The organism is Streptomyces sp. NPDC003635 (assembly GCF_053587635.1).
Genome location: NZ_JBSFOK010000045.1, coordinates 1 through 56,281 on the forward strand (window position 1 = coordinate 1; position 56,281 = coordinate 56,281).

General features: G+C 71.2%; 52 protein-coding genes and 2 pseudogenes (1 of these 54 cut by a window edge). 18 read left to right on the plus strand and 36 right to left on the minus strand.

What is annotated here, in order from left to right:
• Positions 1 to 127: 127 nt before the first annotated feature.
• Entirely contained in the window at positions 128 to 622 is a 495-nt protein-coding gene (locus ACWDRW_RS31805; protein WP_451729171.1) for a GbsR/MarR family transcriptional regulator, read from the minus strand.
• A 73-nt stretch (positions 623 to 695) separates the two neighbouring features.
• On the opposite strand from ACWDRW_RS31805, the gene ACWDRW_RS31810 reads away from it, so the two are divergent.
• Positions 696 to 1,592, plus strand: a complete 897-nt coding sequence (locus ACWDRW_RS31810) for an ABC transporter ATP-binding protein (RefSeq protein ID WP_451729175.1) — start codon at positions 696 to 698, stop codon at positions 1,590 to 1,592.
• Positions 1,589 to 3,169 (plus strand): ABC transporter permease, encoded by a 1,581-nt coding sequence (locus ACWDRW_RS31815; RefSeq protein ID WP_451729178.1) that lies wholly within the window; start codon positions 1,589 to 1,591, stop codon positions 3,167 to 3,169. The genes ACWDRW_RS31810 and ACWDRW_RS31815 overlap by 4 nt, the downstream gene beginning before the upstream one ends.
• Before the next feature lie 61 nt (positions 3,170 to 3,230).
• Here the strand turns inward: ACWDRW_RS31815 and ACWDRW_RS31820 are convergent, their stop codons facing one another.
• From ACWDRW_RS31820 to ACWDRW_RS31895, 16 genes are all read right to left on the minus strand, one after another.
• Positions 3,231 to 4,436, minus strand: a complete 1,206-nt coding sequence (locus tag ACWDRW_RS31820) for a cytochrome P450 (RefSeq protein ID WP_451729181.1) — start codon at positions 4,434 to 4,436, stop codon at positions 3,231 to 3,233.
• A gap of 114 nt (positions 4,437 to 4,550) precedes the next feature.
• Positions 4,551 to 4,994, minus strand: a complete 444-nt coding sequence (locus ACWDRW_RS31825) for a VOC family protein (protein WP_451729184.1) — start codon at positions 4,992 to 4,994, stop codon at positions 4,551 to 4,553.
• 13 nt (positions 4,995 to 5,007) lie between these two features.
• Positions 5,008 to 5,673 (minus strand): response regulator, encoded by a 666-nt coding sequence (locus ACWDRW_RS31830; RefSeq protein ID WP_451729187.1) that lies wholly within the window; start codon positions 5,671 to 5,673, stop codon positions 5,008 to 5,010.
• Positions 5,670 to 6,989 (minus strand): sensor histidine kinase, encoded by a 1,320-nt coding sequence (locus ACWDRW_RS31835; RefSeq protein ID WP_451729347.1) that lies wholly within the window; start codon positions 6,987 to 6,989, stop codon positions 5,670 to 5,672. The genes ACWDRW_RS31830 and ACWDRW_RS31835 overlap by 4 nt, the downstream gene beginning before the upstream one ends.
• An 84-nt stretch (positions 6,990 to 7,073) precedes the next feature.
• Complete coding sequence (locus tag ACWDRW_RS31840) at positions 7,074 to 7,943, minus strand: alpha/beta hydrolase (protein WP_451729190.1); 870 nt, start codon at positions 7,941 to 7,943, stop codon at positions 7,074 to 7,076.
• 145 nt (positions 7,944 to 8,088) lie between these two features.
• Positions 8,089 to 9,276, minus strand: a complete 1,188-nt coding sequence (kynU, locus tag ACWDRW_RS31845; RefSeq protein WP_451729192.1) for a kynureninase — start codon at positions 9,274 to 9,276, stop codon at positions 8,089 to 8,091.
• Positions 9,269 to 10,108: a tryptophan 2,3-dioxygenase family protein gene (locus tag ACWDRW_RS31850; RefSeq protein WP_451729195.1), complete on the minus strand. Its 840-nt coding sequence runs from the start codon at positions 10,106 to 10,108 to the stop codon at positions 9,269 to 9,271. Before ACWDRW_RS31850 ends, kynU begins: the two co-directional genes overlap by 8 nt.
• 150 nt (positions 10,109 to 10,258) lie before the next feature.
• Positions 10,259 to 10,672 carry a DUF3151 domain-containing protein gene (locus ACWDRW_RS31855; RefSeq protein ID WP_451729198.1) on the minus strand — a complete coding sequence of 138 codons (414 nt, stop codon included), beginning with the start codon at positions 10,670 to 10,672 and terminating at the stop codon, positions 10,259 to 10,261.
• A 113-nt stretch (positions 10,673 to 10,785) separates the two neighbouring features.
• Complete coding sequence (locus ACWDRW_RS31860) at positions 10,786 to 12,237, minus strand: MFS transporter (RefSeq protein WP_451729201.1); 1,452 nt, start codon at positions 12,235 to 12,237, stop codon at positions 10,786 to 10,788.
• 66 nt (positions 12,238 to 12,303) lie between these two features.
• Complete coding sequence (gene fbaA, locus ACWDRW_RS31865) at positions 12,304 to 13,326, minus strand: class II fructose-bisphosphate aldolase (RefSeq protein ID WP_451729204.1); 1,023 nt, start codon at positions 13,324 to 13,326, stop codon at positions 12,304 to 12,306.
• Positions 13,327 to 13,462: 136 nt separating this feature from the next.
• A complete protein-coding gene (pyrE, locus tag ACWDRW_RS31870; protein ID WP_451729207.1) occupies positions 13,463 to 14,035 on the minus strand; it encodes an orotate phosphoribosyltransferase in 573 nt (190 codons plus the stop codon).
• 10 nt (positions 14,036 to 14,045) lie between these two features.
• Positions 14,046 to 14,834: an aldose epimerase family protein gene (locus ACWDRW_RS31875; RefSeq protein ID WP_451729209.1), complete on the minus strand. Its 789-nt coding sequence runs from the start codon at positions 14,832 to 14,834 to the stop codon at positions 14,046 to 14,048.
• Positions 14,835 to 14,878: 44 nt separating this feature from the next.
• Positions 14,879 to 15,676 carry an SRPBCC domain-containing protein gene (locus tag ACWDRW_RS31880; protein ID WP_451729212.1) on the minus strand — a complete coding sequence of 266 codons (798 nt, stop codon included), beginning with the start codon at positions 15,674 to 15,676 and terminating at the stop codon, positions 14,879 to 14,881.
• A gap of 86 nt (positions 15,677 to 15,762) precedes the next feature.
• A complete protein-coding gene (locus tag ACWDRW_RS31885) occupies positions 15,763 to 17,403 on the minus strand; it encodes a polyamine aminopropyltransferase (RefSeq protein ID WP_451729215.1) in 1,641 nt (546 codons plus the stop codon).
• 78 nt (positions 17,404 to 17,481) lie between these two features.
• Positions 17,482 to 18,000: a DUF2617 family protein gene (locus ACWDRW_RS31890; protein ID WP_451729218.1), complete on the minus strand. Its 519-nt coding sequence runs from the start codon at positions 17,998 to 18,000 to the stop codon at positions 17,482 to 17,484.
• 372 nt (positions 18,001 to 18,372) lie between these two features.
• Positions 18,373 to 18,639: a hypothetical protein gene (locus ACWDRW_RS31895; protein WP_451729221.1), complete on the minus strand. Its 267-nt coding sequence runs from the start codon at positions 18,637 to 18,639 to the stop codon at positions 18,373 to 18,375.
• Positions 18,640 to 18,778: 139 nt separating this feature from the next.
• Here ACWDRW_RS31895 and ACWDRW_RS31900 point away from each other — a divergent pair, with 139 nt between their 5' ends.
• A complete protein-coding gene (locus ACWDRW_RS31900) occupies positions 18,779 to 19,969 on the plus strand; it encodes a pyridoxal phosphate-dependent aminotransferase (RefSeq protein WP_451729223.1) in 1,191 nt (396 codons plus the stop codon).
• Here ACWDRW_RS31900 and ACWDRW_RS31905 read toward each other — a convergent pair.
• From ACWDRW_RS31905 to ACWDRW_RS31915, 3 genes are all read right to left on the minus strand, one after another.
• A complete protein-coding gene (locus ACWDRW_RS31905; RefSeq protein ID WP_451729226.1) occupies positions 19,950 to 20,720 on the minus strand; it encodes a UPF0158 family protein in 771 nt (256 codons plus the stop codon). The two genes, ACWDRW_RS31900 and ACWDRW_RS31905, sit on opposite strands and share 20 nt — an antisense overlap.
• A gap of 120 nt (positions 20,721 to 20,840) precedes the next feature.
• Positions 20,841 to 22,919 (minus strand): hypothetical protein, encoded by a 2,079-nt coding sequence (locus tag ACWDRW_RS31910; RefSeq protein ID WP_451729229.1) that lies wholly within the window; start codon positions 22,917 to 22,919, stop codon positions 20,841 to 20,843.
• Between the two features lie 238 nt (positions 22,920 to 23,157).
• Positions 23,158 to 23,337 carry a hypothetical protein gene (locus ACWDRW_RS31915; protein ID WP_451729232.1) on the minus strand — a complete coding sequence of 60 codons (180 nt, stop codon included), beginning with the start codon at positions 23,335 to 23,337 and terminating at the stop codon, positions 23,158 to 23,160.
• A 56-nt stretch (positions 23,338 to 23,393) separates the two neighbouring features.
• On the opposite strand from ACWDRW_RS31915, the pseudogene ACWDRW_RS31920 reads away from it, so the two are divergent.
• Positions 23,394 to 23,819 (plus strand): annotated as a pseudogene (locus ACWDRW_RS31920) (aminotransferase class I/II-fold pyridoxal phosphate-dependent enzyme); the annotation flags it as partial.
• 31 nt (positions 23,820 to 23,850) lie between these two features.
• On the opposite strand, the gene ACWDRW_RS31925 reads toward ACWDRW_RS31920, so the two are convergent.
• On the minus strand, positions 23,851 to 24,114 hold the full coding sequence (locus ACWDRW_RS31925; RefSeq protein ID WP_451729234.1) for a type II toxin-antitoxin system RelE family toxin: 264 nt from the start codon (positions 24,112 to 24,114) through the stop codon (positions 23,851 to 23,853).
• Positions 24,107 to 24,376 carry a type II toxin-antitoxin system Phd/YefM family antitoxin gene (locus ACWDRW_RS31930; protein ID WP_005483715.1) on the minus strand — a complete coding sequence of 90 codons (270 nt, stop codon included), beginning with the start codon at positions 24,374 to 24,376 and terminating at the stop codon, positions 24,107 to 24,109. The genes ACWDRW_RS31925 and ACWDRW_RS31930 overlap by 8 nt, the downstream gene beginning before the upstream one ends.
• 101 nt (positions 24,377 to 24,477) lie before the next feature.
• On the opposite strand from ACWDRW_RS31930, the pseudogene ACWDRW_RS31935 reads away from it, so the two are divergent.
• A pseudogene (locus ACWDRW_RS31935) lies at positions 24,478 to 24,915 on the plus strand (aminotransferase class I/II-fold pyridoxal phosphate-dependent enzyme); the annotation flags it as partial.
• Between the two features lie 93 nt (positions 24,916 to 25,008).
• Here the strand turns inward: ACWDRW_RS31935 and ACWDRW_RS31940 are convergent.
• A complete protein-coding gene (locus ACWDRW_RS31940) occupies positions 25,009 to 25,539 on the minus strand; it encodes a YbjN domain-containing protein (protein ID WP_451729237.1) in 531 nt (176 codons plus the stop codon).
• A gap of 137 nt (positions 25,540 to 25,676) precedes the next feature.
• Here ACWDRW_RS31940 and ACWDRW_RS31945 point away from each other — a divergent pair, with 137 nt between their 5' ends.
• Positions 25,677 to 25,838: a hypothetical protein gene (locus tag ACWDRW_RS31945; protein WP_451729239.1), complete on the plus strand. Its 162-nt coding sequence runs from the start codon at positions 25,677 to 25,679 to the stop codon at positions 25,836 to 25,838.
• Between the two features lie 31 nt (positions 25,839 to 25,869).
• On the opposite strand, the gene clpB is transcribed toward ACWDRW_RS31945, so the two are convergent.
• Complete coding sequence (clpB, locus tag ACWDRW_RS31950; RefSeq protein WP_451729241.1) at positions 25,870 to 28,467, minus strand: ATP-dependent chaperone ClpB; 2,598 nt, start codon at positions 28,465 to 28,467, stop codon at positions 25,870 to 25,872.
• Between the two features lie 128 nt (positions 28,468 to 28,595).
• Here clpB and ACWDRW_RS31955 point away from each other — a divergent pair, with 128 nt between their 5' ends.
• Entirely contained in the window at positions 28,596 to 29,006 is a 411-nt protein-coding gene (locus ACWDRW_RS31955) for a pyridoxamine 5'-phosphate oxidase family protein (protein WP_451729244.1), read from the plus strand.
• 152 nt (positions 29,007 to 29,158) lie between these two features.
• Here the strand turns inward: ACWDRW_RS31955 and ACWDRW_RS31960 are convergent, their stop codons facing one another.
• The gene (locus ACWDRW_RS31960) at positions 29,159 to 29,497 is read right to left on the minus strand and encodes a hypothetical protein (RefSeq protein WP_451729247.1); all 339 of its coding nucleotides are present in this window, start codon (positions 29,495 to 29,497) and stop codon (positions 29,159 to 29,161) included.
• Between the two features lie 279 nt (positions 29,498 to 29,776).
• On the opposite strand from ACWDRW_RS31960, the gene ACWDRW_RS31965 reads away from it, so the two are divergent.
• Complete coding sequence (locus ACWDRW_RS31965; RefSeq protein WP_451729250.1) at positions 29,777 to 30,790, plus strand: helix-turn-helix transcriptional regulator; 1,014 nt, start codon at positions 29,777 to 29,779, stop codon at positions 30,788 to 30,790.
• Positions 30,791 to 30,798: 8 nt separating this feature from the next.
• Positions 30,799 to 31,797, plus strand: coding sequence for a LuxR C-terminal-related transcriptional regulator (locus ACWDRW_RS31970; RefSeq protein ID WP_451729253.1), 999 nt, complete (start codon positions 30,799 to 30,801; stop codon positions 31,795 to 31,797).
• On the opposite strand, the gene ACWDRW_RS31975 is transcribed toward ACWDRW_RS31970, so the two are convergent.
• Both ACWDRW_RS31975 and ACWDRW_RS31980 read right to left on the minus strand, forming a co-directional pair.
• The gene (locus tag ACWDRW_RS31975; protein WP_451729255.1) at positions 31,751 to 32,797 is read right to left on the minus strand and encodes a LuxR C-terminal-related transcriptional regulator; all 1,047 of its coding nucleotides are present in this window, start codon (positions 32,795 to 32,797) and stop codon (positions 31,751 to 31,753) included. The two genes, ACWDRW_RS31970 and ACWDRW_RS31975, sit on opposite strands and share 47 nt — an antisense overlap.
• 221 nt (positions 32,798 to 33,018) lie before the next feature.
• A complete protein-coding gene (locus tag ACWDRW_RS31980) occupies positions 33,019 to 34,128 on the minus strand; it encodes a sugar ABC transporter substrate-binding protein (protein WP_451729258.1) in 1,110 nt (369 codons plus the stop codon).
• 249 nt (positions 34,129 to 34,377) lie between these two features.
• Here ACWDRW_RS31980 and ACWDRW_RS31985 point away from each other — a divergent pair, with 249 nt between their 5' ends.
• Complete coding sequence (locus tag ACWDRW_RS31985) at positions 34,378 to 35,787, plus strand: PA14 domain-containing protein (protein ID WP_451729261.1); 1,410 nt, start codon at positions 34,378 to 34,380, stop codon at positions 35,785 to 35,787.
• 57 nt (positions 35,788 to 35,844) lie between these two features.
• Here the strand turns inward: ACWDRW_RS31985 and ACWDRW_RS31990 are convergent, their stop codons facing one another.
• The 7 genes from ACWDRW_RS31990 to ACWDRW_RS32020 form a co-directional block, all read right to left on the minus strand.
• Positions 35,845 to 36,144 (minus strand): hypothetical protein, encoded by a 300-nt coding sequence (locus tag ACWDRW_RS31990; RefSeq protein WP_451729263.1) that lies wholly within the window; start codon positions 36,142 to 36,144, stop codon positions 35,845 to 35,847.
• Entirely contained in the window at positions 36,144 to 39,632 is a 3,489-nt protein-coding gene (locus ACWDRW_RS31995) for a DNRLRE domain-containing protein (protein ID WP_451729265.1), read from the minus strand. Before ACWDRW_RS31995 ends, ACWDRW_RS31990 begins: the two co-directional genes overlap by 1 nt.
• A 184-nt stretch (positions 39,633 to 39,816) precedes the next feature.
• Positions 39,817 to 40,266 (minus strand): heat shock protein transcriptional repressor HspR, encoded by a 450-nt coding sequence (locus tag ACWDRW_RS32000; RefSeq protein WP_451729268.1) that lies wholly within the window; start codon positions 40,264 to 40,266, stop codon positions 39,817 to 39,819.
• A 6-nt stretch (positions 40,267 to 40,272) separates the two neighbouring features.
• Positions 40,273 to 41,451, minus strand: a complete 1,179-nt coding sequence (dnaJ, locus tag ACWDRW_RS32005) for a molecular chaperone DnaJ (RefSeq protein WP_451729270.1) — start codon at positions 41,449 to 41,451, stop codon at positions 40,273 to 40,275.
• A gap of 36 nt (positions 41,452 to 41,487) precedes the next feature.
• The gene (grpE, locus tag ACWDRW_RS32010) at positions 41,488 to 42,141 is read right to left on the minus strand and encodes a nucleotide exchange factor GrpE (RefSeq protein WP_451729273.1); all 654 of its coding nucleotides are present in this window, start codon (positions 42,139 to 42,141) and stop codon (positions 41,488 to 41,490) included.
• Positions 42,138 to 43,982 carry a molecular chaperone DnaK gene (dnaK, locus tag ACWDRW_RS32015; protein ID WP_451729276.1) on the minus strand — a complete coding sequence of 615 codons (1,845 nt, stop codon included), beginning with the start codon at positions 43,980 to 43,982 and terminating at the stop codon, positions 42,138 to 42,140. Before dnaK ends, grpE begins: the two co-directional genes overlap by 4 nt.
• A 94-nt stretch (positions 43,983 to 44,076) precedes the next feature.
• Complete coding sequence (locus tag ACWDRW_RS32020) at positions 44,077 to 45,096, minus strand: MraY family glycosyltransferase (protein ID WP_451729279.1); 1,020 nt, start codon at positions 45,094 to 45,096, stop codon at positions 44,077 to 44,079.
• A gap of 203 nt (positions 45,097 to 45,299) precedes the next feature.
• Here ACWDRW_RS32020 and ACWDRW_RS32025 point away from each other — a divergent pair, with 203 nt between their 5' ends.
• Complete coding sequence (locus tag ACWDRW_RS32025) at positions 45,300 to 47,567, plus strand: (Fe-S)-binding protein (protein ID WP_451729282.1); 2,268 nt, start codon at positions 45,300 to 45,302, stop codon at positions 47,565 to 47,567.
• 103 nt (positions 47,568 to 47,670) lie between these two features.
• Entirely contained in the window at positions 47,671 to 47,955 is a 285-nt protein-coding gene (locus tag ACWDRW_RS32030; RefSeq protein ID WP_451729284.1) for a zinc-ribbon domain-containing protein, read from the plus strand.
• Here ACWDRW_RS32030 and ACWDRW_RS32035 read toward each other — a convergent pair.
• Positions 47,949 to 48,302: an SCO4225 family membrane protein gene (locus ACWDRW_RS32035; protein ID WP_451729286.1), complete on the minus strand. Its 354-nt coding sequence runs from the start codon at positions 48,300 to 48,302 to the stop codon at positions 47,949 to 47,951. The two genes, ACWDRW_RS32030 and ACWDRW_RS32035, sit on opposite strands and share 7 nt — an antisense overlap.
• Before the next feature lie 23 nt (positions 48,303 to 48,325).
• Positions 48,326 to 48,661, minus strand: coding sequence for an SCO4225 family membrane protein (locus ACWDRW_RS32040; RefSeq protein WP_451729289.1), 336 nt, complete (start codon positions 48,659 to 48,661; stop codon positions 48,326 to 48,328).
• A 171-nt stretch (positions 48,662 to 48,832) separates the two neighbouring features.
• Between ACWDRW_RS32040 and ACWDRW_RS32045 the strand changes: the two genes are divergently transcribed.
• The 6 genes from ACWDRW_RS32045 to ACWDRW_RS32070 form a co-directional block, all read left to right on the plus strand.
• A complete protein-coding gene (locus tag ACWDRW_RS32045) occupies positions 48,833 to 50,122 on the plus strand; it encodes an FG-GAP repeat domain-containing protein (protein ID WP_451729292.1) in 1,290 nt (429 codons plus the stop codon).
• A gap of 188 nt (positions 50,123 to 50,310) precedes the next feature.
• Positions 50,311 to 51,783, plus strand: coding sequence for a VCBS repeat-containing protein (locus tag ACWDRW_RS32050; protein ID WP_451729294.1), 1,473 nt, complete (start codon positions 50,311 to 50,313; stop codon positions 51,781 to 51,783).
• A 112-nt stretch (positions 51,784 to 51,895) separates the two neighbouring features.
• Positions 51,896 to 53,302 (plus strand): FG-GAP-like repeat-containing protein, encoded by a 1,407-nt coding sequence (locus ACWDRW_RS32055; RefSeq protein ID WP_451729297.1) that lies wholly within the window; start codon positions 51,896 to 51,898, stop codon positions 53,300 to 53,302.
• A 20-nt stretch (positions 53,303 to 53,322) separates the two neighbouring features.
• The gene (locus tag ACWDRW_RS32060; RefSeq protein WP_451729300.1) at positions 53,323 to 54,651 is read left to right on the plus strand and encodes an FG-GAP and VCBS repeat-containing protein; all 1,329 of its coding nucleotides are present in this window, start codon (positions 53,323 to 53,325) and stop codon (positions 54,649 to 54,651) included.
• 29 nt (positions 54,652 to 54,680) lie between these two features.
• The gene (locus tag ACWDRW_RS32065) at positions 54,681 to 56,117 is read left to right on the plus strand and encodes an FG-GAP-like repeat-containing protein (RefSeq protein ID WP_451729303.1); all 1,437 of its coding nucleotides are present in this window, start codon (positions 54,681 to 54,683) and stop codon (positions 56,115 to 56,117) included.
• Between the two features lie 25 nt (positions 56,118 to 56,142).
• On the plus strand, positions 56,143 to 56,281 hold the 5' portion of the coding sequence (locus ACWDRW_RS32070) for a Yip1 family protein (RefSeq protein WP_451729306.1). Its footprint extends 836 nt past the window's final position; 139 of the gene's 975 nt are visible here — the first part of the coding sequence; the start codon lies at positions 56,143 to 56,145; its stop codon lies beyond the right edge, outside the window.

The window sequence follows — 56,281 nt, forward strand, 5'->3', positions numbered from 1 at the left end:
GGCGTCCGGTGCGTGCTCTCGGCGTGCCGGGTGCAAGCCCTCGTACTGGATGTACTTGGGCTTGTGCCCGGTGCGGCGAGAGTGCGTGCCGGGCGCCGCGACGGGGCGATCGTTGCCTGACGTGGCACTAGGCCCGTTCGGGGGTGCCGAAGGTCTTGGTCCGGTGCACCCGCCAGCGCTCCATCATCTCCGCGATCTCCCCTTCGACGAACTCGAAGAAGGCCAGGGTCTCGGCCATACGGCGGCCCGCGCGCGTGTCCGGTCCGAGGCTCGCCACGCCTTCCCTGAGCGCGCCCTCCCACCGCTTGATGACGGCCTCGCGGCTGGTCAGGGCCTCGTACCACTGGTCCCCGTGGACCCGGTAGCGCTCCCTGCGGGACCCCGGTTCGCGCTCGCGGGAGACCATGTGGGTCTGGGCGAGGTAGCGCACGGCGCCGGACACCGCCGCCGGGCTGATCCGCAGCTGTTCGCCCAGCTCGGCGGAGGTCAGCACGCCCTCCTCGGAGGCGAGCAGCGCGGCGAAGACGCGGGCCGCCATCCGCTGCATCCCGGCCTCGACCAGCTGCGCCGCGAACGCCTCGACAAACCTCGACACGGCCTCCGTGTCCCGCGCTTCCGTCATGCGCCCGTCCTCTCGGCGATTCATATGCTTCCTTAACTTCACAAATTTCTGAAAGAAGCGTACTTTCTGGGCCATGACGAAGGCAATCACCGTCTCCGGACTGCACAAGGCGTTCGGCAAGACGCGCGCGCTGGACGGGCTCGACCTGGAGGTGGAGACCGGCGAGGTGCACGGCTTCCTCGGCCCCAACGGCTCCGGGAAGTCCACCACCATCCGGGTCCTGCTCGGCCTGCTGCGCGCCGACTCCGGCGCCGCGCGGATCCTCGGCCGCGATCCCTGGACGGACGCGGTGGAGGCGCACCGCCGGATCGCCTACGTCCCCGGCGACGTCACGCTCTGGCGGAACCTGTCGGGCGGCGAGGTGATCGACCTGTACGGCCGCCTGCGGGGCGGACTCGACAAGCGGCGGCGGGCCGAACTGGTCGAGCGGTTCGAGCTGGACCCGACCAAGAAGGGCCGCACCTACTCCAAGGGCAACCGGCAGAAGGTCGCCCTGGTCGCCGCCTTCGCCTCGGACGTGGACCTGCTGATCCTGGACGAGCCGACCTCGGGCCTGGACCCGCTGATGGAGGAGGTGTTCCAGCGCTGCGTGGAGGAGGAGCGGGACCGCGGCCGGACGGTCCTGCTGTCGAGTCACATCCTCAGCGAGGTCGAGGAACTCTGCGACCGAGTGAGCATCATCCGCAAGGGCCGCACCGTCGAGACGGGTTCCCTGGCCGACCTGCGCCATCTGACGCGGACCAGCGTGACGGCCGAACTGGTCGGCCCGCCCAACGGGTTGACGCGGCTGGCGGGCGTCCATGACCTCGACGTGCGGGGGCACCGGGTCCGGCTCCAGGTGGACACGGACAAACTGGACGCCGTACTGAAGTCGCTGGCCGAGTCCGGGGTGCGCTCGCTGACCTCGACGCCGCCCACGCTGGAGGAACTGTTCCTGCGCCACTACCAGGACGAGGCGGTGGCCCGATGACCACGGCCACCGCCGAACTGACGGGCACCGGAACACTGTTGCGGTTCGCCCTGCGCCGGGACCGGCTGATGATCCCGGCGTGGGTCGCGGTGAACGCCCTGATGATCCTGTCGATGCCGAGCACGCTGCAGGGCGTCTACGCCACGGCCGAGGACCGCGCGAAGCTGGTGGCGGACACGGCGGCCAACGCCTCCTTCCGCGCCCTGATCGGCCCGGCCTTCGACGACTCCCTCGGCGCGCTGACGGCCTGGCGGGCCGGCGTGTACGCGGGCGCGCTCGCGGCCGTGGTCAGCCTGCTGGTCGTCGTACGGCACACGCGCGACGAGGAGGAGAGCGGGCGTCAGGAGCTGGTCGCGTCCGGGATGGTGGGCCGCAGGGCGTCGCTCACGGCGTCGCTGCTGGCGGCGGCGGTCGCGAACGCGGTGCTGGCGCTGCTGGTGACCGCCGGACTGGCCGGCCAGGGTGCCGCGGGGGCGCTGGCCTTCGGGCTCGGCCTCGCCGGAGTGGGCATGGTCTTCGCGACGCTGGCGGCGATCGTCGCGCAGTTCACCGAGAGCGCGCGGCTGGCCAGAGGGCTGACGGCGGGGCTGCTGGGCGCGGCCTTCGTGCTGCGCGCGGCGGGCGACGCGGCCTCGGACGACGGCTCGTCGGCGCTGACGTGGGTGTCGCCGCTGGGCTGGCTGGAGAACCTGCGGTCCTTCGCGGACGAACGGTGGTGGGTGCTCCTGCTCTTCGCGGCGGCGATCGGCGTGCAGGCCGCGGTGGCCTACGCGCTGGCCGGCCGCCGGGACGTCGGCATGAGCTTCCTGCCCGCCCGGCCCGGCCCGGCCGAGGGCCGCCTCGGCACGGCGGCCGCGCTGGCCTGGCGGCTGCAGCGCGGATCCGTCCTCGGCTGGTCGATCGGGTTCTTCTTGGCCGGGGTCGTGTACGGCGGTCTGACGGACGGGGTGGCGGACCTGGTGGGGGACAACGACAACGCCCGGGAGATCTTCCAGCGGATGGGCGGCCAGAGCGCCCTCACGGACGCCTTCCTGGCCTCGATGGTCGGCATGCTGGGCCTGATCGCGGCCCTGTACGTCGTCTCCTCGGTCCTGCGCCTGCACGGCGAGGAGACGTCGACGCGGGCGGAACCGGTGCTGGCGAACGCGGTGGGCCGCCTGCGCTGGGCCGCGGGCCACCTGCTGATCGCCTTCGCGGGCGCGGCGCTGATCATGCTCTGCGCCTGGCTGGGCTTCACCGCGGGTCACGGCGAGGAGGTGGCCCCCCTCCTGGGCGCCTGCCTCGTCCAGCTCCCGGCGATCTGGACGATCGGCGGCCTGGCCGTCCTGCTGTACGGCGTCGTGCCGAGGGCCGCGCCGGCGGCCTGGGCGGTGGCCGGAGCGGCCCTGCTGATCGGCTGGGTGGGCCCGGCGCTGAACGTCCCCCAGGCGGTCCTCGACCTCTCCCCCTTCGGTCACCTGCCGAAGCTGCCGGGCGGGCAGATGGACTGGGGGCCGGTGCTCGTCCTGCTGGTCCTGGCGGCGGTACTGACCGTCACCGGTCTGGCGGGGCTGCGCCGCCGGGACCTGACGACCTGACCGGCTCAGCCTGCGCACGCCCGGCGCCGGACCGGCCCGCTCACCTCGCCCGGACGGGTGATCACCCCACCTCCACGCTCAGCCCCTCCAGCCCCCGGATCACGAAGTTCGGCTTGCGCTTCGGTTCCGTTGCCAGGGTCAGGGTCGGCGCCCTCTCCAGAAGGGCCGTCATCGACGCCGCCAGCTCGATGCGGGCGAGGGGGGCGCCGATGCAGTAGTGGATGCCCGCGCTGAAGGAGATGTGCGGGTTCTCGGTGCGGGTCAGGTCCAGGCGCTCGGGGTTGTCGAACACCTCCGGGTCGTGGTTCGCGGAGCCGAAGAGCATCGCGATCTCCGCGCCCCTCGGGATCGTCGTGCCGGCGATCTCGATGTCGTCCAGGACCCAGCGTTCGAAGAGCTGGAGCGGGGTGTCGTAGCGCATCAGCTCCTCGATCGCCGAGGGGATCAGGGAGTGGTCCGCGCGCAGGGCCGCCAGCTGCCCGGGGTTGCGGAACAGGGCGTACCAGCCGTTCACCGTGGCGTTGACCGTCGCCTCGTGCCCCGCGTTCAGCAGGAGCACGGCCGTCGAGATCATCTCCTGCTCGGTCAGCCGGTCGTCCTCGTCGTGCGCCGCGATCAGCCCGGAGATGAGGTCGTCGCCGGGTTCCTTGCGACGCTCGGCGATCAGCTCGCGCAGGTAGTCGGAGAACTCCACCGACGCGCGCACGGCCTTCGCCGCGGTGTCCTGCGACGGATTCAGCTCGTACATCCCGCAGATGTCCGCCGACCAGGGCCGCAGGGGCGCCCGGTCCGCCTCCGGGATGCCCAGCATCTCGGCGATCACGGCGACGGGCAGGGGCTCGGCGACATCGGTGAGCAGATCCCCGCCGCCCGCCTCGACCAGCCGGTCCACCAGCTCCGCGGCGAGCCGGGCCACGTACGGCTTGAGCTGCTCGACCGTCCGGGGCGTGAACGCCTTCGACACCAGGCGCCGGATCCGGGTGTGGTCCGGCGGCTCCAGGTCCAGCATCCCGTGGTCGTTCAGCGTGTGGAACGGCTCGTGCTCGGCCGGCGGGGCCGTCCGCCCGAAGTCCTCGTGCGTGAACCGGTGCTGGTACGTCCGCCCGAGGCGCCGCTCACGCAGCAGCGCCGACACATCGGCGTGCCGCGGGACCAGCCACTGGTTCGTGGGCTCGAAGTAGTGCACACGGCCCTTGGCGCGCAGTTCGGCGTAGGCGGGGTAGGGGTCGGCGAGGAACGCCGCGTCCCATGGATCGAAGGCTCCCATGAACGGACGCTAAGCGCTCCGCTGTCCGTGCCGCAATACGCAGCCGTTCATCCGCGGCGCCATCGTGGCTGGTCGGGCGGTTGCCCGCGCCCCTTCTCGGCGTCGAGGACCCCCTTATTGATCAGGGCCGAACTCCGGAAGCGTGACCGTGCCGTCCTCGTTGAGCGGGAAGCCGGGGTTGTGGGCGACCTCCCAGGCGTGGCCGTCGGGGTCGGCGAAGGCGCTGGAGTAGAAGCCGATGGCGTTGACGGCGGCGGGCTTGGTGACCGTCCCGCCCGCCCGCTCCACCGCCGCCAGCAGCGCGTCCACTTCCGCCTCGGAGCGGACGTTGTGGGCCAGGACGATCCCGCCGAAGCCGCCCCCGCCCGCCGGACCGGGCTCCAGGCCGCAGTCCCGCGCCAGCTTCTCCCGGCCCCACAGGACCAGACCCAGACCGCCCGCCTGGAAGAACACGGTCTCCTCGACCTCCTGGCCGCGCCAGCCGAGGGCCTCGTAGAAGGCCTTGGAGCGGGCGAGGTCGGAGACTCCCAGCGTGATCAGTGTGATGCGCTGTTCCATCCGCTCACCGTACTCAGCCCGGCGTCACCAGGCGCGCCTCGTACGCGAACACCGCCGCCTGGGTGCGGTCCCGCAGGCCGAGCTTCACCAGGATCCGGCTGACGTGGGTCTTGATGGTGGACTCGGCCACCACCAGCCGCTCGGCGATCTCGGCGTTGGACAGGCCCTGGGCGATCAGGACCAGGACCTCCGTCTCGCGTTCGGTGAGCTCCCCGTAGGCCGCCTGGGCTCCGGCGAACGCCCGCGGCGCCTCCGACAGTTTGGAGAACTCCGTGATCAGACGGCGGGTGACCGAAGGGGCGAGCAGTGCCTCTCCGGATGCCACCACCCGTACACCGTCAGCCAGTTGGCGGGCCGAGGCGTCCTTCAGCAGGAACCCCGAGGCCCCGGCCCGCAGCGCCTGGTACACGTACTCGTCCAGGTCGAAGGTGGTCAGGACCAGCACCTTCGCCGTACCGTCCGCCGCCACGATCTCCCGGGTCGCCTCGATGCCGTTCAACTCGGGCATCCGGATGTCCATCAGGACGACGTCCGGGGCGAGTTCACGGACCTTGGCCACCGCCTCGCGGCCGTTGACCGCCTCGCCGACGACCTCGATGTCCGGCATCGCGTTCAGCAGGACCGAGAAGCCCTCGCGGACCATCATCTGGTCGTCCGCGATCAGCACACGGATGGTCATGCCTCGTCCCCCGCGAGCGCCGGGACCGGGAGGAACACCGCCACCTCGTACCCGCCTTCGTCCGTCGGCCCGGCCGTCATCTCGCCGTTCAGCATGGACACGCGCTCCCGCATGCCGGTGACGCCGTGCCCGGCGCCGGGCGAGGGCTTCACCAGCGCGGGGGCGGGCGGCGCGGTGTTGACGATCCGCAGTCCGAGCCCGCCGAGCACATACCCGATCTCCACCTTCGCGCTCGCGCCGGGCGCGTGTCGCAGGGTGTTGCTCAGGGCCTCCTGCACGATGCGGTAGGCCGACAGCTCGACACCCTGCGGCAGTTCCCGCACCGCGCCGGTCACCGTCTTCGCCACGTCGAGACCGGCGTCCCGCACATTGGCCAGCAGCGCGTCCAGGTCGGCGAGCGTGGGCTGCGGGGCGTCCGGAGCCTCGTAGTCCTCGGCCCGTACGACGCCCAGGACGCGGCGCAGTTCGGTCAGGGCCGCCACCGCGTTCTCCCGGATCGTGGCGAAGGCGCGCTCCAGCTCCTCGGGCGGGTTCTCCACCCGGTAGGGGGCGGCCTCGGCCTGGATGGCGACGACCGACATGTGGTGGGCGACCACGTCGTGCAGCTCGCGGGCGATCGTCGTGCGCTCCTCCAGCAGGGTCCGCCTGGAGCGCTCCTGCGCGGTCTCCGTCGCCTGCGCGGTCACCTCCTGCTCGGCCGTGCGCCGGATGTGCCAGACGGCGACGCAGAGCAGGACGAACGCGGAGACGACCAGCACGGGGCCGGTGTTGGTGCCGTAGTAGTAGGTCGGCCCGAACCCGGCGTCGGCGACGAGGCCGTACGCCGCCGTCAGCAGCCACATCCAGGCCGCCGTGCGCGGCCGGGTGCGCAGCGCCACGATCGTCATGACCGCCAGATGGCTGACCACGGCCCCGGCCATCCACGGCCATTCGCTCGAGCCGCCGCCCACGATCCCGGCCACCGGGGTGGCCGCCATGGACAGCCAGAACGCGCCGAGCGGCCGCACCATGGTCACCAGCACGGGTATCGCGCAGACCACGGCGGCGAGCAGCGGCACGCTGTCGCCGTCCTCGGCGGCGGCGAAGGCCGCGATCAGGGCCAGGCCGGCGATCAGGGCGTGCGGGGTCCAGCACGCGTACTCCCGCAGCCGGCCGGGCAGCCGCCGGGTCAGCGGGCCGTCGACGCTCATGCGCGGCAGCGGGCGGTAGGCGAAGGCGTCGGTGAACAGGTCCTGCCGCAGCCCGCGCAGGGCGTCCGCGGCCAGCCGGAACTCCGGGCTGTGGTCTTTGCTGGTCGTCTCGGTCACGTAGAGCACGGTAGGGCGCGGCCGGGGTCCCGTCGTCACCTGCGAGAAGGGTCCTCGCGGGTCCGTCTCAAGTACTACGGCGGCCCGGCGCGCTCACCAGGCCAGCTGGGCGATCTCCTCGGCGACGACCGCGCAGGCGTCGGCCGCCGGGTCGATCAGCGGGAAGTGGCCCACGTCCTCCAGTAGCGTCAGCCCCACCACCTCGCCGGCCTTCGCCGCCGCGTCCGCGTAGGCCTCGGCGACCATCTGCGGCACGTCGACGTCGGTGCGACCCTGCACGAGGGTGGTGGCGATACCGGTGGGCAGCAGCAGCGCGGGGTCGGCGTACGGCCGCCGCTCGGCGAACCCCTCGTCCCCGCCGAGGAGTTGGCGGGCCGCGCCGCCGCAGACGTCCAGCTTGTCGGCGACCGCGAAGTCGGCGATCGGGGCGAGGGCGACGACTCCGCGCAGCAGCGGGGCGCCGTCGACGCGCCAGGGGGCGTCGGCGGGCAGGAGGTGCCTGGCCGCCGCCCACAGGGCGAGGTGGCCGCCGGCGGAGTGGCCGGTGACGACGGTCCGGCGGGGGTCGGCCTGCGGGAGGGTCTCGCGGACGAGCGCGGGCAGGGCGTCCATGGCCGCGGCGACGTCGTCGAAGGTGTCGGGCCACCGGCCGGCGAGCTCCGCCGAACCCTCCGCGCCCTTGCGGTACTCGACGTTGGCCACGGCGAAGCCCCGGCGGGCCAGGAAGTCCGCGAACGGGGTGATGTGGCGGCGGTCGTAGGGCGCGCGCCAGGCGCCGCCGTGCAGTACGACGACGAGCGGGGCGAGGGCGCCGGAGCCGGACGAGGTGCGCGGGGCGTAGAAGTCGATCACCTGGTCGAGGTGGTCGCCGTACGCGGCGGTGGCATCCGGATCGACGGGCGGGTGCGAGAAGGCCGACTGCTCCTCGGCGGCGGCCCGGGCAGCGGCGGCGTCGTCCGGCATGCTCCAACCTCTCAAAGGCGACATGGGGTGGGCGGACCAGGTGCGTTCCCGCACCGTGTGCCGGGACGGTACCAGCCCCGTGACGTGCGCCGACACGGGGCTGTGACCCTGGGTGAGGGGTAACGGTTCCGCGGAACGCGCGCCGCTACGGCCGCAGCAGTTCCCCGAGCACCCGCGCCGCCTTCTCCACGTCCGCGAACCCGACGTAGAGCGGCGTGAAGCCGAAGCGGAGGACGTCCGGGGCCCGGAAGTCGCCCACCACCGACCGCTCGATCAGCCGCTTCATCACCGTGCCCGCGTCCTCGCAGCGCAGCGCGACCTGGCTGCCCCGCTCCCCGTGGGCGACCGGGGTGAGGGACTCGACGGCGCCCTCGGGGACGTACTGACCGACGCACTCCAGGAAGAAGTCCGTCAGCGCCAGCGACTTCGCGCGCACCGACTCGACCGAGACGTCCTCCCAGACCTCCAGCGCCGCCTCCAGCGCGAGCATGGAGAGGATGTCCGGCGTGCCCACCCGGCCACGAAGGGCGCCCCGGGCCGGTTCGTACTCCGGGCGCATGCCGAAGGGCTCCGCGTGGGAGTTCCAGCCGGGCAGCGGGGAGTCGAAGCGGGGCTGCAGGTCCGCCCGGACGTACAGGTACGCCGGTGAACCGGGGCCGCCGTTGAGGTACTTGTAGGTGCAGCCGACCGCCAGGTCGACGCCGTGTTCGTCGAGCCCGACCGGCAGCGCCCCGGCGCTGTGGCACAGGTCCCACACCACGTAGGCGCCCGCCGCGTGCACCGCCGCCGTCAGCGACGGCAGGTCGTGCAGCCGCCCGGTGCGGTAGTCGACGTGGTTGAGCAGCACGGCGGCCGTCCGGTCACCGAGGACCGACGGCACCTCGGACGGCTGTACCGGACGCAGCCGGCACCCGGTCATCCGGGCCGCGGACTGCGCGAGGTACCCGTCCGTGGGGAAGGTCGTGGCGTCCAGGACGATCTCGTCCCGGCCCTCACCGGCGAGCCGCACCGCCGCCACCAGCGCCTTGAACACGTTGACGCTGGTGGAGTCGCCCACCACGATCTGCCCCGGTGCCGCCCCGACCAGCGGAGCGATCCGGTCGCCGATCCGCTCGGGCGCGGTCCACCAGCCGCTCTCGTCCCAGGACCGGATGCGCAGGGCACCCCACTGCCGGCGCACGACGTCCTCGACCCGTTCGGGAACGTTCGCGGGCAGGGCGCCCAGGGAGTTGCCGTCGAGGTATACAGCCTCGTCGAGCACGAACCGCTTCCGCAGGCCGGCCAGTTCGTCGGCGGCGTCCAGCACGCCCGCCCTGGTCACCAGCTCAGACATGGGACCTCGCCGTCCACAGCTCGGGGAAGACGTACTTGCGGGCCCGCTTCTCCAGCCAGGCCACCCCGGCCGAGCCGCCGGTACCGGCCTTCGCGCCCATGGCCCGGCGGGTGGCGACCAGATGGTCGTTGCGCCAGCGCCACACCAGCTCCGCCACGTCCGTCAGCGCCTCGCCCAGCCGGGCGACCTCGTCCCCGGCGTCGCCGGAGTAGACGGCCGTCCAGGCGGCCTCGACCTCGTCGGACGGTTCGTAGCGCTGCGAGACGTCCCGCTTCAGCACCGCCTCGGGGATCGCGTGCCCGCGTCGGGCCAGCAGCCGCAGCACCTCGTCGTACAGGCTCGGCTCGTGCAGCGCCTTCTCCAGTTCCGCGTGGACGCGCGGGGCGCCGCGGTGCGGGACGAGCATGGACGCGGACTTCTCGCCGAGCAGGAACTCCATCCGCCGGTACATCGCGGACTGGAAGCCGGAGCCCTCGCCGAGGGCGGAGCGGTAGGAGTTGAACTGGGCCGGGGTGAGCTGGCCGAGCGGCTTCCAGGAGGCGTTGAGCGCCTCCAGCTCGCGCACCGAACGCTTCAGCGCGTCGATCGCCACCGGCACCCGGTCCTCGCGCAGCGCGTGCGCTGCGGTCTCCCACTCATGGACGACGACGGTGAACCACAGCTCCATGACCTGGGTGGTGACCAGGAAGACCATCTCTCCGGGATCGTCGGAGAGGGTGTGCTGGAGGTGGGTGAGCACGTCCGCCTTGACGTAGTCCTCGTACGGCGTCGTGCCGGCGAAGTCGAGATGCGGGGTCTCGGGCTCCTGGGTTTCGTGAGCCTCGTGGGACATCGCTGTCTCCTGTTGTGTACTCCGGGTAGCGGTCCGCCCCTGCCGTTACCGACACGGGGGCCCCGGTCCCCACCGCGAATCCTCCGGGGTCACCCCTGAAAAGTGCAAGGCCCGACTGGATCACAGCCGGACCCGCACTCGAGACCCCGTCTAGCCCAGCGTCTGGGCCGCCGTCGGCGAGGAGTCCTTCAGGAACTGGGTGCAGCGCTCGTACTCCTCCTGCTCGCCGATGGACCCGGCGGCGCGGGCGAGGGCGTGCAGGGCGCGCAGGAAGCCGCGGTTGGGCTCGTGCTCCCACGGCACCGGGCCGTGGCCCTTCCAGCCGTTGCGGCGCAGCGAGTCCAGGCCGCGGTGGTAGCCCGTACGGGCATAGGCGTACGACTCCACGACGCTGCCCCGCTCGTACGCATCGTCGGCCAGCTGGGCCCAGGCCAGGGAGGACGTCGGGTACTTCGCGGCGACATCGGCCGGGGCGGTGCCGGACGCCAGGAGCTCACGCGGCTCCGGGTCGTCGGGGAGGTGGGTCGGGGGCGGCCCCCCGAGGAGGTTCTCGTGAATCGTCATGGGTTCCAGTCTGGTGCATGACGCTCCGCTGGGTGTGCCCGGCCGGGTTGCCTTTCGTCCGCGACAGCGTGGGAGGGCTGAGCGCGCGGTTCCCCGCCCCCCTGCCCGGGCCGTCAGGCGATCCGCTTCCGCACCGGCTCCGCCTCCAGCGGCGGCGCCGCGATCGAGCCGTGTGTACGGCATTCCGGGCGTCGGCAGTCCGGCGGGAGGCTGCGCACGGTGGTGAAGGCCAGCACCGAGCCCGCCACCAGGATGCCCGCGCACCAGAGGATGGCCTCGCCGAAGGCGTCGTCGAAGGCGGTCGGTGAGCGGTAGGCCTCCTCCCCCATGCCGGTCAGCAGGGGGAGCGCGGCAACCGCGACCAGGCCGGCGGCGCGGGCGGCCGCGTTGTTGATGCCGCTGGCCAGGCCCGCCCGCGCGACGTCGACCGAGGCGAGGACGGTGGCGGTGAGCGGGGCGACCAGGGTGACCAGGCCGAGGCCGAAGACCAGGACGCCGGGCAGCACGTCGGTCAGGTAGTTCGCGTCCGGGCCGACCCGCAGCATCAGCAGCAGCCCGGCCGCGCTCACCAGCGGGCCCACGGTGAGCGGGATCCGCGGGCCGATCCTGTCGGCCAGCTCGCCGGAACGGGCGGAGAGCAGCAGCATCAGCACGGTCGTCGGCAGCAGTGCCGTACCGGCGGCGAGGGCCGAGTAGCCGGCGACGACCTGGAGCTGGATCACGGCGAGGAAGAAGAACCCGCCGAGGGCCGCGTACACGCACAGGGTGACCAGGTTGACCGCGGTGAACTGACGGGACGCGAAGATCCCCAGCGGCATCATCGGGTCGGGGCGCCGCTTCTCGACGTACACGAACGCCACCCCGAGGCCCACGCCCAGCACCGCGGTGATCCAGTCCGCCTCGATCAGCGCGTACGTCACCAGCGCGAGCGCCAACGCGCCGAGCGCCGCGCCGAGCACGTCGAAGCGGCCGTGCCGGGTGCCTCCCCCACCGGACTCGGGCACGTGCCGCAGCGCGACGGGAACGCACAGCAGGGCCAGCGGGACGTTCAGCAGGAACACCCAGCGCCAGCCCGGCCCGTCCACCAGCCAGCCGCCCAGGAACGGGCCGACGGCCGCCCCGATGCCGCCGAAGCCGGACCACAGGCCCACCGCCCGCCCCCGTTCGTCGGGGTGGAAGGAGGCCTGGATGAGGGCGAGGGAGCCGGGGGTGAGCAGCGCCCCGCCGACCCCTTGCAGGGCGCGGGCGGCGATGAGGACCTCGGCGTTCGGGGCGAGTCCGCACAGCAGCGAGGCGGCGGCGAACCACACGACCCCGATGACGAAGACCTTGCGCCGGCCGTACCGGTCGCCGAGCGACCCGCCGAGCAGGATCAGCCCGGCCAGCGTGAGCATGTAGGCGTTGACCGTCCACTGCAGCGCGGACAGGTTCGCGTCGAGGTCCTCACCGATGCGGGGCAGGGCGACGTTGACGACGGTGGAGTCCAGCAGCGCCATGCTGGAGCCCAGGACGGTGGTCAGCAGGATCCAGCGGCCCTGCGGGGAGGCGAGCCGTACGTCGGGCATGCCCCCAGGTATACAGCGAGCCCGGCACCTGGGGGCAGGCGCCGGGCTCGGCAGTGCACTCGGGGACTACTTGATCTTCGTGCCCGTGGAACGCAGGTTGGCGCAGGCCTCGACGACACGCGCGGCCATGCTCGCCTCGGCCAGCTTGCCCCAGGTGCGCGGGTCGTAGGTCTTCTTGTTGCCGACCTCGCCGTCGACCTTCAGGACGCCGTCGTAGTTCTGGAACATGTGCGCGGCGACCGGACGCGTGAAGGCGTACTGGGTGTCCGTGTCCAGGTTCATCTTCACGACGCCGTTCTCCAGCGCGGTGGCGATCTCCTCCGCGGTGGAGCCGGAGCCGCCGTGGAAGACGAAGTCGAACGGGCTGGACTTGCCGTACTTCTCGCCCACGCCCTGCTGGAGGTCCTTCAGCAGCTCGGGACGCAGGACCACGTTGCCCGGCTTGTACACGCCGTGCACGTTGCCGAAGGAGGCGGCGAGCAGGTAGCGGCCCTTCTCGCCCAGGCCCAGGGCCTCGGCGGTGCGCAGGGCGTCGTCGACCGTGGTGTAGAGCTCGTCGTTGATCTCGTGGGTGACGCCGTCCTCCTCGCCACCGGTCGGGGTGATCTCCACCTCGAGGATGATCTTCGCGGCGGCGGCGCGGGGCAGCAGCTCCTGGGCGATGGCCAGGTTGTCGGCCAGGGTCTCGGCGGAGCCGTCCCACATGTGCGACTGGAACAGCGGGTTGCGGCCGGCCTTCACGCGCTCCTCGGAGACCGCGAGCAGCGGGCGGACGTAGCCGTCCAGCTTGTCCTTCGGACAGTGGTCGGTGTGCAGCGCGATGTTGACGTCGTACTTGGCGGCCACGATGTGCGCGAACTCGGCCAGGGCGACGGCGCCGGTGACCATGTCCTTGCTGTGCTGACCGCCCAGGAACTCCGCGCCACCGGTGGAGATCTGGACGATGCCGTCGCTCTCGGCCTCCGCGAAGCCGCGCAGGGCAGCGTGCAGGGTCTGGGAGGAGGTCACATTGATGGCCGGGTAGGCGAACTTGCCTGCCTTCGCCCGGTCGAGCATCTCGTTGTAGACCTCGGGGGTTGCGATGGGCATCTGTCCGCTCCTTGTGATGTGCGGGTTGCGTTCTGCGTACTACGGCCCTGACCTAGACCTGGGAGGCGACGTCGTCGTCGCGGGCCCATCTTTCCAGACGAACCGGGATGCTCCGAGAGCTGTCTCAGCCCTGACCTCAGTCCAGGCCGAGCTCGTCCTTGGAGTAGGCGAAACGGTAGGGCACGCCCGCGCCCTCCTCGATCTTCTCGGCGGCGCCGGTGGCCCGGTCGACGATCGTGGCGACGGCCACGACCTCGGCGCCGGCCTCGCGCACGGCCTCCACGGCGGTGAGCGGGGAGCCGCCGGTGGTGGAGGTGTCCTCGACGACGAGCACACGGCGGCCGGAGATGTCCGGTCCCTCGACACGGCGCTGGAGCCCGTGCGCCTTGGCGGCCTTGCGTACGACGAAGGCGTCCAGCTTCCGCCCGCGGGCCGCGGCGGCGTGCAGCATGGCGGCGGCGACCGGGTCGGCGCCCATGGTGAGGCCGCCGACCGCGTCGAAGTCCAGGTCGGCGGTGAGGTCGAGCAGCACCTGGCCGACCAGCGGAGCGGCCTCCCCGTCGAGGGTGATGCGCCGGAGGTCGACGTAGTAGTCGGCCTCGAGCCCCGACGACAGGGTCACCTTGCCGTGCACCACGGCCTTGTCCTTGATCTGCTGCAGCAGCGCGCCACGTGTGCCTGGCGGCATTACTTCGTCGACATCCGTCATGCCGACCAGCTTAGATGCGGGTCCAGCTCCAGGTGGTCGTGGCCTCCAGCGGCTCCAGCGGGGTGACCAGGCGCGGCAGCGTGTTCAGCCCGTTGGGCGGCCCGGTCTGCGGCTCCACGCAGACCGCGGCCTCCTGCTCGTCGTAGACGACGACCCATTCCTCGCCGCTGGTCACGTGCAGCCGGAGCTGTCCGGGCCAGGTGAGGGTGACGTCGACACCGCCGGGCATGCCGAAGCAGTCGTCCCAGGGGCCGGGCTTGGGGTCGACGCGGTTGCCGGTGGGCAGGTGGTCGTCGCCGCGCTCCTCCTGCCAGGCGGCCGTGAAGTCGAGGGTGGCGTCCGCGCCGCCGAGGTTCCTGTTGAACCACGGGTGCCAGCCGATCTGGGCCGGGAAGGAGTCCTCGTACGTCTCCACCGACATCGTCAGCGTCAGGGAGTCCTCGGTGAGGGCGACGACCTGGGTGACGCGTCCGGTGTGCGGCCACGGATCCACGAGGTCGTACGTGATCACCGCCTCGTCCGCCCTCGCCCGTGCGGTGCGCCAGGCGCCGTCACGGACGGTGCCGTGGATGGCGTGCGGCGGGGAGTTCAGCGGCATCTGGCGGACGGTGGCACCGTCGCGGAAGCGGCCGTCCCTGATCCGGCCGCACCAGGGGACCATGGGGAAGCAGCCGAAGCGCTCCCCCTGGCGGAGGAGTTCGGTGCCGCCGACTCTCAGGCCGCCGATCCTTCCGCCGTTGCCCGGTTGTACGGTCACCTCCGCGTCGCCCGCGGTCAGCGTGATGTCTTCGGTACTCACGGGTCGACCCTACTGGGGCGATCAAGAGGGCGTGGGCCGCCGGTTCAGCGGCGCTTTCTGAGGGCCCGGCTGACGACGATCGCGGACGCGACGGCGAGGGCGGCGGCGGGGGCCGCCCAGCGGAGGGCGCCGGACGGGGCGGTGGGGGTCGGCGCCGGGACGGGGGCGTAACGGCCGCGGGGCGGGGCGTGGTCGACCTCCTCGGCGCTGCGGCCGATCATGGTGCGGCGGGCGTGGGCGGCCTCCGGAGCGGATTCCTGCGCGGCTTCGGCCGTCCGGTCCTCGGCTTCGTCGGCGGGTGCGGGCAGCGCCTGTGGGGCTTCCTCGTCGTCGGCGGCTGCCGGTTCGGGGGCGGGCTCATGGGCTGTGGGGGGCGCTTCCGCCTGCTCCGGCCCCGGCGCGGGCGCCTTCTCGTCGCTCTCCACCGTCCCCAGGTTCTCCGCGAAACGGTTCAGCAGGCGTGTCACCGCTGAACTCACCTGTTCCGGCGGGAGTTGTGCGATGCGGCCGTCCGCCTTGGCCGTGGCGTCGAAGGTGAGGGTCGTGCCGTCCTCGGCGTCGTCCAGCCGGAGTGTCAGGGACAGTTCGACCCCACCCGTACCCCTGGTTTCCGTCGCCTCGCCCTCCACCGCGAAGGAGCCGTCCTCCCGGGGCGAGACCCGCAGCGCTCCCCGGTACGTGACCGAGTGGCTGCCCACCCTCAGTTTCAGGCGGCCGCTCACCGGTGTCTCGGCGCCCGCGTCCTGCTGGAGGCCGGGGAGCGCCCGGGCCACCCGAGCGGGGTCGGACAGGGCCTGCCGCACACGAGCCGTGGCCACCGGGACGAACACCTCAAGCTCCATGTCAGCGGAGCCTACCCACGAGACGGTCGCCCGCACCCCCCGTCGGCGTAATCTCGCGGCACGTCCGGGTATCCCCGGGCGCCGGTTCAGTACCGCGGATGCACCAGCGTCGACGTCGGCAGCCCCCGCACCCGCAGTTCCTCCGCCGCCCGCACGTCCTCCAGCAGCCGTGCCTCGGTCAGCGTGCGCAGTCGCGGGCCGTGCGGGGACAGGCCCGGCGACGGCGGCTGCGGGCCCTTCGTCGCGAGGATGAAGCCCCAGTCGTGCGGGGCGTCCGCGCGGCCGGCGGAGCGGTCGGGTCCGTCCGCGAAACCGGGGGCGCGGCCCGCCACGCAGTACGACGTCGTCCGCAGGCCCGCCGCGCGCAGGGTCGCCTCCACCGTCCAGAAGACCCGGGGCCGGGAGGCGACCGGGCCCGCGTGCACCACCAGGCGTCCGTCGTCGCTGAGGACACGGCGGGCCAGACCGTAGAACTCCTGGGCGTACAGCTTGGTGCTCGCCGTGATGCCCGGGTCGGGGAGGTCGGAGACGACCACGTCGTAGCGGACGTCCGGCGGGCGGCGCAGCTGGCGGAAGGCGTCCGCCGTGGTGACCCGGACCCGAGGATCGTCGTACACCCCGCCGTTGAGGCTGGTCAGGGCCGGGTCCTCGCGGGCGAGCCGGACCACCTCGGCGTCGAGCTCGACGACGTCCACCCGCGCCACGCGGGGATGCCGCAGCACCTCCCGCGCGGCCAGGCCGTCGCCGCCCCCGAGGATGAGGACGCGGGCGTGCGGGCCGTTCATCGCGGGGTGGACCAGGGCCTCGTGGTAGCGGTGTTCGTCCCGGCCGCTGACCCGGAGCCGGCCGTCCAGGAAGAGGTCGGCCGAGCGGCCGTCGGTGCCGCCGGTGAGGACGATCTCCTGTACGTCGGTCTGCAGCGCGACGCGTACGTCGGCGCCGTACACCGCGCGCCGGGCGGCCCGTTCGAAGTCGTCGACGTGGAGCGCGGCCGCCGCGAGGAGGCCGAGGACGGTGAGGTTGGCGGCGAGCAGCAGCCAGCGTCCGCGCCGGGTCAGGTCGCCGCGGAACAGGCCGAGCACGAGGGCGCCGCCCGCCAGCGCGTTGACCGCGCCGGTGATCAGCGCGCCGGTCAGCTGGCCGAGCAGGGGCAGGAGGAGGAAGGGGAAGGCGAGGCCGCCGACGAGCGCGCCGACGTAGTCCGCGGCGAACAGGTCGGCCACCGCGCCGCCCGCGTCCTGGCGCCGGATGCGCTGGATCAGTTCCATCAGCAAGGGCACTTCGGCACCGATCAGCAGGCCGATGGCGAGCGAGAAGGTCACGAGCAGCACCCGGGGCCCCTGTCCCCACAACCCGCCCCAGCCGCCGGTCCAGGCGAACGCGGCGTACAGGGCGAGCGCGCTGCAACCGCCGACGAGGGCGAGGAGCGTCTCGATCACACCGAAGCCGGCGGCGGCGTGCCAGCGCAGGCGTTTGGCGACGAGCGAGCCGAGCCCCATCGCGAAGACCATGACGGACAGCACGACCGAGGCCTGGGTGACCGAGTCACCGATCAAGTACGACGCGAGGGCGACCAGTTCGAGTTCGTACACGAGTCCGCAGGCGGCACAGACGAAGACGCACGCGAGGACCAGGAACCGTCCCGTCCCCGGCCCCACGGGCAGCCGCGCCCGGCCGCCCCAGGGTGGCGGGGTGCCGGGCGGGGCGGGCGCGTGCGGTTCGATCACGCTGCGACGTTACGTCACGGCGGCATCACGCTTCGTCACCCACACGTGTGGAACTGCCCCCCGAAACCCGCGAGTAGCTCACACGCCCGCCGGGATCCGCACTCCCACCCGGGTGCGGGTCGCCACCAACTGGCCGTCCTGCGGGTAGGCGTGCCAGGTCCGCCAGTGCATCTGGCCCTGGTGCCGCTGCGCGAGCAGGGCGGTGAAGGCGTACGGGCTGCCGGGGAAGACCCCGGCCAGGCCGTTGGGGTGATCGGCCACGAGCGCCAGCAACTCCTGCGCGCGGCCCGCGAACTGACCCGGCGCCAGGAGCTCGACGCGGGCGGCGAACTCGTACTCCCAGTTGTCGATCCGCTTGGCGACGCCGAGCGGGAGGGGGGTGCTGCTGCCCGCGATGCATGCCACCGTCTCCGAACAACTGCCCCGCTCCTCCTCCAGGAGTACCTGATGGGACGCGCCGAGCAGTCTCAACTGGAGCTTCGTCCCCGACAGTTCGAGGTCGAGCGTGGCCAGTGCGGGGAGCGGCTCGCGTCCCAGGGCCCAGGCGAGGTCGGCCGCGCGCGTGTCGGTGTAGGCGGTGTTCAGGGTCGTGAGCATGGATCGGCTCCGCTAGCACGCAAAGTAAGGAGGGAGGGAGGGAGTGTGCGTCCGGCGCACCCCGGTCGGCACCTGGCGAACGGTCCGGTCAGCCCAGTCGGCGAGTCGAGGGGATGGCCGCGGGACGTCCGAGGGGATGCGTTGGCGATTTAGAGGGAATCATGAACGGTGCTGCCCCCACAGCGCTTTTACCCAACTTCGGAGGGTTTCCATCCATCAGAGGGCTCCACAGCTCAACTGTTCAACCACGGCGCGCGCCGTGTCGGCTGGGGCGTGCGCCGGAGCGGACGACGAAGCAGTGGGGCCCGCTCCGACGAGCGGACCCCACTGCCCTTGATGCGGTTCCCCCTGCTGGAGCTCAGCTGCCCCGTGTCAGCTGCCTCCCCCGCATCCGCCTCCGCCTCCACCACCGCCGCAGGACGACGACGAGCCGCCACCGCAGGAATGCCCCGAGGAGCCGCACGACGCGCCGGTGTCGCCACCGCCGACCCACCAGCTGCCGCTGCTGTCGTGGCTGTCGCGACGGCCGTAGGAGCGCCGGTTCCCCCGCGCCATCTGCCGGCGCCCCGCGCCCACGATCGCCAGCGTGACCAGACCCGCGAACAGAATTACCAGGATGATGCCGAGAGCCATGGGCATGACGTCACCCTCCTTCCGTTTCTCCGCAGCTCCCCCGAAGCGGCCCCCCGTGGGCGCCTCGCCAGCTGCGTGACCGGGAATTGCCCCGCCCTCTCACGGCCCAAAGCAGAGTTGAGGAACTCCAGAGCTTCGGCGCAGGATGGCCGGCATGACTTCTGGCGTGCGTCCCCTCCTCAACCGCAGTCTCGCCGAGTTCGGAACGACGATCTTCGCGGAGATGTCGGCGCTGGCCCTGCGGACCGGATCGATCAATCTGGGCCAGGGTTTCCCGGACACGGACGGACCCGAGGCGGTGCGGGAGGCGGCGGTGCGGGCGCTGCGCGACGGCCGCGGCAACCAGTACCCGCCGGGCCCGGGCGTGCCCGAGCTGCGGAGCGCGGTCGCCGCGCACCAGCGGCGGCACTACGGGCTGACGTACGACCCGGACACCGAGGTGCTGGTGACGGCCGGCGCGACGGAGGCCATCGCGGCGGCGATGCTCGCGCTGCTGGAGCCGGGCGACGAGGTGGTGGCCCTGGAGCCGTACTACGACTCCTACGCGGCCTGCATCGCCATGGCGGGCGCCCGCCGCGTCCCGGTCACCCTGCGCCCGTCGGAGGGCCGCTTCCGGCTCGACCTGGACGAGCTGCGCGCCGCCGTCACCGACCGCACCCGGCTGCTGCTGATCAACACCCCGCACAACCCGACCGGCACGGTCCTCACCCGCGAGGAGCTGGCGGCGGTGGCGGAGCTGGCCGTGGAGCGGGATCTGCTGGTCGTCACGGACGAGGTCTACGAGCACCTGGTCTTCGACGACGCCGAGCACGTCCCGCCGGCGACCTTCCCCGGCATGCGGGAGCGCACGGTCACCATCGGCTCGGCCGGAAAGACGTTCTCCTTCACCGGCTGGAAGGTCGGCTGGGTGACCGGCGCCCCCGATCTCCTAGCCGCCGTCCGCTCGGCCAAGCAGTACCTGACGTACGTCGCCTCTGGGCCCTTCCAGTACGCCGTCGCCGAGGCCCTCGCGCTGCCGGACAGCTACTTCGAGGGACTCCGCGCGGACATGCTCGCCAAGCGCGACCTGCTCGCGGACGGCCTGGAGCGGGCGGGCTTCACGGTCTTCCGACCGGCCGGCACGTACTTCATCACCACCGACATCCGCCCCCTCGGCGAGAGCGACGGCTTCGCCTTCTGCCGTTCACTGCCGGAGCGCTGCGGGGTGGTCGCGATCCCCAACGCGGTCTTCTACGACCACCGCGAGCAGGGCGCACCCTTTGTCCGCTTCGCGTTCTGCAAGCGGACAGGTGTGCTGGAGGAGGCGGCCTCCCGACTCAAGACGCTGGCCGCCTGACGACAACAGACGTACCAGCATCTGTACCGGCCACACGGCCTGGTTGCCACGAGCCGGAAAGCGGGCAGTAGCCCTCCTCGGCCAGCCAGGCGCGGGCCCTGCCGCGCTGTCGCTCATCGCGGAACCGGTGGTAGCGGCGCCAGACGTGCTCGTCACCGGCGAGGACGTCCTTGAAGCGCCGGAAGGCGCCCCGCCCGCCGATGGCGATCCGCAGCCGGTCGGCAAGGGCTGCGTCCTCGACCTCTTCGACGAACAGCTCCATGTCCCGGTAACCGGCCCGGGACCCGAGAGCCGGAACGTACAGCCATCGCTCGGGATCGTCGTCCTCCTCGGCCTCGGGCCCAGGCCCCCGCTCATCGGTGAACGCAGGCCGGCACTCCCCGGTGGACAGATCGACCCGGCCACCGGACTCGGCCGGGTCGCCCTCCAGCAGCATGGCGAGCATCTCCAGATCGACCGCGAGCGGGCGCAGGAGGGGGATCGCCGCGTCTCCCTCGGCCGCGCGCAACCGATCCGCCAGCTCCTCATCGCCCTGGGAGACGCGCTCCTGGAGCGCGCCGAGAAACAAGGCCGCCATCTCCGCAGCCCCCGGCAGGCCCTGCGCCGCGGCCCCGGCCACACCATCGCCGGCCAGCTGCAGCACCTCACGCACGGGTCCACGACGCAACGCCGCAAGCAGCGCCACTCCGTCCTGCGTGTGGAGCGCGCCACGCAGGGCCCGCAGCCCGTCCTCGCCCCATCCCTCAACCACGACCCCGACGGTAACGCGCCACCGAAGACGTACGACACCGGGACCTACCGGTTTCCCTCCGCCCGGCTCCGTGCCGGTGCCGGCGCACCCGGCGCCTGGGCGCCAGGCGGTGCTGCCCGGTCAGCGGCGCCGCTTGCGGTTGTTCTTGCCCGAGGAGCGCCGAGCCTTCCGGGCGCGGGCGCCGTGGGTACCCAGTGCCCTGGCCGCCAGCTGCCTGAGCTCGTCGAGTCCGGCCCGGTCCGGGTGCGCGGAGTCCAACGCGGCGGCAATCGCGTCCCTGACCTCGGGGCCCTGGGCGCGCAGCGTCTCCTCGGCGCCGTCCCCGCCGCCCGCCAACTCCACGAGCTGAAGGAGGCTCTCGGCGAGCACCAGCAGATGCTCGGCATTGGTCATGTCCTCGGGGGACAGCAACTCACGGTGCGCCAGCGCGTTCAGCGCCAGCGGCGCCAGCTGTGTGTCTCGCCGCAGCGTGCGCAGCAGCCGCTCGCCCTCACCGTCCGGCAACGCCGCCAGCAGCACGTCGAGCATCGCCTGCGCACGCGTGCGGAAGGTCATGGTCCTTACGGCGTCGGTCAGTTGCCGCAGGGCACCTTCCCGCCCGCCGCGGGCCGTGATCCAGCCGGCCAGCTCCGTGCGGGCGGCGTCCGGGTCGTAGTCCTCGGCCAGCACCCCCAGCAGGCCGGCCGCCGGTGCCTGGGCCAGTTCACCGACCAGCGGTGCGTCCCTGCCGGCCGCCAGCAACCGCTGTCGTACGGCCCGGGTACCGAGCTCGGTGAGACGGATGAGCTCGACCGGCCCGGCGGTCAGCTCCTCTCGCCGGGCATCGGCACGCTCCCGCGCCGCCAGGTCGGTTGCCGCCCCCGCGACGCCCAGTAGCTCCGCGAGCTCCGGCGGCAGGTCCGCGAGCAGTTCGGGACCGGCATCGGAGAGGTCGATGTCGAGGAACACCGGGTCGGCCATCCCACGGTCCCGCTCGATCGCGCCCAGGTCGTCCAGCAGGTCGGGTACCGTGCGCAGGTCCCGGTCGGCGTGCTCGAACCACGTGCGGTGCTGAAGGTCCAACCCGGCGTCGAACTGGAAGGAGGTGCGATAGGCCAGGTGTACCGTGTCTCGCAGCCGCGGCCAGGGCATCGGGTACGGCAGGCTGTAGAGCGTGTTCAGCACATCCTCCAGGACGTCCTCGTAGACGTCGAAGAGCATCGACTCGACGTGCCAGCCGCTGCGTGCCCCGATCAGGGCCTGCCGCAGCTCGAAGCACGCGTCGAAGGCGCGCAGCCACAGCTGGAGCGGGTCGGCCAGCACCGGCCGGGCCTTGGCCACCGCGTACAACCGCCCCTTGACCACCCGGACCAGGCGCGCCTTCTTCGCCCACTCCACCAGCAGTCCCAGCCGCGGCAGGTCGGCTGAGGAGCGCACACCCTCAATCCTGTCGCCGGTACCGAGTACGTCCACCAGTTCGCGGGCCTCCGCCATCCGCAGTCGTCCCGTCGCAGTCGTCGGACGGCCGCCCCGGCCCGCCCATTCGGCGAGTCCGCGCAGCTGCGCCAGCGTCGTCGACGCCTCGGCCCGTCGGCGCAGTTCGTCGTCCGGGGGAAGCATCACGGGCAGTTGCGGCTCGGCCCGGGCCGTGCCGGACAGCGCACGGCCGGTCTGCCGCCGTTCCATGATCGCGGCGAGAGCCTGCTGATCATAGGCGACGTCCCCGCGCCGCGCCCGGTCCGCGAAGCGCTGAAACTCCGCTTCGTCCTGGACGTCCACGCCCTGCTCCGCGGCCGTCATCGCCCAGAACTTCGCCAGTCCCCAGCGGGTGCGGTCCGTCATCGCCGCCGGATGCCGGTCCGCGACCCTGTCGACCGCACCAAGGGAATCCTGGAGTGAGGGGCCGCGCGGGTCGGCCAACTGCGCGGCGTGCAGAAAGCGCAGCAGCGTGCCCAGTGTGCCCGGGGCGTCGGCGCGTTCCTCCCCGGGAAGCTCGGTGACCTGCTGGGGAAGCCAGGAGAGGAGGAGCTCCTCCACATGGCGCGACTCCCACAACCCCAGTCGGCCGTCGGCAGTCGCCCGGTGCCGGTAGTCCAGTGCCGTCTCAGCCGTGAACCCGTCCACCGGCAGCCCCTGCTCCCCGGCCCACCGGACCAGGCGGTCCACCAGCAGCCCGCACGCCGCCTCGAACTCCTCCTCGGCCTCGGGTTCGAACCGCATCCGCATGAAACTCGTCCAACCTGTCAGCAGCAGTCCTTGCCGTTCCACGCTATCGCCGAACCAGGGCCGGCAACTCGGCCGAGGACGAGCGGGCCCGCTACCTCAGGGCTGCGTGTGGTGGTCGCCCGCAGCGAACGCGGCTTCGAACCTCCCTGCGGCGAAACGGACTTCGTCGCACGCGCTCGCGGCATGGAACGGCACGGGGCCTGGCGTGGCTTGGCTGGCGGGGAGTCCCTCGTCAGCGGGCGTCCGCCTCGGGCTCCGGGAGCGGGAGTTCGTCAAGGTCGAGGGTGAAGGTGCGGCCGTCGGCCAGGGGGAGGGGGAGCTTGCCTGTGCCGTACTTGTGGGTGTGCGCCGCGATGTAACCGGTGGCGGTCGGCTGGGTGTGGAGGACGACTTCCTGGGCGTAGGGGTCCACGACCAGGTAGATCGGGATGCCGTAGCGGCCGTACTTCGTGGTGCAGTCGTCGTAGTTCGGCGGCGCCGGAGCTGGTCACGGCGGTGCGCTCGGCGAAGCAGCACCTGACGTATGTCTCGGCGGGCCCGTTCCAGTACGCGGTCGCCGAGACGCTCGCTCTGCCGGAGTCGTACTTCACCGGTTTCCGCGACGACATGCGGGCCAAGCGGGACCTGCTGGCGGCGGGGCTTCGGGAGGCGGGTCTCTCGGTCTTCGACACGGCGGGCACGTACTTCATCACCGCCGACATCCGCCCGCTCGGCGAGAGCGACGGCATCGCGTTCTGCCGGGCCCTGCCGGAACGCGCGGGAGTGGTCGCCATCCCGACCGCGGTCTTCTACGACCACCGGGAGGCGGGCGCCCCCTTCGTCCGGTTCGCCTTCTGCAAGCAGAAGGCCGTGCTGGAGGAGGCCGCCTCCCGCCTCAAGACACTCAGCGCATAGGGCCTGGACCGCGTGGTCATATCCGGAGTGCTCAGGTGTCGTAGACGGTGGAGCGATGCCCGACGTGGACGACCCACACCACCAGCTCGCCGTTGTCGATTGTGTAGATCACGCGGTAGTCGCCTACCCGTAGGCGGCGCCGGTCGGGCTGGGAGACAAGGGCCGTGGTGTTGAACCCCATCGGGTCGCTCTCCAGCTCAGTCAGCTTGGCCAGAATGCGGAGGGCCATGTCCCGGGGGATCTTGCGGAGTTCGGCCTGAGCCTCGGCCCGGAAGACGGTGCGGTACTCACTCACTGCGCGCCAGCGTCTCCCTCATGATGTCCTCGATCGGGATGCCGGGTGCCGGGTTGGTCATGCGCTCGTCGATGATCCGGTTGATCTCGCGCTCTTCCCACTCCTGGTATTTGCGCAGCACCTCGATGGAAACCACGGCGGCGACCTGCTTGCCGCGCCGGGTGATGACGGTGGGCACATCGTCCCGGTCGGCCCGCTCCACGACCTCGGCCAGGTGTGCCCGGACATCGCGGATGGACTCTATGGGCATCGGCTGTGTCATGCGCCCAAGGGTACCGGGTGTCTTATGTGTACACAACGGCTCACTGCCGCTCGGCGGTGCAGCCCTGTGAGCCCGCATGCGAATGGGTGCGTGAACGAGGAGTCACCTGGGTGACCGGCGCGCCCGGCCTGGTGACGGCCGTACGCTCGGCGAAGCAGTACCTGACCTACGTCGCCTCCGGCCCGTTCCAGTACGCCGTCGCCGAGGCGCTCGCGCTGCCCGACTCGTACTTCTCGGACTTCCGGGCCGACATGCTGGCCAAGCGGAACCTGCTGGCGGCGGGCCTGGAGGAGGCGGGTTTCCGGGTCTTCCGCCCATCGGGCACGTACTTCGTCACCACCGACATCCGCCCCCTCGGCGAGACCGACGGCGTCACCTTCTGCCGGAACCTGCCGGAGCGCGCCGGGGTCGTCGCCATTCCCAGCGCGGTCTTCTACGACCACCGCGAGGAGGGCGCGCCCTTCGTCCGGTTCGCGTTCTGCAAGCGCACCGAGGTCCTCCAGGACGCGGCGCAGCGGCTGAAGCGCCTGGCGGGCTGACGGGGGCGCCCCGGCACGGCAAAAGCCCGCCCCCGGCACGCGACCTCGCTGGTCGGTGCCTCGGGCGGGCTCTCGTGCGGCTGCGGGGCCTGACTACTCCTCGTCGCCCTCGGGCTTCTCGGCGTCGTTGATCTCCTGCTCCAGACCGAGCTGCTCGACGAGCCACTTGTCGAACTCGATGGCGGCCCGCACCCAGCTGACGGTGGAGGAGACGAAGTGCTCCAGGCTGACGCCGGTGCCGATCAGCATCTGCGCCTCACCGATCAGGCGGACCGTGCCGTCGTCGTGGGTGTGCGTGTAGAGCTTGGGCCACAGGGTCCGCCGGTTCCAGTCGTCGATGGACTCCAGCAGCTGCGGCTTCTCGTCGATCTTGTGGGGGCGGTCGTAGAACGTCCGCACCGAGAAGACCTGCTGGTCACCCTCGCCGCGGAACATGAAGTACGTACGGAACTGCTCCCACGGCGCGACGAGGTCACCCTCCTCGTCCACGAGGTGCTTGAGCTCCATCTGGTCGAGGAGCTGCTTCACGAGGTCCTGATCCGGGACGACGGGGCCCGCCGGTCCTTGCGGCTGCGGCTCGGGCTGGCCCCCGAAGTTCGGAATCGAGGACGGGTCGATGGTCACCGTGAATTTCCCTTCGTACGGATTCCGCCATCCTCCCCCATGCAGGGAGGGGGGTGGCAAGCCCCGACCGGGCCTGTCAGCCTTCAGCTGACAGGATCTGGCCGGTAGGCGCGGCGGACGGGTGAAAGGGCGGTTTCATGGCGACCTCACAGACCACGGCGACAGCGACCACGGCGACACGGACCACAGCGACGGCGGGCCGCACCCGATGGTGGGTGGTCGCCGCCATCCTGGGCCTGCCCGCCCTCGCCGTGGGCGGATTCCTCACCCTGGTCGCGATCTGGGTCATGACGGCCTGAGCGGGCGCCCGCGCACGGGCGCCCGGACCGTTCAGAGCGTCTTGCCGGTGGCCGGCCCCACGATCAGGCCGTCGCCGAAGGTGTCCACCCGGACCGTGTCACCGTCCTTGATCTCGCCCGCGAGGATCTCCTTGGCGAGACGGTCACCGATGGCCGTCTGGACCAGCCGGCGCAGGGGGCGGGCGCCGTAGGCCGGATCGTTGCCCTCGTCGGCGAGCCACTCCAGGGCCTCGTCGCTGATCTCCAGGGTCAGCCGGCGCTCCGCCAGGCGCTTGGCCAGCCGGTCGATCTGGAGCCGGGCGATCCGGCTCAGCTCGGCCTTCGTCAGCGCGGAGAAGACCACCAGGTCGTCGAGCCGGTTCAGGAACTCCGGCTTGAAGGCGGTCCGGACCACCTCCAGGACCTGCTCCTTCTTCTCCTGCTCGCTGGTGAGCGGGTCCACGAGGAACTGGCTGCCCAGGTTGGACGTCAGCACCAGGATCGTGTTGCGGAAGTCGACCGTACGGCCCTGCCCGTCCGTCAGCCTGCCGTCGTCCAGCACCTGGAGCAGGACGTCGAAGACCTCCGGGTGCGCCTTCTCCACCTCGTCCAGCAGCACCACGGAGTACGGCCGCCGGCGCACCGCCTCGGTCAGCTGGCCGCCCTCCTCGTAGCCGACGTAGCCGGGAGGCGCGCCCACCAGCCGGGCCACGCTGTGCTTCTCGCCGTACTCCGACATGTCGATGCGGACCATCGCCCGCTCGTCGTCGAAGAGGAAGTCCGCCAGCGCCTTCGCCAGCTCCGTCTTGCCCACGCCCGTCGGGCCGAGGAAGAGGAAGGAACCCGTCGGGCGGTCCGGGTCGGCGATGCCCGCGCGGGTGCGCCGTACCGCGTCCGAGACCGCCTGCACGGCCTCCGCCTGGCCGATCAGCCGGCGGCCCAGCTCCTCCTCCATGCGCAGCAGCTTCTGCGTCTCGCCCTCCATCAGGCGCCCGGCCGGGATGCCGGTCCAGGCGGCCACGGTGTCGGCGATGTCGTCGGCGCCGACCTCCTCCTTGACCATGGTGTCCCGGGCAGCCTCCTCCTCGGCCTCGGAGGCTTCCTCCAAGTCCCGCTCCACGCCCGGGATCTCCCCGTACAACAGCTTGGAGGCGGTGTCGAAGTCGCCGTCGCGCTGGGCCCGTTCGGCCTGGCCGCGCAGTTCGTCGAGCTTCTCCTTCAGCTCGCCGACCCGGTTCAGGGACTGCTTCTCCTTCTCCCAGCGGGCGGTCAGGCCCCGCAGCTCCTCCTCCTTGTCGGCGAGGTCGCGGCGCAGCCGCTCCAGGCGCTCCCGGGAGGCCGGGTCGGTCTCCTTGCTCAGCGCCAGCTCCTCCATCCGCAACCGGTCGACGGCACGCTGGAGTTCGTCGATCTCGACCGGCGAGGAGTCGATCTCCATGCGGAGCCGGGAGGCGGCCTCGTCGACCAGGTCGATGGCCTTGTCCGGGAGGAAGCGGGAGGTGATGTAGCGGTCGGAGAGGGTGGCCGCCGCGACCAGCGCGCTGTCCGCGATCTGCACCTTGTGGTGGGCCTCGTAACGGCCCTTCAGACCGCGCAGGATCGCGATCGTGTCCTCGACGGTCGGCTCGGCCACCAGCACCTGCTGGAAGCGCCGCTCCAGCGCCGGGTCCTTCTCGATCCGCTCGCGGTACTCGTCCAGGGTCGTGGCGCCGACCATGCGCAGCTCGCCGCGCGCGAGCATCGGCTTGAGCATGTTGCCCGCGTCCATGGCCGAATCCCCGCCGGCCCCGGCGCCCACGACGGTGTGGAGCTCGTCGATGAAGGTGATGATCTGCCCCTCGGAGTCCTTGATCTCCGCGAGCACGGTCTTCAGCCGCTCCTCGAACTCACCCCGGTACTTGGCCCCGGCGACCATCGCGCCGAGGTCGAGCGCGACGAGCCGCTTGTTCTTCAGCGATTCGGGCACGTCCCCCTTCACGATCCGCTGGGCGAGCCCCTCGACGACGGCGGTCTTGCCGACGCCGGGCTCGCCGATCAGTACGGGGTTGTTCTTCGTACGGCGGGACAGCACCTGCACGACCCGGCGGATCTCCTGGTCCCGGCCGATGACCGGATCCAGCTTGCCCTCCCGTGCGGCGGCGGTGAAGTCGGTGCCGAACTTCTCCAGCGCCTTGTACTGCCCCTCCGGGTCGGCTGTGGTCACCCGGCGTCCTCCCCTTGCGCTCTGGAACGCCTCCAGCAGCTTCTTCGCGGTGGCGCCCTGCTGGGAGAGTACGTCCCCGGCCGGGCCGCCCTTCGCGGCGATCCCGATGAGGAGGTGCTCGGTGGAGAGGTACTCGTCGCCGAGCTCCTGGGCCTTCGCCTGCGCCTCGGCGATGGTCGAGAGGAGTTCCCGATTGGGTTGCGGCGGCGCCACGGTGGACCCGGTGACGCTGGGCAGCGCGGCGAGCGCCTTCTCGGCACCGGCGCGGACGGCCGCCTGGTCGGCCTCGGCGGCGGCCAGCAGATCGGTGATGTTCTCGTTGTCCTGCCCCTGGAGCAGAGCCAGCAGCAGGTGAGCGGGCGTGAGGTCGGGGTGTCCTTCGGTCACGGCCCGGTTGCTGGCCGCGTTGATGGCGTCCCGGCTCCTGTTGGTCAGCTCTGCGTCCACGTATCCGTTCTCCTCCTGATCAGAGCACTCATCCACGCTGACTCAGCCAACGTACACAAAGTTGAGTCTATTCCACTCAAGTACGGTCCGGGAGCCCTGTCCTGGCGGAAGGGCCTAGGGTTCCGCGCATGAGCTACTCCGTGGACCCGGGTGCCCCCGACGACTCGTTTCTCAGCTTCTGGCGGGAACGGCACCTGTGCACCCTGACCACCCCGCGCCCGGACGGCAGCCCGCACGTGGTGCCGGTGGGCGTGACCTACGACCCGGAGGCCGGGCTGGCGCGGGTGATCGCGAACAAGGCGAGCACGAAGGTCGCCAACGTGCGGGCCGCCGGGGAGGCCGGCGCGCGGGTCGCGGTCTGCCAGGTGGCCGGGCGGCGGTGGGCGACGCTGGAGGGCAGGGCGTACGTACGCACCGACCCGGACCGGATCGCGGAGGCGGAACGGCGGTACGCCGAGCGCTACGAGCGCCGGCCCTCGCCGAATCCGGCGCGCGTGGTGATCGAGATCGAGCTGGAGCGGGCCATGGGGCGCGGCTGACGCCAGGGGACTGGCGGTTTTCAGCCAGGCGCCGAATCGACGGATAGGCCGAAATATCCCGTAAAACTGCAGCGGCGTCACCGTGTTCAGGTCACGGTGACGCCGCTGCGGGGGGAAGCACCTGAGCGATCTGTTACGACGGGGGAATCGCGTCAGGCACTGCGGGGGGTGGCTGAGATGGTCCGGGGTGCCGGGACCTCCGGGTCCACCAGCTGCTGGTGGTCCCGCTGGTCCAGGTTCACAAAGATCATTCCGTATCGAATGGCACATCGCACTGGCTGCGGCGCCCCCCGGGGCCGCCGCAGGCAGCGATAGGCTCGCAGGTCCTCGTCCTCGTCGCGGGTGACGACGACCGGTTCTCCGAAGACAGTCACCATCAGCGAGTCACCGGCGTGGGGGATGGCGGTGACCAGATCGATGAAGTGCCAGCCGGAGCGGTAGGCGGTGGCCATTTCGCGACGGAAGGAGCGGTCGTCAGGTGGGGTCGTCACGTCAACTCCACGCACTGTCGTCCGTACGGACAGGAGCATCGCCCCCAGCCGCGGTAGCGGCCGGACTCGACCAGGCACTGTCTGCCTTCCCACTGGAGAGGCCACTCAGCGATCCGAAGGCCACAACGGCGGAGAAGGTGGCGACAAGCACCGAGCGAAGCATTCTCTTACGCATAGTCGGCTTCGTCCTCACTTGAAGGTCCCCTCTTCCCCCGTCGAGTAAGACGATGGCTCATTCGGGCACGTCATGGCCACACGATCGGTGCATCATGTTCCTGCATGTTCAGGACCCTGGGGGGTGGAGATTTAGCAATGAATCGGACTAAAGCGACGCATCCCCACGCTGTGACGGAGTTGTGCGAGGAAGGCGGTCGTCTGTACGCGAACGCACTGCGCACGGGACGTATCACCCGCTCGGACGTGGAATCCGCCCCTTGTCTGATGGAGTTCGCCCTGCTCCACCCCGATCCCGACGACGCCGACTGGCTGCGTCCGGTGCCGCCCGCGGTCGCCCTCGCCCAACGGCTCAATCCCATAGAGCGGGAGATCACCGAACACCGGCGGCTGTCCATCGAGCTCGCCAACGCTTTCGAGCCGTTCATGGCCCTCAGCGCCCAGGGCGAGCCGGCGTCCACGCACTCGATCACCGTATTGGAGGGCCTGGACCGCATCAACGCGGCGCTCGACCTGGCCATCTCCCAGTGCCGCAACGAGATGCTCACCGTCCAGCCGAGCCACCGCCACCCCGAGCGGCAGCTCGTCCAGGCGCTGGAGCGGGACAAGCTGCTGATCGAGCGCGGGGTGCGGATCCGCACCCTTTACCAGCACACCGCCCGCTACAGCCCGGAACGGCTGGCCTGGGTGGACCACTTCGCCGACGGCAAGGCCGAGTACCGCACCATCGACGAGCTGGTCGAGCGGCTCATCATCTGCGACGAGTCGGTCGCCTTCATCCCCATCCGGGACGACCGCCAGGTCGCCCTCGAACTGCGCCACCCCGGGCTCGTGGGCTACCTCATCAAGGTCTTCGAGTTCATGTGGAGCCGCGCGGTCCCGCTGAGCGCCGGCGCCCCCTACGAGACCGACCCGGACGGCATCACCGACATCCAGCACTCCATCGCCAAGCTCCTCGTGGAGGGCCATGTCGACGAGGCCATCGCGCGGCGCCTGGGCATGAACGTGCGCACCTGCCGGGCCCACATAGCCAAGCTGGCCAACGCCCTCGGCAGCGGCAGCCGGGCCCAACTGGGCTACCTCATCGCGCAGTCCGGGATCCTGGACCGCGAGCAGTGAGCGGGCCGGTGAACGGGACCCCCCACCCCGAACACGGCCTGGACGAGCTGTGCGCGCCCGGCGCACGCCTGTACGAGCACGCCCTGCGGCACGGCCCGATAGGCGCTCAGGAGGCCGCTGAGGCCCCTTGCCTGGTCGATTCCGGGCTGCTCCAGCCCACCGTGGAGGACATCAGCCTGCTGGAGCCCGTGGCCCCGGCCACCGCCCTGCACCGGCTGCTGCGCTCCTCCGCGGAACGCGTCGCCGAGGAACGCCGGCGCGAGCTGCGGCTGACGGAGACCTTCGAGCAGTGGATGCGCATCGACGGGCGCCGCACCACCGGCTCCCAGTCCCCGCTGATCAAGGTGGTCACCGGCAAGCAGCGCATCAACGACACGCTCACCGAGGCCATGGCCGAGGCCGAGCGTGAGGTGCTCAGCATCCAGCCGGCCATCAGCTACGGCTCCCGCACCAACCCGGCCACCCATCTCACCGCCATGGCCCGCGACCAGGACCTGCTCGACCGCGGGGGCCGCATCCGCACCCTCTACCCGCACACCCTGCGCCACTCCCCCCAGGTCATGGCGCGCTACGAGGAGCTCGTGGGCGATGTCGCGGCGCGCACCCTCGACGAGGTCACCGACCGGCTGATCTGCGTCGACCGCACGGTCGCCTTCATCCCCGCCAACGCCGAGCGCACCCACGCCCTGGAGGTCCGCCACCCGGCGCTGGTGCACTACCTCTTCACGGTCTTCGACCGGCTGTGGCACCTGGCCACGCCCATGTATCCCGAGGCCGTCCAGCAGCCCACGCTCAACGGCATCACCCCGCGCCAGCGCGCCATCGCCCGGCTGCTCGTCGAGGGCCACACCGACACCGTGATCGCCGACCGGCTGGGCATGAACGTCCGCACCGCCCGCGTCCACATCGCCAAACTGGCGGCCACCCTGGGCAGCGAGAGCCGGGCCCAGCTCGGCTATCTCATCGGACAGTCGGGGATCCTCGGCCCGGAACATCGGGCAGGCTGAGCGGGCCGAGGCCGCTGGGGCGGGGCGGCCCGTCGAGGCCGGCCTGGGCGATCCGGACGCCGAGCTGGGTACGGCTGACCGCGCCGAGGGTCTCCGAGAGCCGCGCGATATGGGCCCGGCAGGTACGGACGCTGATTCCCAGGCGCTCGGCGATCACCGCGTCCTGGTGGCCCTCGGCGAGCAGCGCGGCGATGGACCGCTCGCGGTAGGAGATGCCCTCGATGCCGGTCTCGGGCAGCGGCGCGGTGAGCGGGATCGCGAGGCGCCACAGCCGCTCGAAGACCGTGACCAGGTACTGCACCAGCGCGGGATGGCGCAGCTCCAGGGCGAGCGTGCGGTCGGCGTTGGCCGGGATGAAGGCGACCGTGCGGTCGAAGAGGATCAGCCGGTCGATGACCTCCTCCAGGGTCCGCGCCTCCACCGCGTCGCCCATCAGCTCCAGGTAGTTGAGCAGCCCCTGCCCGTGCCGGGCGACATGCGTGTACAGATCGCGCATCCGCACCCCGCGCCCGCGCAGCGACATCGCCCGGTGCAGGCCCTCCGTCAGCTCGTGTTCGGGGCGGATGCCGCCCGGCTGCACGGTCAGCACCTCCGCCGTGCACGCCTCGGTCGCCGCGTCCATGGCCGCCTGGATCCGGGAGAGTCCGTCCAGGACCCGGATCGCGCTGCCTTCCGCGGAGGCGTTCCGCGGCAGCGGACCGAGTCCCGCGTACCACTCGAAGGCCGCGACCGCCGAGCCCATCCGCCGCTGGCTCGCGCTGACCTCGTCGTAGACCCCGCGCAGCAGCCGCGTCATGACCTCCTGCGGGGAGGTGGGCACCAGCCAGGCCATGTCGTCGGGGTCGGGGTGCAGCAGTGCGAGTTCCAGCAGACAGGGCACCGCCTCGGTGTCCTCGCGGGGCACGCGACCGCGCCGTACGGCCCGGGAATACACCCGATCCCCGGCCTCGCACAGTCGGTCAGCACCGTGTGGATGCCCGTCCGTCCCGTGCCCGGCCATCGCCCATCCCACCCCTGGTTCCCGCGTGTTCCGATGCAGCGCAACTATGCGCGGACGGGACGTGCTCCGCAACACGCCTCGAGGTCCCGCACGGCCCGCCTGGCCCGGGTGTGTCCCCTTATGCGAACCACCCGCGAACGCTCCGTTTCCGGACATGCGAAACGGCCCGGTCCACTGTCGGACCGGGCCGTGATCAGGCCTTCGCACGGCTCCTGTACGGCTTACTCGTTCAGGCCGATCTCCGCGCACGCCTCCTGGTACTTGGCGGCGCAGATCTCGGAGAGCTTGTAGATGCCGTCGTTGACGACGGTGTCCTTGATGTTCTCCTGGGTCAGCGCGACCACGGGGACGAGCTGGGCCGGGATGTCCTTGGTGGTGGGGCTGTCGACCCGGTCCGCGGTGAGGGAGTCGAACTTGATGTCCTTGCCCTGGACCTTGGCCACGGCCATCTCGGCGGCGGCCTCGGCCTCCTCCGGGTAGGACTTGTACACGCTCATGTACTGCTCGCCGGTGACGATCCGCTGCACGGCGTCGAGTTCGGCGTCCTGGCCGGTGATCGGCGGCAGCTCGGTGACGCCCGCGGCCTCCAGGGCCTTGATGACACCGCCGGCCATGCCGTCGTTGGCGGAGTAGACGGCGGCGATGTTTCCGGCGCCGATCGCCTCGATCGCCTTGGCCATGTTGGCCTCGGCGTTCTCCGGCTTCCAGTCCTTGGTGTCGTAGGACTTGGCGATCGTCACCTGGCCGGTGAGCTCGGAGAGGGCGCCCGCCTTGAACTGCTTGGCGTTGGGGTCGGTGGGCGAGCCGTTCATCATGACGACCTTGGTGGAGGTGTCGACGTCGGCGCCGAGCGCGGCGATCAGGGAGCGGCCCTGGACCTCGCCGACCAGCTCGTTGTCGAAGGAGATGTAGGCGTCGATCGGGCCCTCGGCGAGACGGTCGTAGGCGATGACCGGGATGCCGGCGTCCTTGGCCTTCTGCACGTCGGGCGCGATGGCCTTGGAGTCCACGGCGTCGAGCAGGATGACGTCGACCTTGTCGTCGACCATCTTCTGCATCTGGGTGCTCTGCGTGGCGGCGCTGGCGTCGGCGTTGGCGTAGACGACCGAGCCCTTGTTCTCGGTGAGCTCGGCCACCTTCGCCCGGATGATGGGGTGGTCGAACTTGTCGTACCGGCTGTTGGCCGTCTCCGGCAGCAGCAGCCCCACCGTGATGTCGTTGCCCTTGGTCGGACTCGCGTCGGCGCTGTCTCCCGTCACCCCGAGGGCACCGCAGGCGGACAGCGAGAGGGTCATCGAGGACGCGGCCACGCATATGGCGATACGACGCATTGGGGAGCTCACTTCTGGTGCCTTCCGGACGCGGGCGCAACATTGCGACCCAGCTGACTGAAAAGCCAACGCGGCACCGCCCCCAAGCGTCAAGCGGAATCACTTAACGAGTCCGCAACACCACGCTCCGCTTGGCTTGTGAAGGTCTGGCGGAATCCCCTCCAACTGGCCTTTACCTCCCCTCCGTACAACCAACCCGATCCCCCGTGCGTCGTGATCACGACAGTCCACGACCCACCAGAGGACCGAATGAACCCAGCCAGAAGCGCGGCCGCCGCGGTCGTGCTCGCCACCGCGGCAGGCCTTGTCACCGGCATCGCGGCCCCCGCCTCCGCGGCGACCACCTGCACCTCCCCGGTCTTCAAGCGGACGTTCTACGCGAACACCACTTTCTCGGGCACGCCGAAGAAGGCCGACTGCGACAGCACGATCGACCAGGACTGGGGCACGGGAGCCCCGGCCACGGGCCTGCCGAGCAACAACTTCGGCGTGCGGTGGAGCGTGACACGGGACTTCGGGTCCGGCGGGCCCTTCACCCTCAGCGCGTCGGGGCTGGACGGCATCCGGGTCTACCTCGACCCCGGCACGACCGACGCCCGCAAGATCAGCCTGTGGACCAACGGCTCGACGACACGTTCCCAGACCGTCAACGTCACCGTCCCGAAGGGCAAGCACACCCTTCGCATCGACTACGTCAACTGGACCGGCTCCGCCAGAATCAAGTTCGCCTACACGCCCCGCACTTCGGCCTCCGTCGACAACGTCGCCCCGCTCGCCCCGACCGGCACCGCCGTCTCCTACGACCAGACCACCGGCAAGGCCGAGCTGACCTGGACGAAGAACAAGGAGATGGACCTGGCGGGGTACCGGGTCTACCGGCGCGAGAAGGGCGGCACGTTCCCTGCCACTCCCCTGGCCACGACGACGTCGACGTCGTTCACGGACGCCACCCTTCCCGTGACCGGCGCCGCGTTCGAGTACTCCGTCCGCGCCTACGACAAGGCCGGCAACGTGTCCTCGTGGGCGGCGGCGCAGGCCGTCACCACGGCGGACCGGACGGCGCCCGGCGTGCCGAGCGGGCTCGGCACGGCTTCCGAGCCGGACGGGCTGTGGGTCGGCTGGGGTGTCGTCGAGGGGGCCGCGTCGTACCGGGTGTACCGGGCGGCCACGGCGGACGGCACGTACACGCTGGTCGGCGGCACCGCGGACGACTCCTACGTGGACACCTCGGCCGTGGAAGGCGCCACCTACCACTACCGGGTGACCTCGCTCGACGCGGCGGGCAACGAGTCCGCGCGCTCCACCGCCGTCAGCGGCAAGCGCCGGGACCTGACGCCGCCGTCCGCGGTGACCGGGGTGAGCGTCGTCCCGACCGAGTACGGCTTCCACATCAGCTGGGACGCCAACCCCACGCCCGACCTGAAGAGTTACGTCGTGCGCCGGGGTGAGCTGTGGGGAGACGAGGAGCAGCGCATCTGCACCCTTCACCCGGGCTACTACGTCGGCGCCGACACCACCTCGTACCGCTACGAGACCGTCCCGGACGGCGAGGAGAGCTGCTTCATCGTCGACGCCGTCGACGACGACGGCAACTCCTCCTTCCAGTGGACCGGCGAGGCCCAGATCGTCGTCGCGACCGAACTGGATCTGACGCAGTAAGCAGCAAGGCCGGGCCCGTGAGGACGGGCCCGGCCTGACTTCACCGCTGGTGGCGCCTCACCACAGCGAGATGTACGGCGACATCGCCGGGTACCACGCCAGCGCGAGACACGGCAGCAGGCACACCCGCGCCGCCGTCAGCGACCAGCCGACCCGCCGGGGCCACAACTGCTCACGCGAGACCAGGGCCAGGGTCAGCAGCAGCGAGACCGCGAGCCCGACGCTGGACCACTCCATGTACGGGACATCCGCGAGGAAGACGTACGGGTCATCACGCCAGGTCCACAGGGTCCGGGCGACGAGAAGGGTCAGGACCGCCTCCGCGGCGACGATCCACACCTTGGGTCCCGGCCGCATCAGTACCACTCCGGCTGGGGACGGTAGATCCAGATCTTCATCTTCGGCTGGGCGCTCTTCTGGGCCGACAGGGCGCGGTACTTGTAGTTCTTGTTGTGCTGGGTCACGTAGATCTTCCCGTTGCTGATCTTGCTGATGATCGAGGCGTGGTCGACCTTCCCGTCGTTCGTCCAGTCGTAGAAGACGATGTCACCGGTGAACGCGTTGCTCGTGTTCCGCTTGGAGTGCAGCATGTGCCGCTCCATGAAGGTCTTCAGGTAGGACGCGTTGATCCAGGTCCAGGTCTCGTCGTGGATCCAGTTGTTCGGCTTGCGCCACCAATAGTCCTTGCTCTTGTGGTTCTCGTCCCCGGAGCCCTTCATCCTGATGCTGCCGCCATGGTGCATCGCCCGGGAGACGAAGTTGGTGCAGTCCTGGCTGTACATGGCCGGGGCGTTCCAGTTGCTCACGGCCCAGGTCGCCGCACCCGTGCGCAGGTAGGTGCCGGCCTGCTGGGCCCCGAAGGCGACCTGCGTGGTGTCGCTGCCGGTGTCCGTGGAGTCGCCGTCGAACGCCGAGGGTTCGAGACCGTCCGCGAGGAGGCCCGCGTCGACGGCGTTGGCGAAGTCGTCCAGCGCGGCGGCGGTCGGCCGCACCACGACCTCCTTGGCGGACGCGGTGACCGCCGAGAGCAGCACCGGCTGCGCGCCGGTCGAGAAGGTGTAGCGCATCTCGGTCTCGCCGGTCTGGTCGGTCGGGTCGGCGGTGGCGGTGCTGACGTCGGTGACGATGGTGTCCTCGGTGCGCACCGTCGCGCGCAGGGTGACCGTCGTGCCGTCGGCCGACGGGATGGCCAGGACGTCGGTGAGGGTGGCCTCGGGCGAGACGTTGTCCGAGTCGTCCTCGGAGCCCGCGACCCGCTCCCGCAGCAGCGCCTCCTGCTCCTTGGCGAGACGGCCGACGAACTGGGCGCCGTACGCGCTGTTGGCGGCGGCGTCGTTCGCGTCGACATAGCTGCCCTGGACGAGGCCGCCCCGGGCGAGGTGGTACGCCTGCACGGCCGTCGAGTAGACGTCCGTACCACCCGGCACGGCCGCCGGGACAACACCGCTCGACGTGACCGCCGGTCCGGTGCCGTAGGCGTTCGTGCCGGTCACCTTGAAGGTGTAGGTGACGTCCCCGGCGTCCGCGTTCAGGTCGTCGAAGACGGCCGACAGGCCCGTGGTGGTCCTGGTGCCGACCGTCGTGCCGTCGGAGGCCAGCGCGGTGACGGTGTAGGTCACCATGTCCGCCGGCTCACCGGTGAACTGCGCCGCGGACCACGTCACCAGGGCGCCGTGCTCGCCGGGCACGGCCTTGAGGTCGGTCACCGCCGCGGGCGCGGTGCCGGTGGTACCGGAGGGCGCGGGCTCCTCGGTCACGTCGAGCGTGAACGTCTGCTGCGCGCTGTAGGCCGAGCACACGGTGCCCGTACAGGCCCGCATCTTCCACCGGTACGTCGAGCCGTCGGTCAGCAGCCCGTCCGGCACCTTCGCGACGGCCCGGTCGCCGTCCTGCACGGAGGCGGTGAGGGGCTCGCCCACGGCGGCGCCGGAAGCGTCGTACAGCAGGTACTCGGCGGACACGGCGCCCCGCCCGGCGGCCGTGACGATGCCGGTGAGCAGCGGCGTCGCGGTCTCGGTGGCACCGGTCGCGAGGTCGCCCGGCACCTCGGGCACGGCGGCTCGGGAGGTGTCGACGGTGAAGGTCTTCCACGCGCTCCACGCCGTCGAGTAGTCGGTCCCGTCGTAGGTCCGGGCCCGCACGCGCAGGTGCTTGCCGTCCGGCAGCGGGTTCTCCACCGGTACGGCGACGCCGGCGACCTCCATGGTGTCGACGTACGGGGAGTCCGTGGTCAGCGTGTACGTCGTGTCGTTGTACGCCGGGTCCGGCTCGATGGCGTACTGGGCGCGCACCCGCTGCGGATCGCCGTCGTTCACGAGCGCCGACAGCACGGGCGTGGTCGAGGTGACGACGCTGGTGCCGGTGACGGGGGCCAGGGCGGGCGCGGCCGGGACCTGCGGGTACGTGTTGTACGTGATCGTCAGGTGCGGTTCCGTCGAGCCGTCGCCGGAGACGTGGTTGGCGGAGTGGAAGCGCCGCCAGGTGTAGGAGTCGGTCTCGTCGACGCCCCGGACCATCAGACCGTGGTTGGCGGTGCCACTCGTCCACGCGCTGACGATGGTGTCGATGTCGAAGTTCAGCGTGCCGGCCGGGCAGTCGGCCGAGTACCCCTTGGCCGCGGTGTTGATCACCTGTCCGGTGGTGGTCGTGGCCGGCGGGTCGGCCCAGGTGACCGCGGACGACGTCCAGGACTCCGTGACCCGGCGCACGGCCGTGCCGGTGCCCCCCGTGCAGGAGGAGGACCAGTAGGAGTGCAGGGCCAGGTTGGTGTCGATGACGTGGACGCCCTGGTAGCCCGTCAGGTCGAACTTGAGGAAGGAGCGCGCGACGGTCCCGCCGGCGTTGTACGTGCCCGACTTCAGCTCGGTCGAGGAGACCTGGGAGTCCGGGTAGTTGGTGGCCACCCAGGTGTCGGTGCTGGCCGCGAGCGTGGTGGTCGGGTCGACGGTGACCGGGTAGGTCAGTTCCTGCTCGAAGTAGGCGGCGTCGGGGCGCAGGACGAGGGTCTGCGAGCCGTCGGCCGCGGTCTCGATCTCGGTGTCCACGGCCGCGAGATGCTTCGACTCGCCGGACCGCCTGTCGACGGAGGAGTCCCACATCATCGGCGCGGGGGCCTCGGCGACCAGCTTGCCCGCGCCGTTCTTCAGCAGCAGCCGCCCGGAGTCCGCCTCGGACAGGGTGAGGCCGGTGAGGGTGACCGGGATGCGGTAGGCGAGGTCTGCGGTGGGCGCCTCGTCGAGGAGTACGTTCTGGGAGAAGCCCTGCTTGAGGGCGGTGACCGTGAGGGTCTGCCCGTCGCCCAGGTCGTAGGAGGCGGTGTCGTCCTTCACCGTCGGCGTGGGAAGGGTGTCCGCCCAGCCGAGCGCCATGGAGGCGCCACCCTTGGCGACGGAGGCCAGCTTCCGGTCGCCGCCGTCGGAGACGGTGATGTCGGCGGCCGCCGTCTCCGGTTCCAGGGCCGCGCCCTCGTCGGTGAGCTCGGTGTCGATGTAACTCCAGGACCCGTCGGCCTGCTTGACCCGCACCGGCCCCGCGTAGGTCTCGGCGGTCAGCGTGCCGTCGGGGTTCACGAACACCGAGGAGGTCTCGGTGCGCTGGGAGAGCAGCTCGATACGCCGGTTCTGGATCCTGGCGTTGCGCCGGGCGGCCTCCTCCTCGGTCAGCCCGAGCAGCTTGGCTATGTCGGGCTTGTCGTCGCCGAGCGTGACCGCCTGAGCGGGGCTGTTCACGATCTGGTCGGCGGTCGGCGCCGGGAGGGACGCGAGCGAGGGGTCACCGGTGAGGAAACCGGCGAGCGTCAGCGCCGCGGCGGCCTGAAGCCACCGTCTTCGGTTGGTGCGTGGCACTCCAACTCCTTGTCAGGGCCCCCCGTGGTCATGAGGGGGCGGAGTGCGAGGTATACCGGTGATCTTGGCCGGATGAAGATTATGTGACCGAAAAGTGATCATGATCGGAACGATTGGTGGAGAAAACGCCCTGGGGGCCGCGGGTTCTCGAACCCGCGGCCCCCAGGGCGTTTCTGAGCACGCGTCAGTCGTTCTGCGGCCGCTTCGGCCGCCACACCACCAGCGCGCTGGTCTGCTGCACCTCCTGGTACGGCACCAGGTCACGGCGGTACGAGGCGTGGACCGCCGCCTCCCGCTGCTGCATCGCGGCGGCGGCGCCGTCGAGGGCCGACTGGAGCTCGGCCACCCGGTTCTGCAGGGCGGCGACCTGGTTCTCCAGCTCGATGATCCGCTTGATGCCGGCCAGGTTGATGCCCTCGTCCTGCGACAACTGCTGGACAGTGCGCAGCAGTTCGATGTCGCGGGCCGAGTAGCGGCGGCCGCGGCCGGCCGTGCGGTCCGGAGACACCAGGCCCAGCCGGTCGTACTGGCGCAGTGTCTGCGGGTGCAGGCCGGAAAGCTGGGCCGCCACCGAGATGACGTAGACCGGGGTCTCCTCGGTCAGTTCATACGGATTGCGTCGACGGCCGTCCATCTGGCATCAAGCTCCCTTCGCGGCCTGGAACAGCTCCGCCCGCGGATCCTCACCCGCGGTCGCCTCGCGATACGCCTCCAGCGCGTCACGAGCCTTCCCCGTCACGTCCTTCGGGACACTCACCTCGACGGTGACCAGCAGATCCCCGCGGGTGCCGTCCTTGCGGACCGCGCCCTTGCCCCGGGCGCGCATGGTACGGCCGTTGGGCGTGCCGGGCGGCAGCTTCAGGGTGACCGGCGGTCCGCCCAGGGTCGGGACCCTGACCTCACCGCCGAGAGCCGCCTCCGGATACGTCACCGGAACCGTCACCGTCAGGTTGTCGCCCTTGCGGCCGAAGACCGGGTGCGCGTCCACGTGCACCGTGACGTACAGGTCGCCGGACGGACCGCCCCGCTCCCCGGGCGCGCCCTTGCCGCGCAGCCGGATGCGCTGGTTGTCGCTGACCCCCGCCGGGATGCGCACCTGCATGGTCCGCGAGGACTTCGCGCGCCCGCTGCCCTTGCAGACCTCACACGGGGTCTCCGCCATCAGACCGCGGCCCTTGCAGTCCGGGCAGGGGTCGGTCAGCGAGAATCCGCCGCCGGAGCCCCGGGCCACCTGTCCGGTGCCGACACACGTCGGGCACACCCGCGGGTTGCCGTTCTTGTCGCCGGTGCCCGAACAGGCCTTGCAGGGAGCCTGCGAGGACATCCGCAGCGGGACGGTCGCGCCCTCGATCGCCTCGGTGAAGGTGAGCGTGACCTCGGTGTCGATGTCCTGACCGCGCCGGGGCTGCACCCGGCCGGTACCCGAGCCGCCCCGGTTGAACAGTCCCCCGAAGACGTCACCGATACCGCCGCCGAAGCCGCCGGAGCCACCGCCGCCCTGGGCGCCGCCTCCGAAGAGGTCGCCCAGGTCGAAGTTGAACGAGCCGCCGCCCGCGCCCGGCCCCGGACGGAACCCGCCGTTGCCGAAGAGGGCGCGCGCCTCGTCGTACTCCTTGCGCTTCTTGGGGTCGCCGAGGATGTCGTTGGCCTCGGAGATCTCCTTGAAGCGCTCCTCGGCCTTGGCGTTGCCCTTGTTGGCGTCCGGGTGGAACTCGCGGGCGAGCTTCCGGTACGCCTTCTTGATCTCGGCCTCGGTGGCGTCCTTGGGGACGCCGAGGACCTTGTAGTAGTCCTTCTCGATGAAGTCCTTGGTGCTCATCCCCGACGTCCCTCCTTCCTGTCGGAAACTACGACCTCAGCCCTCCTCAGGGCCGTTGTCCTTCTCCTCGGCGGCCTCGGACGCCTCCTCGGCCTTGACCGTCTGCGCGCCCGGCTGCGGTTCGGCGACCGCCACCCGCGCGGGGCGGATGGTGCGCTCGCCGATGCGATACCCCGGCTGGAGGATCGCGACGCAGGTCGTCTCGGTGACGTCCGGGGCGTAGGAGTGCATCAGGGCCTCGTGGATCGTCGGGTCGAAGGGCTCGCCCTCCTTGCCGAACTGCTGCAGACCCATCTTCGCCGCGACGGTCTCCAGCGACTCCGCGACGGACTTGAATCCGCCGACGAGCTCGCCGTGCTCCCGGGCGCGGCCGATGTCGTCGAGCACGGGCAGGAGCTCGGTCAGGAGGTTCGCGATGGCGATCTCCCGCACCGTGATCCGGTCCCGCTCCACGCGGCGGCGGTAGTTCTGGTACTCGGCCTGGAGCCGCTGGAGGTCCGCGGTGCGCTCACCGAGCGCGGTACGGACCTGGTCCAGCTGCGCGACCAGACCGGCATCTGCGGTTACGTCCCCGGCCGGGGCCGCCCCCTCGCCGTTCGGCGGGGTGGCGGCCTTCGCCTCGGCGTCTTCGGGGGTGGCGCCGGAGGGGACGTCGGGCTTCTCCTCGAAGCCCGGGGTCTCCTCCGTCACGCGGCACCGTCCTTGCGCTCGTCGTCGACGATCTCGGCGTCGACGACGTCGTCGTCGGCCTTCGGGGCCTCGTCGCCGGCGGCGGCACCGCCCGCGGCCTGGGCACCCTGGGCGTCGGCGTACATGGCCTGGCCGAGCTTCTGCGAGACCGCGGCGACCTTCTCGGTGGCGCTGCGGATCTCGGCGATGTCCTCGCCCTTGAGCGCGGCCTTCAGCTCCTCGACGGAGGCCTCGACCTCGGTCTTGATCTCGCCGGGGACCTTGTCCTCGTTGTCCTTGAGGAACTTCTCGGTCTGGTAGACGAGCTGCTCGCCCTGGTTGCGGGTCTCGGCGGCCTCGCGGCGCTTGTGGTCCTCCTCCGCGTACTGCTCGGCCTCCTGGCGCATGCGGTCGACCTCGTCCTTCGGCAGCGAGGAGCCGCCGGTGACGGTCATCTTCTGCTCCTTGCCCGTGCCCAGGTCCTTCGCGGTCACGTGCATGATGCCGTTGGCGTCGATGTCGAAGGAGACCTCGATCTGCGGGACACCACGCGGGGCCGGCGGCAGACCGGTCAGCTCGAACATCCCGAGCTTCTTGTTGTACGCCGCGATCTCGCGCTCGCCCTGGTAGACCTGGATCTGCACGGAGGGCTGGTTGTCCTCGGCCGTCGTGAAGATCTCGGAGCGCTTGGTCGGGATCGTGGTGTTGCGCTCGATCAGCTTGGTCATGATGCCGCCCTTGGTCTCGATACCGAGGGACAGCGGGGTGACGTCGAGCAGCAGGACGTCCTTGACCTCGCCCTTGAGGACACCGGCCTGGAGCGAGGCGCCGATGGCGACGACCTCGTCCGGGTTCACACCCTTGTTGGCCTCCTTGCCGCCGGTCAGCTCCTTGACGAGCTCGGCGACGGCGGGCATGCGGGTGGAGCCACCGACGAGGACGACGTGGTCGATCTCGCCGAGGGCGATGCCGGCGTCCTTGATGACGTTGTGGAACGGCGTCTTGCAGCGCTCCAGCAGGTCCGCGGTCAGCTGCTGGAACTGGGCGCGGGTGAGCTTCTCGTCGAGGTGCAGGGGGCCCTCGGCGGAGGCGGTGATGTAGGGCAGGTTGATCGAGGTCTCGGTCGAGGAGGACAGCTCGATCTTGGCCTTCTCGGCGGCCTCGCGGAGGCGCTGGAGGGCCATCTTGTCCTTGGACAGGTCCACGCCGTGGCCGGACTGGAACTGCTTGACCAGGTAGTCGACGACGCGCTGGTCCCAGTCGTCACCACCGAGGTGGTTGTCGCCGTTGGTGGCCTTCACCTCGACGACGCCGTCGCCGATCTCCAGCAGCGAGACGTCGAAGGTGCCGCCACCGAGGTCGAAGACGAGGATCGTCTGGTCGTCCTTGTCGAGGCCGTAGGCCAGGGCGGCCGCGGTGGGCTCGTTGACGATACGAAGGACGTTCAGACCGGCGATCTCGCCGGCCTCCTTCGTCGCCTGACGCTCGGAGTCGTTGAAGTACGCGGGGACGGTGATGACCGCGTCGGTCACCTTCTCGCCCAGGTAGGACTCGGCGTCGCGCTTCAGCTTCTGCAGGATGAACGCGGAGATCTGCTGCGGGTTGAAGGGCTTCCCGTCGAGCTCGATCTTCCAGTCCGTGCCCATGTGGCGCTTCACGGAGCGGATGGTCCGGTCCACGTTCGTGACCGCCTGGCGCTTGGCGACCTCGCCGACCAGCACCTCACCGTTCTTCGCGAAGGCGACGACGGACGGCGTGGTCCTGGCACCCTCGGCGTTGGTGATGACGGTGGGCTCGCCGCCCTCCAGAACGCTGACGACGGAGTTAGTCGTGCCCAGGTCGATGCCGACCGCACGTGCCATGGTTGATTCCTCCAGCTGACTTGAGTGGAACGGACTCAAGTGTGCATGAGCCGCCCCGCCCGGTCAACAGACCTGAGTCTGTGAGGCTCAACTCTTATCCGTTCCTTACACGCAACTGCGCCCTGACCTGCACAGACGCGGTTCGGCGAGGCCGCGTCCGCTTGACTCTCAGGAGCAGCAGTACGGCGATCAGGGCGCCCGCCCCCACCCACAACACCCCCGCGGCGGCCATCCATCCCAGGTGCACCAGTACCCCGGCGAGCACCCCGCCGAAGGCTCCGGCACCGAGGACGACGGTCGCGCCCTGCGGGGTGAGTCCGAGCCGCCGCAGCCGGTGGGCGAGATGGTCGGGGCCCCGGCGCAGCAACGGCCGGCCACCGAGCCGCCGCGCCAGGACGACCAGCACCACATCGGCGCTCGCGACGGCGGTGAGCGCGTACAGCACCCCCGCGCTCGTCGGGCCGTCGTACCCGGCGCGGGTCAGCACGGCCGCGGCGGCGAGGACGAACCCGGCGAACAGCGAGCCGCAGGCGCCGAGGCCCACACGCGCGGGATGCCAGTTGTGCATCAGGAACCCGGTGAGCGCGGCGGCCAGCACGCTCAGCAGCACCGCGAGACCGTCCATCACCTCCGCCGCCGCACAGGCGCCGACCCCGAAGGCGGTGACCACCCCGACGGTCCCGGCGAGCGCGTCGGCGTGGTCCAGGGCCCGGAAGGCGAGTGTCACGGCCACGATCCAGCAGGCGGCGGCGAGACCCCCCACCACCCCGGTCTCCTCGTACGGCACCGAACAGGCCGCCGCCACGGCCGTACCGCCGACCAGGAACCGGGCCTTGACCCGGCGCGCGTCGGCGACCAGGCCGAGGGCGGCCACGGCCGCGCCCGCCACCAGCAGCCGGGGGATGCCGGAGCCGAGCGGGGCCATGCCGGTCCAGTCACCGGCCGCCGCGACCAGGCAGGTGACGAGGACGACGGCCACGCCGCCGCCGAGCGGCAGGGCCCGCTGCCGCCGCCGGTCCAGCAGACCCAGGCGCAGAGCGGGGGCGCGGACCAGGGCGGTGAGGACGGCGGCGAGGAGCAGGGCGGTGGTGGCGGCGGCGATCCCGTAGAGCACGGATCTAAATTAATGGCGTATGTACTAATTTGACGTGAATAACACGATCGGTTCTTAAGGCAACCCTCAGCGACACAGATCACCGAGTGGCTGACTACAGTGCGACGGAGGATGCGGGTAGTCTCAGACGGACTGCATAAGTTACCGCTTAGTAATTTCGAAGACCCCCCTGAAGACCCCTCGCAGGCCCGAGGAGAGCCCCAATGCAACTCGCCGCGATCATCGTGTCGATGGTCCTCATGGCGGTCGGCATCGCCCTGTTCGGCCGTGCCGTCCTGCAGATCGTCCGCTTCATGATGCTCGGCCAGCCCCTCCCGGCCGGGGCCCGGACCAACGACCCCGTCCTGCGGACCATCACCGTGGCCAAGGAGTTCCTCGGCCACACCCGGATGAACCGCTGGGGCGTCGTCGGCATCGCGCACTGGTTCGTGGCGATCGGCTTCTACACCCTGCTGCTGACGATCGTGAACGCCGTCGGCCAGCTCTTCCAGGCCGACTGGCTGCTGCCGATCGTCGGCGAGTGGGCGCCGTACAACGTCTTCGTCGAGTTCATCGGCACCATGACCGTGCTCGGCATCCTGGTGCTGATCGTCATCCGGCAGCTGTCGCGGCCGGGCGGAGCGGGCCGCAAGTCCCGGTTCGCGGGCTCCAACACGGGCCAGGCGTACTTCGTCGAGACGATCATCCTCATCGTCGGTGTCTGCATCTTCATGCTGCACGCGCTCGAGGGCGCGCAGCACCACGTGGACAGCTACGAGGCCTCCTTCTTCATCTCGTACCCGGTGGTCTCCGCGCTGGAGGGCCTGGACCTCTCCACGCTGCAGAACCTCACCTACTTCTTCGCGGCGCTGAAGATCGCGGCCTCCTTCATCTGGATGATCACGGTCTCGCTGAAGACCGACATGGGCGTGGCCTGGCACCGCTTCCTCGGCTTCCCGAACATCTGGTTCAAGCGCAACGCCGACGGCGCCACCTCGCTGGGCGCGCTGCTGCCGATGACCTCCGGCGGCAAGCCGATCAACTTCGAGGACCCGGGCGAGGACGACGTCTTCGGTGTCTCCCAGGTCGAGCAGTTCTCCTGGAAGGGCCTGCTGGACTTCTCCACCTGCACCGAGTGCGGCCGCTGCCAGTCGCAGTGCCCCGCCTGGAACACGGGCAAGCCGCTCTCCCCGAAGCTGCTGATCATGTCGCTGCGGGACCACGCCCACGCCAAGGCGCCGTACCTGCTGGCCGGCGGCGGCAAGACGATGGAGGGCGAGGAGAAGGCCTCCGAGGAGCAGCTCAAGGACGTCCCCGCCGCCGCTCTCGCGGAGGCCGAGCGGCCGCTCATCGGCACCGCCGAGGAGAACGGCGTCATCGACCCGGACGTCCTGTGGTCCTGCACCACCTGCGGCGCCTGTGTCGAGCAGTGCCCGGTGGACATCGAGCACATCGACCACATCGTCGACATGCGCCGCTACCAGGTGATGATCGAGTCCGCGTTCCCGTCCGAGGCGGGCACGATGCTCAAGAACCTGGAGAAGAAGGGCAATCCCTGGGGCCTGGCGAAGAAGCAGCGCCTGGAGTGGACGAAGGAAGTCGACTTCGAGGTGCCGGTGGTCGGCAAGGACATCGAGGACCTCACCGAGGTCGAGTACCTGTACTGGGTCGGCTGCGCCGGCGCCCTCGAGGACCGTGCCAAGAAGACCACCAAGGCCTTCGCCGAGCTGCTGCACATGGCGGGCGTCAAGTTCGCGATCATGGGCGGCGACGAGAAGTGCACCGGTGACTCCGCCCGCCGCCTCGGCAACGAGCCCCTGTTCCAGGAGCTCGGCATGGAGAACGTCGCGGCCCTGAACATGGCGTTCGGCGAGGACGACGAGGACGAGTCGACGAAGAAGCCGAAGTCGGCGAAGAAGATCGTCGCCACCTGCCCGCACTGCCTGAACACGATCGGCAACGAGTACCCGCAGATCGGCGGCGACTACGAGGTCATCCACCACACCCAGCTGCTCCAGCACCTGGTGGACGAGGGCAAGCTGGTGCCGGTGACCCCGGTCGAGGGCATCATCACCTACCACGACCCCTGCTACCTGGGCCGCCACAACAAGATCTACACGCCTCCGCGCGAGATCATCGCCAGCGTCCCGGGCCTGCGGAACGAGGAGATGCACCGCCACAAGGAGCGCGGCTTCTGCTGTGGCGCCGGTGGTGCGCGGATGTGGATGGAGGAGCGGATCGGCAAGCGCATCAACAACGAGCGCGTCGACGAGGCTCTCTCCACCAACCCCGACATCGTGTCCACCGCCTGCCCGTTCTGCCTGGTCATGCTCACCGACTCGGTCAACGGCAAGAAGAACGACGGCAAGGCCAAGGAGTCGATCCAGGTCGTCGACGTCGCCCAGCTCCTGCTGGAGTCCGTCAAGACCCCGGTCGACCCGCAGGACGCGCCGGAGCCGGAGAACGAGCCGGAGCCGGAGCCGGTGAAGTAACGGCCCCTTCCGTACGACGGACGCCCCCTGCCCGACCGGGTGGGGGGCGTTCCGTCGTCATGGCCCACACTGGGACCAAGGAACCGATCGGGAAGGCTTCGGCATGATCATCTTCGGTACCAAGGGCTACCTGTACCAGCTGGCGATCCTCACGCTGGTCTGCGGACAGTGCGGCAACCCCGCCGCGCACACCCTGCGCAAGCGGGTCACCAAGTTCACCCTGTTCTTCGTGCCGCTGTTCCCGTTCTCGACGAAGTACCAGACCCAGTGCACCTTCTGCGGCGCCGAGCAGCAGCTGACGAAGGAACAGGCGGAGCAGCTCCAGGCGCAGTCCGCCGGGGGTGGTCAGCAGCCGTACGGGCAGCCGCAGCGGCAGCCGTATCAGTGACCGGCGGGCCGGGGCTGCGGAGCGCGCAGCCCGCGGGCCAGCAGACCGAGCAGCGTGGCGTTGACCAGGCCGGCGGCCGCCGTGGCGGCGCTGAAGACGGCCGTACTCAGCCACTCCACCTCCATGACGGGCGTGGCCAGGAAGAAGGCCAGGAAGCCGAGGGGGGCCGTGCTCATGACCGGCCAGATTGCGGCGAATCCCGTGTCGGGCGTCAGATAGGCCGCGTAGAGGAAGAAGCCGATCGAGGCCGCGACGGCCGCGAGGTAGCCGCGCGAGAGCCAGTTGTCCGTCGCGGGCGCCAGCAGGGCCCTGATGCTCCTTCGGCGGGGGTGCGCGGAGCGCTCCATGTCCGTTCCTTTCCTCGGCGGGTTCACGCGTGCCGCGCGGCGCGGCTGTCGCGGACGTGATGGGTGAGGGCACCGAACGCGGCGGCGTTCACCAGCGCGCACAGCAGCAGCCAGACGGCCGCGCCGGACAGGGCGAGCACCTGGGCCGCCCCGGTGGCGTCGGCCCCGGGGTCGATCGGGACGAAGATCGCCATGCTGGACCAGGGCGCCGTGAGCAGCAGCGGGAGCGAGGCCACGACGCTGTCCGGGGCGGCGAAGGCGACGCCGACGGAGGCGGTGAAGAGCGCCCAGTAGCCCCGGGCCCCCCAGTTGTCCGAGGCCAGCGCGAGCAGTCGCCGTGTTCGAGAGTCCTTGCCCATCGCGGGCCCCCCTGATGTGCGTTCCGTGGGTTGACGGTGTCCACACTGGACCGGCGCGCGCGGCCGGACATGAGTACGGGTACTCAGCGGCGGGCGACGCACCACCTACCTCTGTCGCCCTCTCTCGAACAGATGCATCATGGGGCGTTACTCCTGAGGCAGACGAGGTGCATGGTGCGCATACGGACCCGGTCCGCGGCTCTTGGCTGTTCCGGCCTGCTGCTCCTCGCCGCCTGCGGTTCCCACCCGGACACCGCGGCTCCGGCGCCCTCCCCCTCGGTCCAGGTCGCCCGCGGCCCGGCCGTCCTGCCGGTCCCCCGCGGCGACGGCAGCCGCACCCGGGACGACTTCAACGGCGACGGCCACCGCGACCTCGTCCTCGACGACCTGGTCAAGGCACAGGCGCACGCCGACGACCCCGGTATCGGCATCGTCTACGGCGGCACCCGCGGACTCGTCCCCGGCACCCGGCAGTTGCTCGACCCCGAGCGGAACGCCGCCGCCGTCGACGGCCGGCTCCCCGCCCTCTTCGACGCCGAGGAGAGCTGCGACCTGGACGGCGACGGTTTCACCGACCTGCTCGTCTCCACCGATCCGCCCTACGACGGCCAGGGGCGGCCCCCGGTCCCGCTCCAGGTGCTGTTCGGCTCCCCGAGGGGCCTGACCGGCAAGGCCGTCACCCTCGTCGTCCCGGTCCGGGCCCGCGTCGGCAACGACTGGCCCGATTACCCGGTGTGCGGCGACTTCGACGGGGACGAGGCCGCCGACCTGGTCCTGCACGCCTCGGGCGGCCGACTGAGCTTCCTGCGCGGCCCGTTCGACCGCGAGGGCGCTCCCAGGGCCGCCACCGCGCCGGTCGCCGCACCGGGCAACGTCCCCACCGGCCCGGCCGCGGACGTCGACCGTGACGGCTACGACGACCTGCTCGTCCGTACCGCCGAGGGCACCGGTCCGGCCGCCGTCGTCCTCGGCGGACCGGACGGCCCGGCCGGTGCGGGCGCCGTCCTGCCCGCCGGGATCGACGTCGCGCTCGGCTCCTTCGGCAAGGGCGCCGCATTGGACGCGGCCGTCGGGGCCATGGGGGAAACGTCCCTGCGCTACGACCTGCCCGCGGCCGTGCGCGGCACCCTCGACTCCCCCGGCTCCATGCTGGACGCCGCAGACTTCGACGGGGACGGACTGAGCGAGCTGGTCTCCAGCGGCTCCCGGCTGCGGCTCTTCCCCGGCCGCACGGCGGGCCCCTCCCCGGACGGCGTCGTGACCGTCGAGCCGCCCGCGACCGGCACCACCCGCGTGCTGTCGGTCGCCGATCTCGACGGCGACGATCTGGCCGACCTGACGGTGCGGACGTATCGGAGCGAAACGCGCGACACCATCGCCGTCTACCCGGGACGGAAGAAGGGCCTGATCGCGCGCGAACCGGCGGTCACCTTCTCCACCGCCGCCTTCCTGAGCCACTGACGCACCACCGGCTCGCAGATGGTTCAAATATTTACCGAACTCACGTACAACCCTTGGTCATCCTTGCGGGTCTTGTGATCGCCGACCGAGGCGTGCACCCCGGGCCAACGCCCGGACGACGTGCCCGGCCGCACCCCATTGACTGCCGATGCCCCGCCAGGCATCCCGCATGCAGCAGGAGAACCCGCATGCACCAGACGCTGCGACTCGCCCTCGCGACGGCCACCGCCGCCGCTCTGACGGGCGGTCTGCTCACGTTCACGGCCGCGACCGCGACGGCCGCGGACTCCACCACCGTCGCGAAGGCCGACTTCAACGGCGACGGGGTCGGCGACGTCGCCTTCTCCGCGAGCGACGCCTACGTCAACGGCAAGAAGGGCGCCGGGCAGCTCGTCGTCCTCTACGGCTCGACCTCCGGTGTCTCCGCCACCAAGCGCGTCACCGTCAGCCAGAACACCACCGGCACCCCGGGCACCGCCGAGACCGGCGACGCCTTCGGCATCGACACCGCCTTCGCCGACTTCAACGGCGACGGCTACGACGACATCGCCGTCGGCTCCCCGGGCGAGGACATGGGCGGCGACACCGACGGCGGCTCCCTCGCGATCCTGTGGGGCTCGGCCTCCGGCATCACCGGAAAGGGCGTCACCGTCGCCGACCCGGCCGCCTCCTCGCACGACTTCTGGGGTGGCAACCTCGCCGCGGGCGACTTCGACGGCGACGGCAAGGCCGACTTGGCCGTCGGCGCGAACAGCGCCACCGTCCACGTCCTCAAGGGCGGCTTCTCCGCCACCGGCGCCCCGGGCAGCCGCTCCACCGTCAAGCCCCCGATCATGGGCTCGGACGCGGGCGGCCCGATGAACCTGACCGCCGGTGACGTCAACGGCGACGGCCGCACCGACCTGGTCGTCGACGGCTACGAGACGCAGACCCAGTACGGCTGGAACACCAACTACTTCATCCCCGGCTCCTCCGGCGGCCTGACCACGTCCGGCATCCAAACCCTCAAGCCCGGTGTCATCACCGCGATCGGCGACATCGACCAGGACGGCTTCGGCGACATCGTCAGCGGCGCCTACTGGAACAACACCACCTCCGACGGCACCGCCGTCCCCAACTCCGCCAAGGGCGGCAAGGTCTGGGTGACCTACGGCACGGTCGACGGCCCCGGTACCGCCACCGGCATCACCCAGGACACCGGCAACGTCCCCGGCACCTCCGAGGGCAACGACTACTTCGGCCACGAGCTGGACCTCGGCGACATCAACGGCGACGGCTTCCTCGACCTGGCGATCGGTGTCGCGGGCGAGAACATCGGCTCCGCCACCAACACCGGAGCGGTCACCCTCCTCTACGGCGGCGCCAGCGGCCTGGACACCTCCTCGGGCGCCCAGTCCTTCGCCCAGTCCACCGCCGGTGTCCCCGGAACCGACGAGGACAACGACTACTTCGGCATGGACCTCAAGCTCGACGACCTCACCGGCGACGGCAGGGCCGACCTGATCATCGGCTCCGGCGAGAACGCGGGCGACGGCGCGGTCACCTACCTGCCGTCCAACGGCACGAAGATCACCACCACTGGTTCGAAGACGGTCTCCCCGGGCAACGCGGGCGTCTCCACGACCGGTTCGCCCTACTTCGGCGCCAACTTCGCCGACTGATCAGCCCTGTCGGTTCAGCCCTGTCGATTCAGCCGCATCGATGCAGCCGCATCGATGCAGCCGTAACACCTCATGGGGCCCGCCGGTGCGGGCCCCCCACTGGAGTCCCGTCTTGAAGCGCACCCTCGTGATCGCCGCCGCCCTCGCCACCGGCGTGCTCACCGCCCTGCCCGCCACCCCCGCCGTCGCCGCGCCCTCGGGTCTCGCAAGCGACTTCAACGGTGACGGGTACCGGGACCTCGCCATCGGCGCGATGGGCGCCGACGTCGGCTCCGCGCACAGCGCCGGTGCCGTGGTCGTGCTGTACGGCTCGTCCTCGGGGGTGCCGTCCACCAAGAAGACCGTCATCACGCAGAACTCCACCGGCGTCCCCGGCACCGCCGAGTCCGACGACCGCTTCGGCGCGAGCCTCGCCACCGGCGACCTCAACGCCGACGGCTACGCCGACCTGGTCGTCGGCTCCGAGTTCGAGAGCATCGGCGACCGGCAGGGCGTCGGCAGCGTCACCGTCGTCTGGGGCGGCTCCTCGGGCCTCAGCGGCGGCTCCGCGCTGCCGCAGCCCCCGGCGGACGAACTGGGCCAGTGGGGCGGCTACGGCCGTGGCGTCGCCACCGGCGACTTCGACGGTGACGGCAAGACGGACGTGACCGCCACCGGGCAGACCCACACCCACCTCTACCGCGGCCCCTTCACCCGCACCGGCACCCCGCTCAGCCACACCGGCGTCGGCGAGGTCGGCACCACCTACGAGGTCATCGCCGGCGACCTGACCGGCGACAAGGCGGCCGAGCGCGTGTACCCGATGCACCACGACGGCGACCCGGCCGGTGACATCCGGTACTTCCACTACGACCCCTTCGGCGACCACCCCGAAACCGACTACGCCCTGACCGCCCTGCCGAACGCCGACGGCGCCCTCGGCGCGGCCGGCGACATCAACGGCGACGGCTACGGCGACCTCGTCCTCGGCGACTACACGGCCCGCAAGGGCGGCCAGATCAGCGTCTGGTACGGCGGCCCGAACGGCCCCGACCCGCAGCAGACGCCGACCGTCGTCCACCAGGACACCCCCGGCGTCCCCGGCGCAGACGAGACCGACGACCTGTTCGGCTCCGCGGTCGACGTCGGCGACATCAACGGCGACACGTACGCCGACGTCGTCGTCGGCGCCTGGGGCGAGGACATCGGCTCGGCACGCGACGCGGGCACGGTGACCGTGCTGTTCGGCTCGGCCACGGGCCTGAGGACCACCGGCGCCACGTCGTACCACCAGAACACCGCGGGCGTGCCCGGCACCGCCGAGAGCGGAGACGCCTTCGGCCTGTCCGTGCGCCTGCTCGACCTCGACAAGACCGGCAAGGCCGACCTGGTGACCGGCGCGGGCTACGAGAACGAGAACGGCTCGATCACCTACCTGCGCGGCACCGCCTCCGGCCTCACGACCACCGGCGCCAAGTCCCTGACCGCCGCCGGCGCGGGGGTCAAGGGCTCGACCTTCGGCTGGGAGCTGGCCAAGTGACCTACAAGGAGACTCCGTTCATGACCCGACGCACGGCCTCCCTCCTCGCCGCGACCCTCCTCGCCGGCGGTCTCACCCCGCTGCTCGCGACCGCCCCCGCCAGCGCGGCGGTGGCCAAGCACTACGACGACTTCAACGGGGACGGGCATCGGGACGTCGCCTACGGCGGCTACAACGACGTCGACCGCCAGGGCGGCACCGTCACGGTCGTCTACGGCACCGCCGACGGCCCCGGCACCCGTACCCAGTTCATCCACCAGGACAGCCCCGGCATCCCCGGGACCGGCGAGGAGGACGACCAGTTCGGCGAGAGCATCGCCTCCGCCGACCTCAACAAGGACGGGTACGCGGACCTGGTAGTCGGCAACTCGACGGAGCACGTGGGCAGCGCGCAGTACCAGGGCTCGGTGACCATCGTGTGGGGTTCGGCCTCGGGCCTGTCCGGCGGTACCGCCGTCGCCCCGAAGTCCGGCGCGAAGGGCCACTTCGGCCGCGATGTCGCCACCGGCGACTTCACCGGCGACGGCTCGCCCGACCTCGCGGTGATCGGCGGTACCGAGACCTGGCTGTACCGGGGCGGCTTCACCAAGTCCGGCTCCACCGGCGGGGTCAGCGAGATCGACAAGGAAGGCGCGGGCTGGTACTCGTACGGCCTCGCCGCCGGCAAGGTCAACGGTGACGGCAGGACGGACCTGGTCGTCCTGGGCGAGCAGTTCGTGGACGGGCAGCCGGTCCAGCGCGCCTGGTTCCTCAAGGGGGCCTCGGGCGGCCTGACGTCGGGCGCCTCCAAGACGGTCGCCGCGTGGACCGCCGCGATCGGTGACTTCGACAAGGACGGCTACGGCGACATCGCCTTCGGCCGCCCCGACTCCCACGACGGCAAGGGCTCGGTCCTCGTCTGGCGCGGCACCTCCGCCGGACCGAGCGGCTCGGCGATGTACAACCAGGCCAGCTCCGGCGTCTCCGGCAGCCCCGAGGCCGACGACAACTTCGGCTACGCCCTCTCGGCGGGCGACGCGAACGGCGACGGGTACGCGGACCTCGCGGTCGGCGTCCCGCACGAGGACGTCAGCGGCAAGGAGGACCAGGGCGGGGTGCACCTCTTCCGCGGCGGCTCCGGCGGCCTGTCGGGCCTGCGCTCCTCCTGGATCCCGCAGACGGTGGCCGGGCCGGCCGACTCCCACGTCTCCTTCGGCTACACGCTGCGCCTGCGCGATCTCACCCACGACGGCAAGGCGGACCTCGGCATCGGCGGGCAGCCGTCCGTCGTCCTGCGCGGCGCCTCGGGCGGTACGACGGCGACGGGCGCCTTCGTCCTGCCGGAGTTCGGCGGCTCGTTCGCCGACTGAGCCCCCTCGAACCTCTCGAACGGAACTTGATGCGCAAGAAGACCACCCTCCTGCTGGCCACCGCCCTCACCACCGGCCTGCTCGCCGCCCTCCCCGCCGCCACCGCGTCCGCCGCGCCCTCGGGCCTGTCCGGCGACTTCAACGGCGACGGCTACCGCGACCTCGCGATCGGCGCGCCCCTCGCCAAGATCGACGGCAAGTCGAACGCCGGTTACGTCGGCGTGGTCTACGGCACCGCGAACGGCCTCGACACCAGCAGGCGCCAGGTCCTCAGCCAGGCCACGACCGGCATACCCGGCACGCCCGAGACCGGCGACCACTTCGGCGACCGCCTGACCACCGGGGACCTCGACGGCGACGGCTACACCGACATCGTGGTCGGCGTGTACGGCGAGCGGATCGGCTCCACCGACGACTACGGCACCCTGACCGTGCTGTGGGGCGGGGCCGACGGGATCAGGAGCGGCACGGACATCGCCTCGCCGCTGCCCGAGTACCGCTCCGAACTCGGCTGGTCGGTGGCGGCCGGCGACTTCGACGGGGACGGGGACACCGACCTGGCCGCGGCGAACATCTCCATGCCCGAACTGAACGTCTTCGAGGGCCCGTTCACCCGCACCGGCCAGGCGACCGAGCTCGTGGGCATCGACACCTACGACCAGACCGGCATCAACACCGACCGGATCACCGCGGGCGACGTCACCGGCGACGGCAGGGCCGACCTGCTGGTCATGGGCCAGCAGGAGATCACCGACGGCTACCGCACCCGCAGCGTCCTCTACAAGGGGTCCGCGACCGGCCTGGTGCCCGGGGCGAAGGTCGCGGGCGGCTACGACGCCGTCATCGCCGACGTGGACAAGGACGGCCACGGCGACATCGTCACCGGCAACTTCTCGGAGAAGTCCACCGACGAGCCCAACGGCGGCCTCGGCGGAGCGATCACCGTCACCTACGGCGCCGCCACCGGCCTGAGCACCCGCACCCCGGTCCGGATCACCCAGGACACGGCGGGCGTGCCCGGCACGGCCGAGAAGAACGACCGTTTCGGCTGGAGCGTCGCCGCCGGTGACACCAACGGCGACGGATACCAGGACATCGCGGTGGGCGCCGCCGACGAGTCCCTGGGCTCGAAGGCCGACGCCGGCACGGTGACCGTGCTGCGCGGCTCCGCCTCGGGCCTGACCGGCTCCGGCGCCAAGTCCTTCTCCCAGGACACCTCCGGCGTCCCGGGCACGGCCGAGTCGTACGACTACTTCGGCGACTCGGTCTTCCTGACCGACGCCAACAAGGACGGCCGCGCCGAGCTGGTCACGGGCGCCCGCGGCGAGAACTCCGGCGCGGGCGCGCTGTGGGTGCTGCGCGGCACGTCCACGGGTACGACGGCGACCGGCGCGAAGTCCTTCAGCAGCACCACGCTGGGGGGACCGTCGGGGCTGGCGTACTTCGGGACGGTGCTGGAGGGCTGACCGACCCTGACATGTCCCCTAAGGGATGTCACAGCTCGGCAGCAAAGCCGGGCCCGGACCGCCGGGCCCGGCACGTCACTCTCCGGGACCAGGTACGTTCGAAGACGTGGCTGGATTCAGGATCGGACGCGGCGGCCGGGACAACCGGGCCCCGCAAGCGCGCC

Coding starts and splice junctions, on each gene's coding strand:
- ACWDRW_RS31805 (WP_451729171.1), bottom strand. CDS start 622: ATGACGGAAGCGCGGGACACGGAGGCCGTGTCGAGGTTTGTCGAGGCG.
- ACWDRW_RS31810 (WP_451729175.1), top strand. CDS start 696: ATGACGAAGGCAATCACCGTCTCCGGACTGCACAAGGCGTTCGGCAAG.
- ACWDRW_RS31815 (WP_451729178.1), top strand. CDS start 1,589: ATGACCACGGCCACCGCCGAACTGACGGGCACCGGAACACTGTTGCGG.
- ACWDRW_RS31820 (WP_451729181.1), bottom strand. CDS start 4,436: ATGGGAGCCTTCGATCCATGGGACGCGGCGTTCCTCGCCGACCCCTAC.
- ACWDRW_RS31825 (WP_451729184.1), bottom strand. CDS start 4,994: ATGGAACAGCGCATCACACTGATCACGCTGGGAGTCTCCGACCTCGCC.
- ACWDRW_RS31830 (WP_451729187.1), bottom strand. CDS start 5,673: ATGACCATCCGTGTGCTGATCGCGGACGACCAGATGATGGTCCGCGAG.
- ACWDRW_RS31840 (WP_451729190.1), bottom strand. CDS start 7,943: ATGCCGGACGACGCCGCCGCTGCCCGGGCCGCCGCCGAGGAGCAGTCG.
- kynU (WP_451729192.1), bottom strand. CDS start 9,276: ATGTCTGAGCTGGTGACCAGGGCGGGCGTGCTGGACGCCGCCGACGAA.
- ACWDRW_RS31850 (WP_451729195.1), bottom strand. CDS start 10,108: ATGTCCCACGAGGCTCACGAAACCCAGGAGCCCGAGACCCCGCATCTC.
- ACWDRW_RS31855 (WP_451729198.1), bottom strand. CDS start 10,672: ATGACGATTCACGAGAACCTCCTCGGGGGGCCGCCCCCGACCCACCTC.
- ACWDRW_RS31860 (WP_451729201.1), bottom strand. CDS start 12,237: ATGCCCGACGTACGGCTCGCCTCCCCGCAGGGCCGCTGGATCCTGCTG.
- fbaA (WP_451729204.1), bottom strand. CDS start 13,326: ATGCCCATCGCAACCCCCGAGGTCTACAACGAGATGCTCGACCGGGCG.
- pyrE (WP_451729207.1), bottom strand. CDS start 14,035: ATGACGGATGTCGACGAAGTAATGCCGCCAGGCACACGTGGCGCGCTG.
- ACWDRW_RS31880 (WP_451729212.1), bottom strand. CDS start 15,676: ATGGAGCTTGAGGTGTTCGTCCCGGTGGCCACGGCTCGTGTGCGGCAG.
- ACWDRW_RS31890 (WP_451729218.1), bottom strand. CDS start 18,000: ATGCTCACGACCCTGAACACCGCCTACACCGACACGCGCGCGGCCGAC.
- ACWDRW_RS31895 (WP_451729221.1), bottom strand. CDS start 18,639: ATGCCCATGGCTCTCGGCATCATCCTGGTAATTCTGTTCGCGGGTCTG.
- ACWDRW_RS31900 (WP_451729223.1), top strand. CDS start 18,779: ATGGCCGGCATGACTTCTGGCGTGCGTCCCCTCCTCAACCGCAGTCTC.
- ACWDRW_RS31910 (WP_451729229.1), bottom strand. CDS start 22,919: ATGCGGTTCGAACCCGAGGCCGAGGAGGAGTTCGAGGCGGCGTGCGGG.
- ACWDRW_RS31930 (WP_005483715.1), bottom strand. CDS start 24,376: ATGACACAGCCGATGCCCATAGAGTCCATCCGCGATGTCCGGGCACAC.
- ACWDRW_RS31945 (WP_451729239.1), top strand. CDS start 25,677: ATGGCGACCTCACAGACCACGGCGACAGCGACCACGGCGACACGGACC.
- ACWDRW_RS31955 (WP_451729244.1), top strand. CDS start 28,596: ATGAGCTACTCCGTGGACCCGGGTGCCCCCGACGACTCGTTTCTCAGC.
- ACWDRW_RS31965 (WP_451729250.1), top strand. CDS start 29,777: ATGTTCAGGACCCTGGGGGGTGGAGATTTAGCAATGAATCGGACTAAA.
- ACWDRW_RS31975 (WP_451729255.1), bottom strand. CDS start 32,797: ATGGCCGGGCACGGGACGGACGGGCATCCACACGGTGCTGACCGACTG.
- ACWDRW_RS31980 (WP_451729258.1), bottom strand. CDS start 34,128: ATGCGTCGTATCGCCATATGCGTGGCCGCGTCCTCGATGACCCTCTCG.
- ACWDRW_RS31985 (WP_451729261.1), top strand. CDS start 34,378: ATGAACCCAGCCAGAAGCGCGGCCGCCGCGGTCGTGCTCGCCACCGCG.
- ACWDRW_RS31990 (WP_451729263.1), bottom strand. CDS start 36,144: ATGCGGCCGGGACCCAAGGTGTGGATCGTCGCCGCGGAGGCGGTCCTG.
- ACWDRW_RS32000 (WP_451729268.1), bottom strand. CDS start 40,266: ATGGACGGCCGTCGACGCAATCCGTATGAACTGACCGAGGAGACCCCG.
- dnaJ (WP_451729270.1), bottom strand. CDS start 41,451: ATGAGCACCAAGGACTTCATCGAGAAGGACTACTACAAGGTCCTCGGC.
- dnaK (WP_451729276.1), bottom strand. CDS start 43,982: ATGGCACGTGCGGTCGGCATCGACCTGGGCACGACTAACTCCGTCGTC.
- ACWDRW_RS32025 (WP_451729282.1), top strand. CDS start 45,300: ATGCAACTCGCCGCGATCATCGTGTCGATGGTCCTCATGGCGGTCGGC.
- ACWDRW_RS32030 (WP_451729284.1), top strand. CDS start 47,671: ATGATCATCTTCGGTACCAAGGGCTACCTGTACCAGCTGGCGATCCTC.
- ACWDRW_RS32035 (WP_451729286.1), bottom strand. CDS start 48,302: ATGGAGCGCTCCGCGCACCCCCGCCGAAGGAGCATCAGGGCCCTGCTG.
- ACWDRW_RS32040 (WP_451729289.1), bottom strand. CDS start 48,661: ATGGGCAAGGACTCTCGAACACGGCGACTGCTCGCGCTGGCCTCGGAC.
- ACWDRW_RS32045 (WP_451729292.1), top strand. CDS start 48,833: ATGGTGCGCATACGGACCCGGTCCGCGGCTCTTGGCTGTTCCGGCCTG.
- ACWDRW_RS32050 (WP_451729294.1), top strand. CDS start 50,311: ATGCACCAGACGCTGCGACTCGCCCTCGCGACGGCCACCGCCGCCGCT.
- ACWDRW_RS32060 (WP_451729300.1), top strand. CDS start 53,323: ATGACCCGACGCACGGCCTCCCTCCTCGCCGCGACCCTCCTCGCCGGC.
- ACWDRW_RS32065 (WP_451729303.1), top strand. CDS start 54,681: ATGCGCAAGAAGACCACCCTCCTGCTGGCCACCGCCCTCACCACCGGC.